Below are 55,607 nucleotides of genomic sequence, written 5' to 3'. Positions count from 1 at the left end.
TGGGCCAGCTCGTCGAGCGTGGCGTTCGCCGCCGACACGGCGATCATGTTGGCGTTGTAGGTCCCGGCGATCGACACCGTCCCGTTTTCCACCAGGGCCATGATGTCGGCCCGGCCGCCCATCGCCGCGACCGGGAAACCGCCGCCGAGGCCCTTGGCGAAGACCGACAGGTCGGGGGTGACGCCGTAATGGGCCTGGGCGCCGCCCAGCGCGATGCGGAAGCCGGTGATCACCTCGTCCAGGATCATCAGGACGCCATGCTTGCGCGTCAGCTCGCGCATCGCCTCCAGATAGCCCGGCTCCGGCAGGATGCAGCCGGTATTGCACATGATGGGCTCGCTCAGCACCGCGGCGATCTGGTCGCCTTCCCGCTCCAAGGTGGTGCGCAGCGCCTCCACATCGTTCCAGGGCAGGATGATCAGGGAGTCGCCGACGCCGCGCGGCATCCCAGGACCTTGCGGAACCGCCGTCGGGGCGTCGTCGCGGCCGGCGGCGTCCAGCTTGGGATGCTTGCTCCAGTAAACCCCGTCGGAGAAGCCGTGATACATGCCCTCGAAGCGGATCAGCTTCGGGCGGCCGGTGAAGGCGCGGGCGAGGCGGACGGTGTAGAGCACCGCCTCCGTCCCGGTGTTGCACAGCCGCACCCGCTCCAGACCCGGCACGGCGGCGGTGATCTTGCGGGCGAGGATGGTCTCGTCGGCGCTCGGCAGGGCGAAGACGGTTCCACGCTGCTCGATGCAGTCGACCACAGCCTTGGTGACGGCGGGTGGACGGTGGCCGAGCAGCATCGGCCCCAGCCCCAGGAGATAGTCGATGTATTCGTTGCCGTCCACGTCGGTCACGCGGGAGCCGGTTCCCCGTTCCACGAACAGCGGATAGGGATCCCAGCCGGACCAGGTGGCGCGCGCGGTGCTGTTGACACCACCCGGAATCAGGGTGCGGGCCTGCTCGAACAGGGCCGCGCTCCGCCGCCTGCGGTCCGGCTGCTGGTAGCTTGACGTCATCGAAGGAATGCCTGCTGTGGCCAAATGGGGGGCGCCGGCGGGGGCCGGCTCCGCCCCCTTTTGCATCCGCCGTTCCACTTACCCCGCCTCCCGTCCGCTCCGATGCCGCGCCGTTGCGGGAAATGCCGTGAAATCCTTGCGGCGCAAGGGCCGCAGGACTTGGTCGCCCCGCCCGTAACAGGATCGTCCAGGTGCCGATCCGCGCGATCGGTTGGCCGGCACGATCATCAAAAACCGGGGGAAGCTACAAAATTTGTAGCTCGCTTTCCCGGAAACGGGGGGCGTTTCCCGCCGCGAAACGGCGCCGATCCGCCACCGTCCGGTTCTGGCCTGTCGCTTGCAAACGAGGGCGCCGGCGACGTCGGCTCACCGTCCGGCGTGCGGACAACGGAACGGCATCCCTTGCACTCATCCATCTCCCTCTACATCGACTTCGATGGCACGATCTCGCTGGAGGACACGACCGATCTGATCCTCCAGCGCTTCGCCGATCCGGCCTGGGAGGCGGTGGAGGAGAGCTGGGCGCGCGGCGAGATCGGCTCGCGCGACTGCATGGCCCGGCAGGTGGCGCTGCTGCGGGTGACCCCGGCCGAGTTCGACAGCTTCGCCGCCGGGATCGGAGTCGATCCCGATTTTCCCGCCTTCATGGCGCTGTGCCACCGGCATGGGGTGCCGGTGACCGTGCTGTCGGATGGGCTGGATCGCGTGGCGCGCGGCGTGCTGCGCCGGCTGGGATTCGACGTGCCGGTGCTGTCGAACCGGCTGCGCTGGCAGGGCGACGACCGCTGGCAGCTGGAGTTCCCGCATGCCCGGCCCGGCTGCGCCAGCGCCGCCGGAAACTGCAAGTGCAGCCGCTTCGCCGTCTCCGCCGGCAGGGCGGCGGATGGCCGCGTCGCCGCGCTGATCGGCGACGGCCGGTCCGACTTCTGCGCGGCGGAGCAGGCCGATGCGGTGTTCGCCAAGGGCAAGCTGGCGCGCCATTGCCAGGAGGCCGGCATTCCCCATGCCGCCTTCACCGGCTTCGGCGATCTCGCCCCGCTTTTCGAGGAGTGGGTGGAGCGGATCCGGCCGGCGGCGGTCAGCGAGCTGCGGAATGGACTGCGGCAACGTGCCTGATCACACCCCCTCCAGCGCCGGGCGGCGCGTCCGTTCCCTGCTGATCGATCTGGACGGATCGCTTCCCGGCCAGCCGGCCATGCGCCGGCGTCTGGCGACGGGATCGATGCGGCTGGTCGATGCGCGCGATCTGGCGTCCCGGCTGCGCATCGTCGCCGGCCGGAGGGCGCTGTCCAGCCTGCGCGATCGGATCGCGCGGGAGTTTCCACTGGCCGACGGCCCACCGCCGCTGATCTTCTACGGGTCGGGCGACTTCCATCATCTTGCCGCCCTGTTCATCGAGGCGTTGTCCGGCCCGCTTCTGGTGCTGCACATCGACAATCACCCGGATTGGACCAGCTGGCCGGCGAGCTGGAATTGCGGCGGCTGGGTCAACCGGGCCTTGGAGTTCCCGTCGGTCCATCATGTCGTGACCGTCGGCCCGGCCAGCGACGATTTCGTTCGTCCGCAACTGTCCTTCGCCAATCTGCAGGCGATCCGCGACGGCAGGCTGGAGGTGCATCCCTGGCGCGCCGAGCCGAGCCGCCTGTGGGGGCGGCCGGTGGAGGGACCGGGCTGTTCCACCCGTGACGGCCGCATCGTCTGGCAAGGTCTGGAGGGATGGCCCTGGGAGGGGGTGGTCGAGGCGTTCGATCGACGGCTGCCGGCGCTGCCCTTCTGGGTGTCGTTCGACAAGGACGCGCTGGCGCCGGCCGAGGCGGTGACCAATTGGGATCAGGGCGGCCTGACGCTGGACGCGGTGCTGGCGCTGGTGCGGCGGCTGGCCGGGCGGCGCCGGCTTCTGGGCATGGACGTCTGCGGTGATTATTCCCGCCCGGTCTTCTCCGATCCGTTCCGTGCCCTGCTGTCGGCGACGGACCGGCCACGGGTGCCGACGCCCGATCCGGGAACGGCGCAGGCCGTCAACGACGACACGAACATGCGGATCATGCAGGCCGCCGACGGAATGGCGGCGACGGGGCTTTGGGGATCATGACGGCGGATCGGACGATTTTTCTGCAAGGGGCGGGCATCGGCCGCCATCGGCCCGGCGTTCTGCTGATCCATGGGCTGGGCGGCACGCCGGTGGAGCTGAAGACACTGGGCCGCCGGTTGCAGGATGCCGGGCTCACCGTGCTGTGCTGCCAGCTCGCCGGCCATTGCGGCACGGCGGAGGAGCTGACGGCGACCGGCTGGCGTGACTGGTACGCCAGCGTGGAGGCCGGTTTGAACCGGCTGGAGACGGTTTGCGATTCCGTTTCGGTCGGCGGGCTGTCGATGGGGGCGTTGCTCGCCGCCCGCCTCGCCTGGGCGGAGCCGCAGCGGGTGCGCAGCCTGGTCATGCTGGCGCCGACGCTGTGGTATGACGGCTGGGCGATCCCCTTCTACAGCTTCCTGCTGAAATTCGTGATCCACCTGCCGTTCGGGCGGCGCTATTCCTTCGTGGAGCGCGATCCCTACGGCGTGAAGGATCCGCGCATCCGGGCGCTGGTGCTGCGCGCGATGCAGAGCGGCGACGCGAGCGGTGCCGGACTGCTCTCCACCCCCGCCACCGCCATCCGCGAGATCTGGCGGCTGACGGCGGAGTTGCGCCCGCTGCTGCCCGATGTCCGCCAGCCGACCCTGCTGGTCCATGCGCGGGAGGACGACACGGCGGGCCTGTCCAACGCCTTCCATCTCCAGGCGCGGCTCGGCGGACGGGTCGAGGCGCTGATCCTGGAGGATTCCTACCATCTGGTGACCGTCGACCGTCAGCGCGACCTCGTCGCCCGCCGAGTCGCCGAATTTCTCGCGACGCTCGCCGCCGGCCCCGACGCGTCCGTCCAGCCGCTCCGCTCCGAGGGCGCCGCCCCATGAGCGCGCTTGACGGATTGGCGGGCGGATTGCGGGCGCGCATCGTTCCCGGCATCGCGGCGCTGCCGGCGGCTGACTGGACCGCCGGACAGCCGGACGACGCCGAGGGGTGGGATTACTACCGCGCCTGCGGCAGCGATCTGGCCGCCGGGGTCTTCGACGAGCATGGGCTGGTGCTCGGCCTGCCGCTCTTCCGCATGGAATATCGGCTGGACACGCCCTTCCAGGGTCGGCTCGCCGTGGTGGGGCGCCTGCTCGACCGGCTGTTTCCCCGGCTGATGCGCTGGGGAATGCTGGGCGTCGGCTCCCCTCTGGCGGAGCGCTGCCATGTTTCGGTGCGGCCGGGGCTGACGGCGGCGGAGCGGGCCGGCGCCGTCGACGCGATGCTCGCCCTGCTTGAAGAGGAGGCGGCGCGCACGCGCGCCCTGCTGGTCGTGTTCAAGGACGTCTCGACCCCCGAGGCCGATTGGCTGGCGCCGCTGCTGACCGGCCGGCGCTTCACCGCCGTCTCCGGCCTGCCGGTGGCCCAGCTCGATCTGGCCGGGCTGGATGTCGGCGGCTATCTCGCCCGCCTGTCCGCCGCCACCCGCAAGGATGTGCGCCGGAAACTGAAGAGCCGGGCGGCGGTCAGGGTCGAGCATCGCGAGCGGATCGACGATGTCGCCGACAAGATCGAGGCCCTTTACGAGAGCACCCGCCAGAACAGCCAACTGCGCTATGGCGAGTTCGAGGATTTGCCGCCGGGCTATTTCCGCAATTTGGCCGACGCCATGCCGGGGCGGGCGCATTTCGTGCTGTATTGGGTGGGCGGGAGTCTGGCCGCCTTCAACCTTCTGTTCGTCGAGCCGGACCGCGTCATCGACAAGTTCCTCGGCATGGCTTATCCCTTGGCGCGCGACCACAATCTCTATGCGGTGAGCTGGATGGAGAACGTGCGCTGGACGATCGCGGCTGGCCGTTCGATGCTGCAATCGGGGCAGACCGCCTATGCGGCGAAGCTGCGCTTCGGCAGCTCCCTGCTGCCTTCGACGAATTTCGTGCGCTGCCGGAACCGCCTGCTCGACCGCATCATCCGCCTGGCCGCCCCCTGGCTGGCGTTCGACCGCTGGGATCCCGACCTGCGCCAGCGGCGCGAGCGGGAGGAGGGCCGCGAGGAGAGACGGCCGCGGCGGACGGCATCGCCATGAAATCGGCCGGGGAAGGGCAGGGGGCCGCTCCTTGCATGGAACGCGTCCATTCGCTGTTCGGCACCATCACCCTGCGCTGGCGGCTGGTCATCGCCTTCCTGTCGGTGAGCGCCTTTCCCGTGCTGATCGCCAGCCTCGTGGTGGCGGATCTCGTCTCCGGCCTCTTCAGCGAGAATCTGGAGCGATGGCTTCAGGACGCCGCGATGTTCGTCACCCAGCGCGCCGTCGACGAGCAGGGCGAGACGCGGCAGGCCGCCGGCGTCGTCGCCGCCAGCCTCGCGAAGGAGGCCGGCGTCATCGACGAAAAGCTGGTCGAGATATCCGCCGGGTTGCTGACCTCGGTCGGTTACGATTCGGTGGCGATCTATCGCGACGACGGGACGATCCTGTTCAGCCGCGGCCTGCTCGGCGACGGCAAATGGCTGCCCCACCGCCAGCGCAGCCGCTTCTTCGTCGTCGACGATCACGGTCGCAAGATCCTGCTTCTGGGATCGGCGCGGCGCTTTCAGCATGATGGGCAGACCTATTTCGTCTTCGTCGGCGACCGCTGGGACGGGACGATGATCAACATCGCCGGCGTCAGCCAATCGCTGAGGATTCAGGTCTACGCGATCGCCGATGGAAAAGGGGCCTTCGTCACCGCCGGCTCGGACAAGCAGGCCGAACTTCCGCCGGTCGTTGTGGAGAAGCTGACGGCGGGCGCCCCCGGCGCCATCGCGAAATTGTTTCCGTCGGACAATTTCGCCACCGGCTTCGCCGCCCTTCGCGATACCGACGGCGGCCTGATGGGGGTGGTCGTCTGCCGGATGTCCGACCAGATCGCCATGATGTCCCATGTCCGCACCCTGGAGTTGTTCGTTCTGTTGGTGGTTGTCGCCGGCGGGATCTCGCTGGTCGTCGCCCTGTCCCTGTCGGCGCTGATCTCCCGTCCGCTCAACAGCCTGACCCAGGCGCTGCGCCGGGTGCATGAGGGCGATTATTCGACGCGGGTGCCGGTACAGGGCGGGCGTGAGCTGGAACAGCTCGCCGTCGGCTTCAACAGCATGACGGGACAGCTCGACACGCTGCGCCGCCGCGAGGACATGGTGCGCCGGCGGGAGAAGCTCGCCATCCTGGGCGAGGCGGCGGCGGTCATCGCCCATGAGATCCGCAACCCGCTCGGCATCATCAAGACCTCCAGCCAGGTGCTGCGCATGAAGTCGCAACCGCCCGAGGCGTCCGACCGGCTGATCGGCTTCGTGCTGGACGAGGTCGGCCGCATGGAGGCGCTGGTGCAGGAATTGCTGGACTATGCCCGGCCCAAGGCGGCGATGCGGCAGGTCGTCGACCTTGGCGCCGAACTGCGGAACGTCCTGGAATTCATCGCCGCCGAGATGTTCCGCCGCCGTGTCCTTCCCAAGGTGGAACTGCCCGACGGTCCGCTTCCGGTGCAGGGCGATCCCTCCCAACTGCATCAGGCGCTGCTCAACATCCTGCTGAACGCGATGGAGGCGATGCCGGACGGAGGAGCGCTGAGCGTGACCGCCCTGCGCGAAGGGGACGAGGTGGCCGTCAGCATCGCCGACACCGGTGTCGGGATCCCCGAGGATCTGCGCGACCGCGTCTTCGAACCCTTCGTGACGACCAAGCGGCGGGGAACCGGCCTGGGGCTGGCGCGGGTGCAGGACATCATGGAGCGCCATGGCGGGAGCGTCCATTTCGTAAGCGCTCCCGCGGTCGGAAGCACCTTCATCCTCCGCCTGCCCTTGATGTCGGAGATGGAGGAGGAGCGGTCATGATCCTGATCGTCGATGACGAGGTCCGCCTGGCCGAAGTGACGGCGGTGGCGCTGGAGGCCCGCGGATTCGCCGCCCATTTCGTCGAGTCCGCCGTCGCGGCGCTGGATTGGATCGATGCGAACCATGTCAGCCTGATCCTGACCGACCTGCGCATGCCGGGAATGGACGGCCGGGCGCTTCTCGCCGCGCTCCAGGCGGCGCGGCCGGAGATTCCGGTGGTGATCGCCACCGCCTACGCCTCGGTGCCCGATGCGGTGGCGCTGGTGCGCGAGGGGGCGTTCGACTATGTATCCAAGCCCTTCGAGATCGACGATCTCGTCGCCACCATCGAACGGGCGCTGAAGCTGAAGCAGGCCGAGGCGGACAACCAGCGCCTGCGCGAGGAGCTGCGCGAGAAGTATGATTTCGGCAGCCTCGTCGGAACCAGCGAAGCCTTCCAGTCGGTGCTGCGGCAGATCACCGAGGTATGCGACAGCCGGGCGACGGTCCTGCTGCAAGGGGAGAGCGGAACCGGAAAGGAGCTGGTCGCCCGCGCCATCCACGACAACAGCCCCCGCTCCAACAAGCCCTTCATCGCGGTGAACTGCGCGGCGATTCCGGACAACCTGCTGGAAAGCGAGCTGTTCGGCCATGTGAAGGGCGCCTTCACCGGGGCGGTCGCCAACCGGGAAGGACGGTTTTCCGCCGCGCATGGCGGGACGCTGTTCCTCGACGAGATCGGCGACATGCCGCTGCCCCTCCAGGTCAAGGTGCTGCGCGCGATCCAGGAGCAGAGCTTCGAGATGGTGGGCAGTACCCGGTCCCTGTCGGTCGATGTGCGTTTCATCGCGGCGTCCCACCGCGATCTCCGGCGCGAGGTCGAACGCGGAACCTTCCGCGACGACCTCTATTACCGTCTGAACGTGTTTCCCATCCATCTCCCCGCCCTGCGCGAGCGCACCGACGACATCGAGGATCTGGCCGTCCATTTCCTCGACCGTCACGCGAAATCGATGAGCAAGCGGTTGAAGGGCTTCAGCCGCGCGGCGCTGTCGGCGATGACGGCCTATCACTGGCCGGGAAACATCCGGGAACTCCAGAACTGTGTGGAGCGCGCGGTCATCGTCGCGCGCGACGCGGTGGTCGAGGTCAGCGACCTGCCCGACTATATCTTCGAGGACCGGCCGCCGATCGGCCAGACAACCAAGGTGCCGGCGGATCTTGATGCCGAGCTGGAGCGGATCGAGCGCAAGTTCCTCACCGATGCCTTGCAGGAAAGCGGCGGCGTGCAGGCCGATGCGGCGAAGAGGCTGGGCATCACCGAGCGGAGCCTGTGGCATCGGGTGAAGAAGTTCGGCATCCGGGTCCGCAAGCAGATGGACTGAGGCCGGCGGAAGCCGGCCCCAGTCCTTGTCGAGGCTTGTGCGCTTGGGTGGCGGTGCTTACGCCGGCACGGCGTGTTCAGGGACCGACAGGTCGCGGGCCTCCAGTTCCGCCAGCAGCACGGCGAGGCGGTTGGCGGCGGCCTGGACCTCCGCCTCGTCGTACCAGCCGGGCTTGGGATCGAGGTCGGTGCGCGCGATGGGCCTGTCCCCCCGCACCTTCACCAGATTGACGATCTCGTTGGGATCGTTGACCAGATCATACATCTCCCATTCCAGCAGGCGCGGGTTCGACGGGTCGAAATAGCGCGACAGCTTGGCCTCCTTGGTCCGCACGCAGCGGATGTGGTTGGGCTGGCGCACCGGTCCGGGGGCCAGGCCCGGCACCTCCTTGGCGCCGTGGCCGCCGGTGCGCACCGCCTCGACCGTCTGGCAATAGACCTCGAACGCGCCGAAATAGTCCGGCTCGGTGAGCCGGCCGCCCTTGGTCGGCTCCGTCACCTCGTCGTCGGTGATGAAGAGCACGCCTTCGCGGACCCGGCCGCCGGGATAGGTGACCGGCGTGCCCGGCACCTTCAGCGTCGGGGTCAGGTCGACGCCGGGCAGCGGCGCCATGCGGTGACGCTCGGCCAGTTCGGCCTCCGCCTTCTCCAGCGCCTCGGGGCCGACGCCGGTCAGCCCGAGGATGGTGGGCACGAGGTCGGCATGGCTGGTCACCGCGTCGACATGGGTCAGCCCGTCATCGCTGCGCATCGACGGCGGGAATTGTACCACCATCGGCACATGCACGGCCTCCTGATAGGCGACGTGCCATTTCTCCAGCATCATGTTGTGGGCGGCGCCCAGTTCGCCATGGTCGGCGACGAACAGCACGATGGTGTTTTCGGCCTGCCCGCTCTCCTCCAGCGACTGGAGCACGCGGTTGATCTGGGGATCGACCTGGGAATGCAGCCAGCCATAGAATTGCAGGAATTCGATGCTGTACTGCTCCGGATGTTCGGAAAGCTGGAACGGAATGGTGAATTTCAGCGCCAGCTTCACCGCCGCCGACCAATCCTCCCGCCCGACTCCGGTATCGGGCTTTCCGTCATCATGGCCGTTGGTGATGCCTTGGACCGCGCCGTGGCTCGCCTTGGCCGACAGGGCCAGACCGATCTTGTAGGCCGCGTCGAACTGGCAGACCGGCTTGCTCGACAGATCCTCGTCCCAGGTCGGGATGGGGCCGGCGCAATCCTGCGGGAAGCCCTGCGGATTGAGCGGGATCGTCATGGTGCCTTCGTTCGGCGGGAAGGAGGATTGCCCCTGGTCGGGCACATCCAGCGGGCCGAACGCCGATTGCGGCTTGTCCTGCGCCCCCTGCGCCTCGGTCTGCGGCAGGGCCTGGGAGACCACCGTCGGGTAGGTGGCGATGTCGTGGGGGTTGGTGAAGGACACCACGGCGAACCAGGGACGCTGCGTCGCGTCGATGGCCGGCGACTCCTGCTCGCCGCGCGCTTCCGCCGCCGAGGTCGCGTAGTCATAGGGCAGGGCCAAGCCGCGGCGGCGCAGGAACAGGCAGGCGTTGTCGGCGAATCCGGGATCGCGATAAATGCCCAGATTGTTGATCGCCGCCCCGTGCGGTTCGGGATAGGACAATTCCCAATCGGAAAACCCGAAGCGGTTCAACGAATGGCCGGGCGGATTGCTGACATGCCATTTGCCGAAATAATGCGAGGAATAGCCGACGGCCCGCATCCAGTGGCCCAGGGTGGGATAGCCGTTGGCCTGCAACCAGGGGAAGGTCGGCGTGTTGCCGTCCTTGAACATGCCGTCGGTCTGGGTCACGCCGGTGCGGGTGCCGTATTGGCCGGTGAACATCACCGCCCGGCTGGGGGTGCAGGCGCTCGACGCGATGGTGTGGTTGTGCAGCGCCACCGCGTTCCGCCGCAGCCGGGTCAGGCCGGGAAAATACTCGGCATAGGGATTGCCGCTGACATCCGCCGGTCCCCGGAACCCCAGAATCTCCTTCAGCGGCTCGGCAAACCCGCCTTCGGGGCCATAGGAGAAGCGCGGATAGCGGTACTGATCGACGACGATCAGCAGGATGTTGGGGTGCTGGGCGGTGGATTTCTCGGACATGAGTATGTGTTCCTTCACGGCATGGAGGGAAGGCTTCGAGGAAAAGCTATCTTTTCAGAGAATCAGGATCCGGATTTTCGGATCCTGAATTGAACTCATTCGTGGTTATTTAATAAAATCGATATTAATTAGATAACAATTAATCAGTCAACCATAGTTATTTTATAAGATCGGGCATTTTTCAGTATTTATTGAAGACGAAGGTATGATTTATTGGAGACGCCCGGACTTAAGAATGATTATTATTATTGATGCGGACGCCTTTGCACGCACTGGCATGTTTGGCGCCTGCTATGTGAAATTCCAGTCCAGGTTGTCGGTGTGATGCGTGGCCAAGTCGTCGCTGCACACTTCCGCAGCTTCCGGTTGGTGTTTTCCGGCGAGCATTTTTAATAAGCGGTGTTGTTTGTCTACCAATCGCGAAAAAATTTGTGTGAAATCATGTTGACCTCCAGTCGGCAGCTGGGCTTAATCGTCCGCCTTATAACCTTCGTGCCGGAGAGCATCATGAGTGGACGGGATCGGCGGGGCGGATTTGGTATCGGGCGCCGGATGGTGATCGGTGCGGCGGCCGCCATGACGGCGGCGGTCGCCCTCGGCGTCGGCTCCCTTCCGGTCTCGACGGCGCTGGCGCAGGACGCCCGCGGGGGCGGCACGCTCAGCATCATTCTTCAGCCGGAACCGGTGACGCTGACGCCCTCCACCAACATGGCGCAGCCGACCCAGGTGGTGGCCGGCAACATCTTCGACGGTCTGGTCAGCTATGATTTCGACCTGAAGCCGAAGCCGGCGCTGGCCGAGCGCTGGGAGGTGGCGCCCGACGGATTGACCATCACCTTCCACCTGCGCAGCGGTGTGAAATGGCATGACGGCAAGCCCTTCTCGGCCGCCGACGTGAAATGGTCGCTGGAGAACATCTGGAAGACCATCCACCCGCGCAACAAGTCACTGTTCGAGAATGTCACCCAGGTCGACACCCCGGACGACGCCACCGTCATCCTGCGCCTGTCCAAGCCGTCGCTGCCGATCCTGTCGGTGCTGAACGGCGTCGGCGCCCCGATCCTGCCCAAGCATCTGTACGAGGGCACGGACATCCTCAACAACCCGTACAACAACAAGCCGGTCGGCACCGGCCCCTTCGTCTTCAAGGAGTGGAAGCGCGGCGAATATGTCGAACTGACGCGGAATCCCGACTACTGGGAGGCCGGCAAGCCCTATCTCGACCGGTTGCTGTTCCGCATCATCCCCGACGCCGCCGCCCGCGCCGCCGCCATCGAGAAGGGGGAGATCCAGTATGCCCCCTACAACCCGGTGCCGTTCCGCGACGCCGAGCGCCTGTCCAAGCTGCCGAGCCTGAAGGTGGACACCCGCGGCTATGAATGGCTGTCGCCGCTGCTCTATCTCGATTTCAACGTCGAGAACCCGTATCTGAAGGATGTGCGGGTGCGCCGGGCCATCGCCCACGCCATCGACCGCGCCGCCCTGGCGAAGATCGTCTGGTTCGGCTACGCCAAGCCGGCGATCAGCCCGGTGCCGTCGTCGCTCGTCACCTTCCACAACACCAAGCTGCCGCAATACCCCTTCGACGTGAAGAAGGCGGAGGCGCTGCTGGACGAGGCCGGCTTCAAGCGCGACGCCAACGGCGTCCGCTTCACCCTGACCCATGATTTCCTGCCCTATGGCGACGATTACCGCCGCACCGGCGAGTTCCTGAAGCAGGCGCTGAAGCGCGTCGGCATCGAGGTGACCATCCGCTCGCAGGACAGCGCCGCCTTCATCAAGCGCGTCTATGTCGACCGCGATTTCGATTTCGCCATCTCCTACAACAACGCCTTCCCCGATCCGCAGATCGGCGTCGTCCGCGCCTTCTGGTCGGGCTGGCTCGGCACCGGCACGCCCTGGACCAACGGCTCGGGCTACCGCAACGCCAGGGCCGACGCGCTGATCCAGGAGGCCGGCGTCGAGGGCGATCCGGCCAAGCGCGTCGCCGAGTTCAACGAGTTCCAGGACATCGTGCTGGGCGACGTGCCGTCGCTGCCGCTGCTGGAGCTGAACTTCTTCTCGGTCTATTCGGCCAATCTCCAGGGCATCGTCGAACAGGGCGATCAGGTCTATTCGTCGCTGAAGAACGCCCGCTTCACCGGCACCCCGAAGGCGAACTGACTCGGCCGTGCTGACCTATCTCAGGCGCAGCGCCGCCCAGCTGGTCTTCGTCCTGCTGGGCATCGCGCTGATCAACTTCTTCCTGCTGCATCTGGCGCCCGGCGACGCGGCCCAGGTGCTGGCCGGCGAATCCGGGGCGGCGACGCCGGAGTACATGGAGGCGCTGCGCCGCCAGTTCGGGCTGGACCAGCCGCTGTACATCCAGTTCCTGCGCTATCTCGGCAACCTGCTGACCTTCGACCTCGGCTATTCCTTCCGCCAGTCGCTGCCGGTGTCGGAGCTGATCCTGCAACGGCTGCCGGCGACGCTGCTGCTGATGGGGACCGCCATCGGCTTCGCGCTGGTCGCCGGCTGCTCGCTGGGATTCCTCGCCGCCCGGCGGGCGGGGAAGCTGACCGACACGGTGATCTCCATCGTGGCGCTGCTGTTCTACGCGACACCGGTCTTCTGGGTCGGCATCATGCTGATCGTCGTCTTCTCCGTCATTCTCGACTGGCTGCCGGTCGGCGGCATGACCAGCGTCGAAGCCAACCTGAGCGGCCTCGCCCTGGTCGGCGACGTGGCGGCCCATCTGGTGCTGCCGGCGGTGACGCTCGGGCTGTTCTACCTCGCCATCTACGCCCGGCTGATGCGGGCGGCGATGCTGGAGGTCTATGGCCAGGATTTCGTCCGCACCGCGCGGGCCAAGGGGGTGCGGCCCCATCGCATCGCCTGGCGCCATGTGCTGCGCAACGCCCTGCTGCCCATCGTCACCACGCTCGGCGTCCAGCTCGGCTCCATCCTCGGCGGGGCGGTGCTGGTCGAGACGGTGTTCTCCTGGCCGGGGCTGGGCCGGCTGGCCTTCGCGGCGCTGTTCCAGCGCGACCTCAACCTGCTGCTCGGCATCCTGTTCTGCTCGTCGGTGGTGGTGGTCCTCGTCAACATCGCGGTCGATCTCGTCTATACGCTGCTCGACCCCCGCATCGAACTCGGCTGACCGATGGCGCTTCCCGACACCGTCCCCCTGCCGCCGGCGCGGACCGACATCCGCGACCGGACCATCGGCCGGCTGCTGCGCCGTCCGTCGGCGCTGATCGGCCTGATCCTGCTGGCCGGCATCCTCGCCATGGCCGGCTTCGCCGACATCGCCTTTCCCGGCGATCCGCTCGACATGGCGGGGATGCCGCTGCTGCGCCCCGGCGACGCGGCGGAGTTCGCGCTCGGCACCGACATGATGGGCCGCGATCTGGCGTCCGGCATCTTCCACGGCGCCCGCGTCTCGCTGCTGATCGGCGGGGTGGCGGCGCTGGTCTCGCTGGTGATCGGCATCGGCATCGGCGCGCTGGCCGGCTATTACGGCGGCCGGGTCGACCGGGCGCTGATGCGGGTGACGGAGCTGTTCCAGACCATCCCGCCCTTCCTGTTCACCCTCGCCCTGGTCGCCATCCTGCAACCCTCCATCGCCACCATCACCACGGCGATCGGCATCACCTCCTGGTCGGGGCTGGCGCGGCTGGTGCGGGCGGAGGTGCTGCGCCTGCGCAACAGCGAACTGGCCCAGGCGTCGATCATCCTTGGGGCGTCCGATGCCCGGATCATCGTCCTGCACATCCTGCCCAACGTGCTGGCGCCGGTGATCGTCTCGGCCTCCATCCTGGTGGCGACCGCCATCCTCACCGAATCCTCGCTGTCCTTCCTCGGGCTCGGCGATCCCAACGTCGTCAGCTGGGGCGGCATGGTCGGGGCGGGGCGCGAGGTGATCCGCACCGATCCGCATGTCGCCGCCATTCCCGGCGTGGCCATCGTCGTCGCCGTGCTGGCGCTGAACCTGCTGGGCGACGGCCTGAACGACGTGCTGAACGGCAAGGGGGAACGGCGATGAGCGAGCCCGTCCTGTCCGTCGATGGCCTGTCGATCGGCTTCCGGACCCGGCGCGGCCAGCTGCCGGCGGTGCGCGACCTGTCCTTCTCGGTCGGGCGCGGCGAGATGCTGGCCATCGTCGGCGAGAGCGGCTGTGGCAAGTCGTTGACCGCGCTGGCCCTGCTCGGCCTCGTGCCGCCGCCCGGCCGGGTCACCGGCGGATCGGTGCGGCTGGAGGGCCGGGACCTGCTGGCGCTCGACGAGGCGGCGCTGCGCCATCTGCGCGGCGCCCGCATCTCGATGATCTTCCAGGAGCCGATGACCGCGCTCAACCCGGTGCTGACCGTGGGCGAGCAGATCATGGAGGCGATCCTCGAACATGAGGCGGTGGGCCGCAAGGCGGCGCGCGAGCGGACGCTGGCCCTGCTGGAGCGGGTGCGCATCCCCGATCCGGCCCGGCGCTTCGCCGAATATCCGCACCGCCTGTCGGGCGGCATGCGCCAGCGGGTGATGATCGCCATGGCGCTGGCCGGCGCGCCCGCCGTGCTGGTCGCCGACGAGCCGACCACCGCGCTCGACGTCACCATCCAGGCGCAGATCCTGAACCTGATCGACGAGCTGCGGCGGGAGCGGGGCACCGCCGTGGTCTTCATCACCCATGACCTCGGCGTGGTATCGCGCCATGTCGACCGCGTGCTGGTGATGTATGCCGGCTGCAAGGTGGAGGAGCGCGATACCCGCGACCTCTTCGCCGATCCCTTCCACCCCTACACCCAGGGGCTGATCGCCGCCCAGCCGCGGGGCATCGCCGCGCGGCCGCAGGCCGGGAGCGGTCCGGCGGGTCTGGCACGGGAACGTCTGACCGAGATCCCCGGCGCGGTGCCGGCGCTGGCGGCGATGCCGCCCGGCTGCGCCTTCGCCCCGCGCTGCCCGCTGGCCGACGCGCGCTGCGCCCAGGCCGTTCCGCCGCCGCGCCCGGCCGGCAGCGGCCTCGTCGCCTGCCATCATGCGGGAGAGAGCCATGCCATCTGACGCCGCTCCGGCCGCCGCGCCCGTCCTGTCGGTCAGCGGGCTGTCGGTCGATTACGCGACTCCACGCGGGATGGTCCATGCCCTGGACGACGTGTCCTTCGACCTCGCCCCCGGCGAAACGCTGGGGATCGTCGGCGAATCCGGCTGCGGAAAATCGACGCTGGCGCGGGCGATCGTCCGGCTGACCGAGCCCAGCGCCGGCACCATCCGGCTGGGCGGCGCCGACATCACCCGCGCCTCCCGGCGGCAGTTGCGGGCGGCGCGGCGCGACCTCCAGATGGTGTTGCAGGATCCGGCGGCCTCGCTCGATCCGCGCTGGACGGTGGGCGAACTGCTGGCCGAGCCGCTGGCGATCCACGGCATCGGCAACCGCGCCGAACGGCGGGCGCGCGTCGTCGACCTGCTGGGCAAGGTGGGATTGCCGCCCGAGGCGGCGTCCCGGCGTCCGCACGAGTTCTCGGGCGGCCAGCGCCAGCGTATCGGCATCGCCCGCGCGCTGGCGTTGGAGCCGAAGATCGTGGTGCTGGACGAGCCCGTTTCGGCACTCGACGTCTCGGTCCAGGCCCAGATCCTGAATTTGCTGACCGACCTCCAGCGGACGCTGGGCGTCAGCTTCCTGTTCATCGGCCATGACCTGTCGGTGGTGGAATACATCTCCGACCGGGTGGCGGTGATGTATCTCGGCCGCATCGTCGAGCTGGGCGACCGCGACAGCCTGTGGCGCCGCCCGGCCCATCCCTACACCCGCGCGCTGCTCGACGCCGCGCCGAGGATCGACGGACCGGTGGTGCCGGGTGGGGCCGGATTGGCCGGCGACACGCCGAGCCCGTACGACCTGCCGCCGGGGTGCCGTTTCCACACCCGCTGTCCCATCGCCGCCGACCGCTGCCGGCAGGAGGTCCCGGCATTGCGGGCGCTGTCGCCCGGGCACAGCGTCGCCTGCCATTTCGCCGATGACGGCGGAGAGCCCGCGTCGGCGGCGGGGCTCGGCACCGGCATCTGAGCGGCGGTCGGTCAGCGGTCCGGAACACCCAGCAGATGGGCGGCGAGCGCCTGCGGCAGGTCGGCGGTGCCGGCGAGATGGCGAACCCCGTCGACCGCGGCGGCGCCGGCCAGCCCGAAGACCGTCTTGCCCAGCCGCAGCCCCAGCGCCACCTCCGACAAGGTGCCATAGCTGTCGCCGACCGCGATCAGGCACTGGCTGGCCTGGGCGATCAGCGCGTTGCGCGCCTCGCCGATGCCCGACGCCAGCACGATCCCGGCATGGGGGTTGGCGGTGGCGGGGTCGGCCCCCGGCAGCAGGGCGATGCTCAGGCCGCCGGCTTGCGAGGCGCCGCGGCAGGCCGCTTCCATCACCCCCTGGCGGCCTCCGCACAGCAGAGTGAGCCCGCTGCGTGCGAGACCGGCGCCGGCGGCCTCGGCGGCGGCGAGGACGGCTGCGGTCGCCTCGTTCGGCCCGATCACCCCGACCGGCGCCCGCAGCGGATGGCCGCTGAGCGTCTGGAGCCAGCGCAGCGCCTGTTCCGGGTCGAGCGGTTCCGCCCCGGCGGGCGCCGGGCCGGTGGTCCAGCCGCGGCTGGCGGGATCGAAGAGATGGCCGGCGTGGTGCAGCCGGTTGGCGGCGCGGTCAAGTTCGAACATGGTGGTCGGCCTCGGAACGGGCGGCGGCGATCTCCGCCACCGCCATCAGGAAGGAACAGACGGCCAGCAGCAGCACCGACAGGGCGGCGGCCAGCGGGAAATCGGCGCCGGCATCGGCGATCAGGCTGTAGAGCCGCAGGGGAAGGATGTTGAGCTGGGTGCCGACCAGGGCCAGCGCCGTGCCATAGGCGCCGAAGGCCACCGCCGTCACCAGCGCGAAGGAGGCGAGCACGGTGGGCGCCACCTGCGGGGCGAGGATGTCGATCAAGGCGCGCAGCCGGCTGGCCCCCATCGATTCCGCCGCTTCGGTCTGGCGGTGGTCGAAATTGGCGAAGACCGGCAGCAGCGTCAGGATCACGCGCGGTGTCAGGAAATAGCTGTAGGCCAGCACCAGACCGGGCCGGTCATAGAGGAAGGCGGCGATCGCGGCCGGGTCGGCGCCCAGCTCCGCCAGCAGCAGCGTGGCGAAGCCGGCACGGCCGAGCAGCAGGATGAAGCCGTAGGCGACGATCAGGCCGGAAAAGGTCAGCGGCAGGGCGATGACCACCTGCAACAAGGCGCGCCGCGCCGGCGGCAGCCGGGCGAGATGCAGGGCGACGGCGACGCCCAGCACCACCGCGACCAGCCCGGCTTCCAGCCCGAGCAGCAACGAATTTCCCAAGGCCGCCAGCAGGTCGCCCTGGCCGAGGACGCGCTGGAAGGCGTCCCCGGCCAGCGCCTGCCAAACCACCGTGCCCAGCGGCAGCAGGAAGAAGAGGATCAGCACCGCCAGACCCGGCAGCGCGAGCGGCAGCAGGAGAACGGGCGATCTGCTCATGATCCCTGACCTTGCGATGCGATGCCGTGGGCGGAACGGTTCATTTGCCGAGCGCCGCCTTGGTCCAGCCGGCATCGACCGCCGCCTTGCGCTCGGCCGCCAGCTTGACGTCGAGGGGGCGGACCTGCGGGGCCGGCGGCAGCTTCGCCGCGATGTCGGCCGGCAGGGCGACGCCGGGCACCGACGGGCGGACATAGCCCTCGGCGAAGATCGCCTGGCCCTTGGCGCTCATGATGAAGTTCAACCACAGCTTGCCGGCGTTCGGGTTGGGGCCGTTCTTCACCAGGCTGATGCCATAGGGGGCGGCGGCCGACGCCTCGGCCGGGATGACCACGGAGACGGCGTCGCCCAGCCCGTCGGTGTGCTTGGCCTTCAGCCCGTCATTCTCGTAGGAGATCCAGATCGGAATCTCGCCCTTGACGAACTTGGCGTAAGGGGTGGTGCCCTCGACCCGCATCACGTTGCCCGACTTGTGCAGGCGGGCGAAATAGTCGAAGCCGGGCTGGAGATTGTCCATGTCGCCGCCATTGCCGAAATTGGCGGCGAAGCTGATCACCTGCCCGATGCCGGTGGAGCGCGGGTCGAGATAGACGACGCTGTTCTTGTATTCGGGCTTCAGCAGGTCGGCCCAGCTCCTCGGCACCTCCTTCACCAGCTTGGTGTTGACGACGAAGGCGACGGTCAGCGAATGGATGGTGAACCATTTGCCGTCGGCATCGCGGAACACCTCCGGCAGCGTGTCGAAATTCACCGGCTTGAAGGGGGCGACGACATCCTTGGCCATGGCGTCGAAGGCGGAGGCGGCGAAGTAATAGGCGGTGTCGGCCTGCGGGCGGTTGCGCGCCTTGTCGAGCGCCACCACCGTCGCGGCGGAGCCGAGATCATTGTAGGTCATTTCGACGCCGGGATAGCGCTTCTTGAAGGCGGCGAACTCCGCCGCCCAGTTGGCCCAGGTCGGGCCGGTGTCGAAGGAGACGACCAGCCCCTCCTTCAGGGCCTGCTCATAGAGGGCGCGCTCGCCCTGATAGAGCTCCTCGCCGGTGGTGACCGCCTCGACGGTGGTGGCTTGGGCCAGGGCGGTGCCGGTGGTCGGCAGGGCGGCGGTCATCAGGCCGGCAGCCGACAGGGCGACCGCGGTGATCAGGCGTTTCATCAGGTCGGGCCTTTCCAGGGAGGCCGGCGGGATCGGCCGGCGGGGGAGGGGTTTGCAATGCCGGTCAGGCGGGCAGGATGCGCAGGCACTCCGGCGGGATTTGAACCGACCGGATGTCGGCGCGGGACAGGGTCTCGCCCAGGATCGTGCCGCCCGGCACGGCGAGGTCGTAGCGGCGCAGCGAACCGAGGAAGCGGTCGCGGACCAGCGTCCCGGCGAAGCGGTTGACGGCATCGTCGGGCGGGTCGATGCGGATCGCCTCCGGACGCGCCAGCAAGGTGACGCTGGTTCCAACCGCGCGGCCCTCGGTGGCGCAGGCCAGCGGCCCGATGGCGGTCTCCACCAGATCCGCTCCGCGCACCCTGCCGTCGAACAGGTTGGCGTGGCCGACGAAGCCGGCGACGAAGCGGTCGGCCGGACGGTCGTAAAGCTCCTGCGGGCTGGCGAGCTGGAGCAGGGCGCCGTCGCGCATCACCGCGACCTTGTCGGCGATGGACAGCGCCTCCTCCTGGTCGTGGGTGACGTGCAGGGTGGCGATGCCATGTTCGCGCTGCACCGCGCGGATCTCGTCCCGCATCGCTGCGCGGTGGGCGGCGTCCAGCGCCGACAGCGGTTCGTCCAGCAACAGGGCGCCGGGGGCGAAGACCAGGGCGCGGGCGAGCGCCACCCGCTGTTGCTGGCCGCCGGACAACTGGCGGGGATGACGGTCGGCCAGCCCCGCCAGGCGGGTGCGTTCCAGCGCTTGACCGGCCCGGCGCAGCCGCTCGGCCCGGCCGACGCCGCGCAGCTTCAGCGGATAGGCGACATTCTCCAGCGCCGTCATGTGGGGGAACAGGGCGTAATTCTGGAAGACGATGCCGAGATTGCGCAGCCGCGGCGGCACCCCGGTCATGTCGGCCCCGGCGATATGGATGCGTCCGGCCGCCGGGCTGAGGAAGCCGGCGATCAGCTTCAGCAGGGTGGATTTGCCGCAGCCAGACGGACCGATGACGGCGCAGAACTCGCCCGGCGCCACGCCGAGGCTGACGCCATCGAGGCCGGCCGCGGCGGTGGGGTAGCGGAAGGCGAGGGAGTCGACGATGACGCTCATGACGGCGTCCCTTTCCTGGAGGGAAGCCCGCGCCCGGCCGTGGCCGAGGCGAGGGCGGACAGGACGGCCAGCAGCAGCAGCACCATGGTGCCGGCGCAGGCGAAGCCGGTGGCGCCGTAGAAGGCCTGGAGCAGCACCACCGGATAGGGGCGGGAGAGGAAACCGGCGATCAGGTTGGACAGCTGGAACTCGCCGATCGACAGCGCGGCCACCATGATCAGGCCGGAGGACAGGCTCTGGCGCAGGCTTGGGACCACCACCCCGAACAGCCGCTGGCGGAAGCCGGCGCCCAGCGATTCCGCCGCGGTTTCCAGCGTGGCGAGGTCGAGATGGCGCATGTCGGCGACCAGCGTCTGCATCAGGTAGGGCAGGGTCGTCACCACATGGCCGGCGACCAGCAGCCAGCCGCTGCCGAGGAAGGGCAGGCTGTCCGACGAGAACACCAGGATGAAGCCGAAGCCGAGAACCAGCGGCGGCGCCGCCACCGGCAGCAGGAACAGGACGCGGGCGGCGGCGCGCACGCCATGGCGGGACGCGCCATAGATGGCGTAGGCGAGCGGCACGCCGATGAGCGCCGTCACCGCGCAGGTCGCGGCGCAGACGGTCAGGCTGACGGTGAGGGCCCGGCGGAAGCTCGCATCCGACCAGACCTGCCCATACCATCCGGTGGTCAGGCCGCTGGGCAGCAGGCTGTTGGTCCAGGACTCCCCAACCGACCCGATGGCGAGCAGGAGGATGGGGGCGGCCAGATACAGCAGGTAGAGGGCGGTGACGATGGGCATGTTGCGCCGGGCTGGTGTAAAATTTCGATCACAATCTGATCGTTTTCTTACATACCACGGCTCGATGATCCTTTTGTGACCACGAGGCTGCAATTCAGGGACAGCGTCGTTGAATGGGGCCGTCTTTGGAAGGCGGCGTCCCGCGCTTGGCGCGCCGCCCCGCTTGTCAGCCCATGCCCTGTGCTGTAAAGAATTGATCGTTTTCTTCCACAACCACCCGGCGCGGGATTTGGGCGGCATGATGATGAACGGTAACGCCGACGACCGGGAACACGGCCTTCCCCAGCGGCAGCGGGAAATCCTGGCACTGATCCGGGACCGGGGATTCGTGACCATCGAAGCCCTGTCGGAGCATTTCGCGGTGTCCGACCAGACCATCCGCCGGGACATCATCCGGCTCGATGGCGCCGGCCTGCTCCAGCGCTTCCATGGCGGCGCCGGGGTGCGCGACCAGACCGTCCGGCTCGGCTATGTCGAGAAGCAGACCATCGCGCCCCAGGACAAGGAACGGATCGGCGCCGCCGTCGCGGCACTGGTGCCGGACGGGGCGTCGGTCTTCCTCGACGTCGGCACGACGGTGGAGGCGGTGGCGCGTGCCCTGCGCGGCAAGCGGCGCCTGCATGTCTTCACCAACAGCCTGTCGGCCGGCAGTCTGCTGGCCGGCCGACCCGGCATCGACGTCTTCGTGACCGGCGGCGTCGTGCATGGCGCCGACGGCTCGCTGGTCGGCGACGCGGTGATCGCGACGCTGGAGCGCTGCCGGCTCGATCTGGCGGTGATCGGCATTTCCGGCTTCGACGAGGATGGCGCGCCGATGGATTTCGACATGCAGAAGATCGGCATCAAGCGGGTCGCCATGGCCGCCGCGCGCCGGTCCGTCGCGGTGGCGGATGCCGGGAAATTCGCGCGCTCGGCCATCGTCCGCATCGCCCCGGCCGGCGATTTCGGGCTTCTGGTCACGGATGCCGAGCCGCCCGCCCCTCTGGGCCGGGCCTTCGAGAGGGAGCGTCTCGCCGTTCACGTCGCCGGCGCGGAGGCGTGAACGGCAGGTGGCACGCGGCGCCGGTGCCGGCGTGGGCCGCGTGCCCGTCGTTGGGGCCTCACCCGGCCTGCAAGGTTCCGACGAAACGGTCGACCTGCGACTGGAGGTCGTGGACGCTCCGCTCCAACTGCTGGATGCCGCCATGCAGACTTGCCGCGGCGGTGCCGTTGCGCTGGGCGGCGTCGGCGACGGTGTGGACATTCTGGCGCAGCCGCTCGGTTCCCTGGGCGGCCTGCTGAACGGCGCGGCTGATTTCCGTCGTCGCCGAATTCTGCTGCTCCACGGCGGCGGCGATGGAGGCGCTGATGCCGCTCAACTGCCCCATGACGCGGGAGATGTCGCCGATCCTGCCGGCGGCGTCGCCGGTCGAGGCCTGGATGGCGCCGATCAGGGCGGAGATTTCCTCCGTCGCCTTGGCGGTCTGGCCGGCAAGGTTCTTCACCTCGGTGGCCACCACGGCGAAGCCCTTGCCGGCCTCGCCGGCGCGGGCCGCCTCGATGGTGGCGTTCAGCGCCAGCAGATTGGTCTGGCCGGCGATGGAGGTGATCAGGGTCAGGACGTCGCCGATCCGCCCGGCATCGCCGACCAGCCGGTCCATGATGTCCACCGTGTTGGCGACCTGACGGCTGGCGCCGGTCGATTCGGTTTGCGAGCTCTGGGCCTGGACCGAGATTTCGCGAATCGACGCGGCCAACTGCTCCACCGCGGCGGCGACGGTCTGGACATTGCCGCTGACCTCCTCGGCCGTGTGGGCCACGGTCTGGCTGACGGAGGCGTTCTCCCCGGCGCTGGCGGCGACCTCGCCGACCGACAGGCTCATCGACGCCGCGGTCTCGTTGACGCCGGCCAGCAACCGTCCGACATCGCGGTCGAAGCTCTCGGCGACCGACGCCAGCGCCTGCCGCCGTTGCAGTTCGCCCGCTTCGCGCAGGCGGCCCTGCTCGGCCTCCAGCCGCCGCCGCTCAAGGGCGTTCTCCCGGAAGGTCTCGACCGCCAGGGCCATCTTGCCGACCTCGTCCTCGCGGCCGATGGCCGGGATTTCGACCTCGGTCCCGCCGGAGGCGAGCGTGCTCATCACCCCGGTCATCTGGGCGATCGGCCGGGTCACGCTGCGGACGATGACGCTGAGCACCCCGCAGACCACCAACACCGCCAGCAGGGCCGCCAAGGCGATGATGGCGGTGGTGGAGCGGATGTCGTCCTGGATGCGCCCGGTCGACAGCCGCACCTGGATCGTGCCGATCTCCGCCGCCTTGGCGCCATCGCCGCGCAGGATGGGGGCGCTGCCCAGGATCTCGGCGGCGGAGGGGGCGGACGCGCCGCCATGGGCGGCGAAGAGTTTGCCGCTCTTTTCCTTGATCGCGCTGCCGAGATAATCGGGATCGGCCGCCAGTGCCGCCAGCAGGGCCGTCGCCGCGTTGGAGTCCATGTTCCACAGCGCCTCGCTGGCGCCGCCGGCGAGCGCGGTTGCGATCATTTGCGCGCGGTCGGCAAGGCCGTTGCGGGCCACGCTCATGTTCATGTAGGCGACCCCCGCCATCGCGGCCAGGGCAAGAACGATGAACAGGGCGGCGATGGGCGCCAGGACGCGGACCATGAGATTGCGACGGTAGAGTCCGAACATCGCTACTCCTTATTCGCAGCCGCATCCGCAGCGGCGATCCTTCGTTACTGCGCCGAAGACAGGTGCTGTTTCTGGAGGGTGCCGACATCGATCTTCTTCAGCCCCTCGGCGAAGATCGCCGCCCATTTGCGGCCCTCCGGCTTGGTGTTGAAGGCCACATGCAGCGTCTTCGATTCCAGCGCCGGTCCGAACTCCACCTTGCCCTGGAGCGGCTGCAGATCGGCACTGTTGCGCATCAGGTAGGAGAAGACGTAGCGGTCGATTTCCGCCGCCTGGATGCGGCCGGCGGCCACCTTGCGGATGTTGGTGGCGTCGTCCACCACGGCCTCGGGCTTCAGGCCGGCGGTGATGGCTTCGGTCACCGGCTTGGCGTTCACATAGCCGCTGACGACGCCAAGCTTCAGGCGCGCCAGCCCGGCGGGGGTGGTGTCGGAGATGCTGGCGCCAGCCGGAACGATGAGGCCGAGCGGGCTCTCACCAATCGATTCGGAGAGAGAAAAGCCGTCGAGATCGGCCGGATATTCCGGGAAATAGCCGACGACGCCCGGTTCCTCCTTGGCATTGTGGACGGCACGCTGCCAGGGCAGCACCTCGATCTCGACATTGTGGCCCATCGCCTTGAAGGCTTCGCGAACCACGATGGCTGAAAAACCGTTGTCCGGCAGGGAGCCGGAATAGGGCGGCCATTCCAGGGTCGTCAGACGAACCGTGTCCGCCTTCGCCCCGATGGTGGCGGTCAGCAGGACACCTGCCACGACAAGGCCCAAACCCGCAATTCTTCCAATCATGGCGACACTCCGGTTAAGCCCGGCCCGAATGGCGGGGGCGGAAGGAAAACGGATATCGAATGGTATTATCTGACGAGACGATCCCGCTTTTTTGATTAAACGCTTATTAAAATCTTCTTTCCTGTCAATGTATTCACGGAAAATTCATCATTGAACAATAGATCAATGAAATAATCCGCACCCATTCATTGTGTTTCATTTCGATTTCCTGTTTCATGAATCTGTCATTTTTGGAACATGCCGGCGCAATCGATTTCTGTCACGGTGCGGTAAGATCGATCGCAGCAGGGTGGGATCCGGTGCCGTTTCTTCTCGTCTTGATGTTGGTCCTGGCGACGCTCTCGTCCGGCAAGGCGGAAACCCCGGCCGACCGGCAGTTCGCCATTCTGTTCAACAACACCAAGACCGATGGCGGCTTCAACGAGCTGGCTCTGCGCGGCCTCGCGCGCTTCAAATCCGAAACCGGCATCGATGTCCGGGAAAACATCGTCCGGACGGAGGAGGAAAGCCTCCGCTCGATGCGGACCTTCGCGCGGTTCGGCATCCGCAACATCCTGCTGACCGGCTTCGTCAACGAGACGGCGCTGTCCGTCGTCGCCCGGGAATTTCCGGATCTGCATTTCACCCTGATCGATGGCCGCGTCGATTTGCCGAACGTTCGCTCGGTTCTGTTCCGTGAGGAGGAGGCCGCCTATCTCGTCGGCATGGCCGCCGGACTGGCGAGCCGCGGCGGGACGGTCGGTTTCGTCGGCGCCATACCGATTCCGCCGATCCGGCGCTTCGAGTGCGGTTTCGTCCAGGGTGCCATGTCCGTCCGCCCGTCCGTCAGGATTATCCGGCGCTTTCTCGGCGACGGGCCGAACGCCTTCCGGGACAAGGAGGCGGCGCATGGCGTGACCGAGCGGTTGCTCGGCGACGGCGCCGACGTGGTGTTCGCCGCCGCCGGCTATGCCGGCATCGGCGTGCTGGAGACGATGGCCGCCGCCGGGCGCCTCGGAATCGGCGTGGACACCGACCAGAACGGCCTGTTTCCCGGCCATGTCCTGACCTCGGCGCTCAAGCGTGTCGATGTGGCCGTCTATCTCGCCATGAAGGACGCCTATGACGGCAGATGGACCGCCGGCGTGCAGACGCTGGGGCTGGCGGAGCGGGGGGTGGACTGGGCAAGGGACGAGGCCAACGCGGCGCTGATCGCCGGCCTGGAGCCGCGGATCGAGCGGGCCGCGGCGGAGATCGCCGCCGGATCGCTGGCGGTGGAACCGGCCGATACCGCCACGGCCTGCCGATGAGCCGCAGGACTTCCGGTCCGGCCGGCCTCCTTCTCCGGATGGCGGCCTCCATCCCGAACAGCCTGATGGTGCGGACCGTCGGGCTGATCTGCCTTCCGCTGCTGTTCGCGGTCGGTCTGGCCGTGGCGGTGGCGATCAGCTATTCCAGCTGGGATTCCCGGACGGCGCTGGAGACCAGGGCCAGGCAGACGGTCGCGATCCTGGCGGGCGGGGTCGGTGACGCCTTGTGGAACGTCGATCGGCCGGCGGCGCAGGCCATCCTGCGGCCCTTGTCGGAGGATCCCGATTTCGTCGGGGTGGTCATCACCGAAAGGGGCGGGTCGGTCTTCCTCGCTCTGGGCGATTCGGCCCCGGCGCATGGCGGGCTGATCATCGAGCGGGTCACGCTGAACAGGCTGGCCGTGGAAGGCCCAGCCGGTCTGCGCCATGAAGGCCAGGAGATCGGACAGCTGGAGCTTCGCCTGACGACGGCGCGGGCGGAGCGGACCATCGACAACCGCGCCTGGACCATCGCGCTGAGTGGCTTCGGCCTGCTTGTCGTGGTGTGCGGCCTGCTGGCGATGATCGTCCGCGGCGTGACCGCGCCGATCCGGCAGATGACCGATGGCATGGCCGTGCTGGCCGCCGGGCGGGTCGATGTGGATATCCCCCGGACCACGCGCCGGGACGAGATCGGACGGATGGCGGTGGCGCTCGCCACGCTGAAGCGACACGCGGCCGAACGCCTGGACTTCATCGAACGCCAGTCCCGCCACATGGAGGTGATCGAAGAGATCGTCGCCACACGAACCGAGGAGTTGAGCGCCGCGCTGGACACCCTGAAGCGGGCGCAGGATGAGCTGATCCGGTCGGAGAAGCTGGCGGCGCTCGGCGGCATGGTCGCCGCGATCGCGCATGAGGTCAACACGCCGATCGGCAACGGCCTGACGGTGGCGACCACCCTGTCGGAGAAGGTCGCGGAGTTCCAGGCGGTTCTTCAGGGCAAGGAACTGCGCCGGTCGGTCATCCGCGACTATTCGGACAGTTTCGGCACGGCCAGCCAGCTGCTGGTCGGCAATCTGCTGCGCGCATCCGAGCTGATCGGCCGCTTCAAGCGCGTCGCCGTCGACCAGACGGGCGAGCTGCGCCGCAGCTTCGAACTCGCCGAGGTGTGTGGCGAAATCGTCGCCATGCTGCGGCCGACCTACAAGCATTCCCCCGTTTTCATCGAGCTGGCGCTGCCCGGCGGCGTGATGATGGACAGCTTCCCCGGCGCCTTCGGTCAGGTGATGACCAACCTGCTGGCGAATGCCATGCTGCACGCCTTCGCCGACGGGACGCAGGCGGGAAGCATCACCGTCTCGGCGCGGATGGAGCGGGACGGTCGCCATGTCGCGGTGACGGTGACCGACGACGGGGCGGGCATCCCGGCGGCGGTCCTGCCGCGCATCTTCGATCCGTTCTTCACGACCAAGCTCGGGTCCGGCGGCAGCGGGCTCGGCCTGCACATCGTCTATGCCATCGTCACGCGGGTTCTCGGCGGCACGGTGGCGGTGGAAAGCCGGATCGGCCGGGGAACGCGCTTCACGCTCCTGTTGCCGTTGGAGGCACCGCGTCAACGCCAGACCGACCCCGCCGACGGTCCCGAAACCGCGACGGTGTGACGGTGCCCCGCGCGGTCAGGACGCCGCGCCGACCGCCTGGGCCGACGCCCTGTCGAGGATCCAATGCTCGAACCGGTCGGCCGGCATCGGCCGGGCGTAGAGGAAGCCCTGCACGGCGTCGCAACCGAGCGAGCGCAGGATTTCCTCCTGTTCGGTCGTCTCGACCCCTTCGGCGATGACGGTCATCCCCAGCTCGTGCCCCACCTTGACGATGGTGGCGGCGATGCTGCGGCTTTCGGGCAGCCGGCCGAGGTCGGTGACGAAGGAGCGGTCGATCTTGAGGACGGAGGCCGGCAGCTGCTGCAACCGTGACAGCGAGGAATAGCCGGTGCCGAAATCGTCGATGGCGATGCTGAACCCCATGCCGCGCAGGGTCCGGACCATGGCGAGGACCTGGTCGTTCTCCATGGCTTGGCTTTCGGTGATCTCCAGCTCGATGTCGCGCGGATCGGCATTGCAGGCCGACAGGATGCGTTCGGCGGTGCGGACGAAGGTCCCGTCGCGCAGCTGGCGCACCGACACGTTGACCGCCATGCGCAACCGTCCGATGGCGCCGTCGCGCCAGCGCACCTGATTGAGGCAGGCCTGCCGCAATACCCATTCGCCCAGACGCAGGATATGGCCGGCATCCTCGGCGACCGGAATGAAATGATCGGGCCTGACCCAGGTCCCCTCCGGCAACTGCCAGCGCAACAGCGCCTCGCTGCCGAAGGCGGTTCCGTCCGACAGGGAGAATTGCGGCTGGTATACCAGGGAGAATTGCCCGCTGGCCTGCGCCTCCGCAAGGCGGCTGACCAGCGAGAGCCGCCCCTGCAACTCCGCCTCCATCGCCGAGTCGAAGCACAGGATCCGACCGCGTCCGCCTCGCTTGGCGCCTTTCAGGGCCATGCCGGCCCGGCGGACCAGCCGGTCGACATCGGTCTCCCCGTCGCCGGCCAGGACATATCCGGCGGAAATCCGGGTATCGATGGGATGTCCGTTGATGGTGAAGGGGTCGACGAAGCAGAGTTCGATGGCCTGGAGCAGGCTCCGCGGATCGGCCGGCGGCTTCAGCCAGGCCAGCACCCCGAACATGTCGCTGGCGATCCGGCTGACCGCCTGCGGTTCGCTGAAGACCGAGCACAGCCGGTTCGCCACCGCCAGCAGCAGCCGGTCGCCGGTTTCATGGCCCAGCCCGTCATTGACCGCCTGGAAATGATCGAGATCGAGAAGCAGGACGACCAGCCTGCCGCCCGGCGGCGGCGGGCTGGCGAGCCGGCGGCCGATCTCCTCATGGAAGAGGGCGCGGTTGGGAAGCTTGGTCAGCGGGTCGTAGTAGGCGAGCGAGCGGACATCGTCGAGCAGCGACACATTGTCGAAACCGAGCGCCACGTTGGAGCAGAAGACTTCCAGCAGACGCCTGCCGTCCGGTCCGACATCCCGGCCGGTCGCGACATAGATGGCGAGATCGTCGCCGGACTGTCCGGGGATGTAGAGGACGGTGGCCTTTTCCAGATAGAGGCTCCGCCTGGTCTCCAGCGCCGACGCGATCAGGCCGCGCAGCCGTTCGTCGTCCATCCGGCTCAGATGCGTGCCGGACAGGTGGCGGAACGGCCCGGCCGCCGCCAGGATGACCGGCTCGCCGCCATCCCCGCTCCTCATCGCCGTCTCCGTCGCCGCGGCGGGCGAGGTGACCCGGGCGAGGACGAAGCCGCTCGCCTCGATGTCGAGAAGGCCGCTCAATTGGAGCAGGGTGCCCTCGCAGAAGGATCGCAGGGAGCTGCGCCGGAACAGCCCGGCCGAGGCCGCGATGATCCGCTCCAGCCCCTGGCGGCTCAGCTCCAGGGCGTGGATGTGGCTGTAGGCGCGCAACGCCGTGTACAGCGAGGTCAGCAGCCGGATGCGCGTCAGTTCCGATTTGGTCCGGTAATCGTCGATGTCATAGTCGCGGATCACCGACAATTCCGGGGCGTAGCCCGGCTGGCCGGTGCGCAGGATGATCCGCACCGCGGTCAGCTTCAGCTCCTCCCGGATGATGCGGACGAGCTTCAGCCCGGCATCCGGCGTCTCCATGACGACGTCGAGCAGGACGATGGCGAAATCGTCGTCCCGCCGCAGGATCGCCTGGGCTTCAGCCGCCGATTTCGCATGGGTCATCTCGAGCCGGCGGCCGAGAATCTCGACGTCGCGCAGCGAGTATTTCGTCGATTCATGGACGATGTCGTCGTCGTCGACCAGCAACAGGCGCCATACCCTGCCGGTGGCGGGACCATCAATCTGTTCATCATCGTCGATGATGTCCAGGATGTCGTTTTCGCTAGACGATTCCATCGGCAGCAGCCCGGCCCGCACCTGTTCCTTCGATATCAATCTATCGATCGAAGGGGTGTCGGTTCGTGACGGATGCTTGAAGGTTTCATGACGGGCGCTGGTATCCGCGCCGACCGGCGCGGCGGTGGCGGCCGAGCCCGCGCGGCCCCACGGCGATTGGAAATTGACAGGAAAGCATGAAAGATATATTTCATAACAATCATACATAAGAACTTATCCGGCCGATCGGCCAACCGGGGACGGCGGGGTATGTGCCGCCTGGCCGCCGGTTGCGAACGAAGCTGGGAGAACAGGGAGGAAGGACAATGGAGTCTGCCACGGGCATGCCGTCTCCGCCGCCGGGCCATGGTGGTGTATCAGGCGGCGCGTCAGGCGGCGGCGCCGCGGCCATTCTGCGCGACGTCTATCGCCGCGTCGGCACCATCGGGCTGGAACTGGCCGACATCACCGGCAATGTGCAGGAGGTCGCGGCGGTGGTGGACAGGCAGGGCGCGCAGTTCCGCACGCTGCGCGATACCGCCGCCGCCATGACCTCCACCAACGCCGCCATCGACCGGACCGCCGAACAGGCCAGCGCGGCGGCGGCGGCGGCAACCGGCGAGATCGCCCGGTCGCGCAGCGCGGTCGCCGACGCGGTGCGGAAGATCGCCGGGCTGATCGACGGCGTGGCCCGCATGGAACGTCAGCTGGCGCTGGTCAGCAACTCGCTGGGGCAGGTGGCGTCGGTGTCGCGGGCGATCCAGGCGATCGCCAAGCAGACCAACCTGCTGGCGCTGAACGCGACCATCGAGGCGGCACGGGCGGGCGAGGCCGGACGCGGCTTCGCCGTGGTGGCGACCGAGGTCAAGGAGCTTGCCCGCCAGACCCAGGCGGCGACCGTGCAGATCGGCGACACGGTGCAGGCGCTGACCTCGCAGGTGTCGGGCCTGATCGAGGATGGAGCCTCCGCCACGGCCGGGGCCACCCATGCCCGCGAGGGCACCGCGCTGATCGAACGGGTGGTGGCGCGGATGGAGGAGTCGGTCGCCACCGTCCACAGCGCCACCCATGCCATCGCCGAGGGCGTCCATGCCAATCTGAAGGACTGCACGGCGGTGGAGCGGGAGCTGGACGAGCTGGAACAGGCGGTCGCCGGTTCCTCCAGCCATCTGGCGGCGGCGAACCGCCGGCTGGAAGGGTTGCTGGAACTCAGCGAAAGCCTGATCGACCATATCGGCACCAGCCCGGTCCCGACCGACGACAGCCCCTTCCTCGCCGCCACGGTGGAGGCGGCGGCGCGGGTTTCCGCCCTGTTCGAGCAGGCGGTGGATGCCGGCGAGATCACGCTGAACGACCTGTTCGACGAGAGCTACCGTCCGATCCCCGGCACCAATCCGGAGCAACTCCTGACCAACTTCACCGCCTTCACCGACCGGGTGCTGCCGGCGGTGCAGGAGCCGCTTCTGGGGCTCGATCCGCGCGTCGCCTTCGCCACCATCGCCGACCGCAACGGCTATCTGCCCACCCACAACCGCAAATACAATCACCCCCAGGGATCGGATCCGGTGTGGAACGCCGCCCATTGCCGGGGGCGTCGGCTTTATCGCTTCCGCGCCGGCTTGAAGGCCGCCAGTTCGCCCCGGCCGTCGATCCACACCATGCCGCGCGACATGGGCGGCGGCAAACGCGTGCTGATCACCATCGTCAACGCCCCGATCCGGGTGCGCGGGCGCCAATGGGGCGCGTTCAGCATCGCGCTGATGCCGCCGGCCGATCGCTCGGCGCCCAACGCGGCCACCTGACGACACGGGCCGAAGCGTCAGAAGCTGTTGCGCTCGTGATAGGTCTGAAGGAACTGCCGGACCCGCGGTTCCGCGCATTCATGGAAGACCTCGCGCGGGGTGCCGAAGGCGGCGATGCGGCCACGGTCGAGGAAGGCGACCTTGTCGGCGACGTTGGCGGCGAAACCCATCTCATGCGTCACCACCACCATGGTCATGCCGTCGGCGGCCAGATTGCGCATGACCTGCAACACCTCGCCCACCAGTTCGGGGTCGAGCGCCGAGGTCGGCTCGTCGAACAGCATCAGGTGCGGCTCCATGGCGATGACGCGGGCGATGGCGACGCGCTGCTGCTGGCCGCCGGACAGGCGGGCCGGGTAGCTGTCGGCCTTGGCCGCCAGACCGACGCGGTCCAGCATCTGCCGGGCCCGCGTGGCCGCCGCCGCCTTGTCCAGGCCGCGGACCTGGACCAGCGCCTCGGCCACATTCTCCAGCGCCGTCATGTGGGGCCACAGGTTGAACTGCTGGAACACCATGCCGACGTTGCGGCGCAAATCCCGCAGGTCGCGGTTCGACAGCCGGCGACGGCGCGCATCGTCGCTGTAGCCGACCAGCCGGCCTTCGATGCGGATCTCGCCGCGGTCATAGACCTCCAGGAAGTTGACGCAGCGCAGAAGCGTGCTCTTGCCCGATCCGCTGGGGCCGATCAGGCAGACCACCTCCGACTTGTTGACGGTCAGGTCGATGTCGCGCAGCACCTCGTTGGTGCCGAAGCTCTTGCCGACGCCGCGGATCGAGACCATCGGCACGGCATCGCCGGCGGCCGGGGAACGGGGCGGCGCGGCGGTCTGGGAAACGGCGGTCATCACGCCCTCGCGGTTGCGGTGTCGGTCGGCGACCCCTGCGGCGCGGCATGGGTCAGGAAACGGGTGACGCGCGCCTCCAGCCGGCGGCCCAGGCGCGACACCACCTCCACCAACAGCCAGTAGAACAGCGCCATCCCCAGGATGGTCTCGAAGGTGGCGAAGGTCTCCGCCGCCATCGTCTGCATCTCGTACATCAGTTCCGGCACGGTGATGATCGACAGCACCACCGTCTCCTTGGTCAGGATCGCCATCATGTTGACGATGGCGGGGATGGTCGACACCAGCATCGCCGGAACGATCACCCGGCGCAGGATGGCGCCATGCGACAGGCCGAGGCTGAGTGCCGCCTCCACCTGTCCCTTCGGCACCGCCTGGTAGCCGGCGCGGAAGATCTCGGCGAAATAGGCGCTGCCATAAAGGCCGAGGCCGAGGATGCCCGCCGTCGTCGCCTCCAGCCGCAGGCCGATGGAGGGGCCGCCGCTGTAGAGCAGGAACAGCTGGATCAGGAAGGGGGTGCCGCGGATCACCTCGATATAGGCGCGGATGAGCCAGCGCAGCGGCCTTACCGGCACTTGCCGCAGCAGCATCAGGATGAAGCCCAGCACCATGCCGATCAGGCAGCCGGCGCCCCAGCACAGGATGGTGACGCCGAAGCCGCGCAGCAGCGCCGGGCCGTACTGGACGAGAAGGGAGAGGTCCAACATCGGATCAGGCCTGTTGCAGGCGGCGTTCGACCAGCGTGCCGAACAAGGCCAGCGCGCCGTTGATCGCCAGATAGATGAGGCCGGCCGCCAGATAGATCTCCAGCGGGCGGTAGTTGCTGGCGGAAATGGTCTGGCTGGTCCGCGTCAGCTCCGCCACCCCGACGACGGAGATCAGCGAGGAGGCCTTCAACAGCAGGATCAGCTCGTTGACCAGGGCCGGGACCGAGATGCGGAAGGCCTGGGGCAGCAGGATGCGGGACCAGATCGACCAGCCGGGAAAGCCCAGCGCCAGCGCCGCCTCCGACTGTCCGTGCGGCACGGCGTTCAGCGCGCCGCGGTAGATCTCCGACACATAGGCGCCGGACGCCAGCCCCAAGGCGGCGATGGAGGCGACCAGCGGCGGCACGTCGATGCCGATCAGCGGCAGCATGTAATAGATCAGCAGCAGCTGGATCAGCAGCGGCACGCCGCGGAAGAAGCTGACATAGACGCCGCCGGCGATGTCGGCCGCCCGGCCGCCGGACTGGCGGGCGACGCAGACGGCGACGCCGATCACCTGCCCCAGCAGCACGCCGAGCAGCGAGACCCAGATGGTCGTGACGGCCGCCCCCAGCAGATAGGGAAAGGCGTCGATGATGACGCTGAACTTCATCGGGTGGGCCTTGGGTCGGTGATTCCCGAACCTGATCCCCTCTCCCCAGGGGGGAGAGGGGGGTAAGACGGGACCCGCCTTACAGCTGCGGTTCCGGAACGGTGGTCGGCAGGGCCTGGGAGACACCGAACCACTTCTTCTGGATGGTCGCCATGCGGCCGTCCTTCTGGATCGTCACCAGCGCGGCGTTGACCGCCTCGATCAGGCTCTTGTCGTCGCCGCCGGGGCGGCCGACCCACGAGAAGTAGGACGGCTTGCCGAAGGGCGGCAGGACGACGGCGAAGGTGTCCTTGCGCTGGGCGGCGGCGAAATTCAGGTTCGGCAGCGAGTTGACCGAGGCATCGACGCGGCCGGCGGCCAGATCGGCGTAGGACTGGTTGCTGTCGACATATTCACGCACGTCCGGCGGCGTCGGCAGGGTCTGGCCGAACTCCTTGACCTGGGCCAGCTGCGAGGTGCCCTTGCCGCCGCCGACCTTCTTGCCGGCGATGTCCTCCGGCTTGGTGATGGTCTTGTCGTCGGCGCGCTTCATCAGGGCGGCGGTCGCCTCGGAAATCGGAACGGTGAAGGAATAGCGCTTCATGCGTTCCTTGGTGATGGTGACCGGGGCGATGACCAGATCGAACTTCTTGGCCTCCAGACCCGGCAGCACGCTGGTCCAGGGCAGGTCGATGTATTTGGCCTTGACGCCCAGCTCCTTCGCCACCTCGTCGAACAGGTCCTTGTCGACACCCTTGTATTCGTTGTTCTCAAGGAAATCGAAGGGCGGGAACTGCATCTCGGTGGCGACGGTGAACACGCCAGCCTTCTTCACATCGGCCAGCGTGTCGGCCATCGCGGTGCCGGCGGCGGCCCCGGCGACCAGCAGGGTCGCACCCAGCAGCGCCGTCTTGAACATCGTCCGAACCATGGCCTTGCTCTCCATCATGAAGTCACCCCTGTTGCGGCCGGCGGCTGTCGCCGGTCCTTTTGTGTTTACAAATTCAACTCGGTCGCGCTGTCGGTGATCGACGACCCGCTGAGGCTGAAACGGTCACCGACGGAAAGAAAATGTACCAGCGTCACCGGCCGGCTGAGATGCATGGTCTGCCGCCGGACCGACAGGCAGGCCGTCCCCGGCTCCACCCCCAGCAGGGCCGCCATCTCCGCCGTGGCGTTGACCGCGCGCACGGTGTGATCGGCGGACGACCAGGGAACCCGCTCGACCAGCCAGCGGCTGGGGGCCACGGCATCGAACGCCTCGTCCATCACCTCCGGCACCGCCTCCAGATTGACGAGGCGGCGCTCGTGCTGGATCGGGGTTCCGTCGCTGAAATGCAGACATTCCAGCGCCAGGATCGGCGTCCCGTCGGGCAGGTCGGGCCAGCGGATGCCTTCGCCGTTGCGAAGGGGCTTGCGCTCGCGGATGCGGAACTCGTAGACGCGCCCCTCCCGCGCGACGACGTCGCCGATGTCCTCGATGGGCAGGGCGAAACGGTCGCGGCGGCCGGTCGCGACGAAGGTGCCGGCGCGGCGGCGGCGGATCAGAAAGCCTTCCTTCGCCAGCAGCGCGATGGCCTTGTGCACGGTCTGGCGGGAGACGCCGTAGAGGTTCGACAATTCCGCCTCGTTGGGCACGCGCTGGCCAGCCCGCCAGCGGCCGCGCAGGATCTGCCCGGCGACGGCGCGCTTGATCTGGTCGAACAGCGGCCCGCGCCCATCCAGCACGCGGTCGGGAACATGGCCACCCTGCACCGGTTCCGCCGGTGGGGATGCCGGTCCGTCAACGCGGCCCCGTACGGTCAGGTCCTGCCGTGTCAACCCCTGCACCCCGCTCTCCGCGCCGCGTTGAGATGTGACGTTTCGGCGATAATGTATGTACATAATCTTTCGGTCAATCGTGATTTCCCGCCGCCGTCACCGCCTTGCTGCGACGCGGAAGAAAATCGCCTACTCCCTTCGCCGGGTCTTGCGCCAGCGCGCGAAAAAGCCAATTGGGATGTCGGACTTGCGATAGAATCCCATCGGTCGCGTGCATTTTGGCAGAGCAAGGCAAGGTTGGGTTGAGAGTGCATCAGGCAATGGTACGGGACGATCTGGTCGCCTGCGCCGATTGTGGGCGTCTGCATCGTGTCCGTGATCTGCCGCGCGGTGGCCGTGCCGTCTGCACGCGGTGTGGGGCGCTGCTTTACCGCCATGTCTCCGGCGGGCCCGGCCATGCCCTGCCGATGGCGCTGACGGCGCTGCTGCTGCTGGGACTGATCGCCGTCAACCCGCTGATGGCGGTCCATATCCAAGGCAATGACCGCGCCGGGCTGGTCACCACCGGGATCGAGGCGCTGGCCGATCAGGGCATGTGGCCGCTGTCGCTGCTGGTCGGGGCCTTGGTGCTGGCCGCCCCGCTGCTCCGCGTTCTGGGGGTGATCGCCGTGCTGCTCCGCCTGCGGGGCGGCCGTCCGCCTGAATCGCCGCGGGCGACCGCAAGGCTGTTCGCCCTGACCGAATCGCTGCGCCCCTGGGCGATGCTGGATGTCTTCCTGCTCGGCCTGCTGGTCGGCTATTCCAAGCTGTACGGCTTCGCCAACGCGGAGATGCTGACCGGCGGGCTGGCTCTGGGCGCCTATGTGCTGGCGATCACCGCCATGGACCAGGGCCTCGACCGCCGGAGGCTGTGGTCGGCCATCGACCATGCCCAGCCCGACCATGCCCAGCCCGACCATCCGCCGCCCGACCCCGAACCACCGCCCCGGCGCTGGATCGCCTGTTCCGTCTGCCAGCGTATCCATTCCTATGACGGGGACCATGATCATGGGCCGGCACCGCACCGCTGCACGCGCTGCGGCAGCCGCCTGCATGCGCGCGAGCCCGACAGCCTGGGGCGGACCACGGCGCTGGTCACCGCCAGCGCCATCCTCTATGTGCCGGCCAACCTGCTGCCGGTGATGACCGTCGTCAATTTCGGCCAGGGCGATCCCAGCACGATCCTGGGCGGGGTGGGCGAATTGGCCGGGTCCGGCATGTGGCCGCTGGCCCTGCTGGTCTTCGTCGCCAGCATCGCCGTGCCGATCCTGAAGCTGGGCGGGCTGGTCTGGTTCGTCGTCGCCTCCTGGCGCGGGTCCGCCGCGAGGCTGCATGGCCGGACCCGGCTCTACCGCTTCATCGATGCCATCGGACGCTGGTCCAACGTGGACGTCTTCATGATCGCCATCCTTTCGGCGCTGGTGCAGTTCGGCGCCGTCGCCTCCATCCGTGCCGGTTCCGGCGCGCTCGCCTTCGCCGCCGTGGTGATCCTCACCATGCTGGCGAGCCATGTCTTCGATCCGCGCGTGATGTGGGACCGCGCCGATGGAGTGCGCCATGACTGACGACGGCCAGTCCGCCCCGCCCGCCCCGGATTCGTCCACCCCGCATCCGCCGGAGGTGGCGGTTTCCACCCGGCGCCGGCTGTCCATCCTCTGGCTGCTGCCGCTGGTGGCGGCACTGATCGCCGGCTGGCTCGGCTGGCGCTGGCTGGAGGAGCGCGGCCCCCAGATCGTCATCACCTTCCCGTCCGGCGACGGTCTGGAGGCCGGACGGACCCGGATCAAGCACAAGAACGTCGAACTCGGCGTGATCGAGGCGGTCCGGCTGTCCGACGATCTGTCCCAGGTGATCGCGACCGCGCGGATGGATCGCGCCGCGACCCGCCACCTGAAGGAGGGCACCCGCTTCTGGGTGGTGGCTCCCCGCCTCAGCCTGGCCGGCGTGTCCGGTCTGAGCACGGTGGTGTCCGGCACCTATGTGGAGATGGAGCCCGGCGGCGGCGACGACCGCCGCGAGTTCGACGCGCTGGACGAGCCGCCGGCCGTCCGCGCCGACGTTCCGGGACGCAGCTTCAGCCTGAAGGCGGAGCAGCTCGGCTCGCTGGCCCAGGGCTCTCCGGTCTATTTCCGCGGCGTCCAGATCGGCGAGGTGATGAGCTACAACCTGTCGCCGCAGGATCGCACGGTGTCGGTCTCCGTCTTCGTCCGCGCGCCCTATGAGAGTGTCGTGCATGAGGGAAGCCGGTTCTGGCGCTCGTCGGGGGTCCAGTTCACCGCCGGGGCCGACGGCATCAAGTTCCAGACCGAATCCCTCAAGACGCTGGTGCTGGGCGGCGTGGTTCTGGAAACCCCGCCCGATCCGGAGGCCGGACCGCAGGCGGCGGACTGGGCAAGCTTCGTCCTCTACGAGGATCAGGCATCGGCCGCCGCCGCCCGTGACCGGCTGCGCGTGCGCTACCGGCTGGAGTTCCCCGGATCCGTCCAGGGCTTGCAGGCCGGGGCGCCGGTGCTGATGCGCGGCCTGACGGTCGGGCATGTGGCTGCCGTCAGGATCGAGTATGACGAGGCCTCGCGGCAGATCCGCATTCCGGTGGACATCGACCTGGAGCCCGATCTGGTCGCCCGCACCTACGGCATTTTCGACAACCGGCCGATGGACGAGGCGGCCTTGCGCCGGCTGGTCGCCACCCAGGTTGAAAAAGGCATGCGGGGCCGGCTGGCCTCGGGCAATCTGCTGACCGGACAGAAGCTGGTGTCCTTCGACTTCGAACCGGGGCCATACCGGCCGGCGCCGGGGACCGAGAGATCGGAACTGCCGACGCTGGCCTCCAGCGACATGGATTCGCTCACCCGCTCGGCCGGGGCGGTGATGGACAAGGTGGCGGCGCTGCCGCTGGATGGGCTGATCGCAGATCTGCGCGGCACCCTGCAATCGGTGAGCGGTGTCGCCGGCTCGCCCGATCTGGCGCGGTCGCTGGCCGCACTCGCCAAGGCGCTGGGCAGTGCCGATGCGCTGATGCGCAATGCCGACCGCCAGTTGCCGCTGTTGGTGAAAAGCCTGAACGGCGTGGCGGCGGCGGCGGAGGGCACGCTGAACAGCGCCAAGGGGCTGCTGGGCGGCGGCGGCGGGCAGGCCGATCTGCCCGGCGTCATGCGGCAGTTGAACGACGCCGCGCGGTCCTTCCGCGTGCTGGCCGATTATCTGGAACGTCATCCCGAAGCGCTGCTTCAGGGCAAGAAATAGCAGGGGCGAGAAACAGTGGCAAATCGGGTGAAGGGATGGATGCGCGGATTGCGGAGCACCGCGCTGGCGGCGCCGCTTCTCATGCTGGCGGCCTGCCAGTCGACGCCGGACAGCCGGCTCTACACGCTGTCTGTTGTGCCGCCCGAGGGGGGCGGGCTGCCGACGCGATCCGTTCCCCCGGCCATGGCGGCCGGAACCCTGGCACTGGGGTCGGTGGATTTGCCGATGCTGATCGACCGGCCGCAGATCGTCCGCCGGCTCGACAGCAACCGGGTCGAGGCACTGGAGTTCGACCGCTGGGCCGAGCCGCTGGCCGACGGCCTGCGCTCCTCCCTGGCCGGTGATCTTGCCGCCCGGCTGCCGGGCGTAACCGTCCTGCCTGTGGCCGGCAGCGCCCCCGGAGAGGGGACCGCCCTGCTGTCCGTCACCGTTCTGCGCTTCGATGCCGACGCCGGCGGGCGCGTGGTTCTCGATGCGCAGTGGAGCCTGTCGCCGATGAGCGGTGCCGCGTCCGGCAGGACCGGCCCCCAGCGTGAGACGGTGGAGGTTTCCGCTGCCGCCGCTCCGGCCGAGCCTCCCGCCGCCCAGGTCCGGGCGATGAGCCAGGCTGTCGCGGTGTTCACCGATCGGATCGTGGCGGCCCTGTCCAAAAAATAGTTTTTCTCCTCCGATATTCTCCTTTTGAGGGTTGACCGATCCCGATTGCCCTTCTTTCATTGAAGGGCAATCGGGCGAACTCCCTTATTCAGGTTGCGGATCGACGCCGGATGGCGGACCTGTTCCGCAACGGTCCTTTCCCTCCGGGTCGGGGCGGTGTCACCGGGAGTTTGTCCGCAAAACAAGCTCTTTTGACTGGCCGACCTCAGGGAGAGGGTTAGACATGAACGGATTCCTCAAAGGTATTTTCAGCGCGGCCATCGTTCTGCCAGCCCTGTTGGGCATTCCGTCGGCAGAGGCCGCTCAAAGCTCGACCAAGTCCACGGCCTATTCGCCGGGACCGGCCATCGATGCGATGAGCTGGGGCGTCTTCATCGATGCGGTGGGGCCGGTGGAAGGCGGCGTGCGGTTCGAGACCTGGGCCACCGATCCGGACACCTACACCGCCAATCCGCAATGGCCGGGAACGGTCAAGGCGACGAAGGATGCCAACCGCTTCGGGATCAGCGCCTTCCAGCATGCCCGCCTGCTGCAATTGAGGAAGAAGGGGGTGGCGACCGCCCAATCGGCCGAGATCGGCGCGCCTTGCGCCCTTCCGCTGGGACCGGCGGCCGGCAATTTCCCGCAGGCCAAGGAAAAGACCCCCGAAGCCAAGATCTATTGCGTCGCAGAAGAGGTGCGGCGCAACAAGCCCGCCTTCGACTACATCGTCAACAGCAACATCTACACCACCGCCGGCCTCAAGAAGGCGTGGAAGGAGAAGCTCGACATCCAGTATCCCTTCACTGCGGTCGCGATCAAGATCGACTGGGTGCCGCAGGCGGGGCTGGTCAAGTGGCTGACGAACAACGGCATGTCGGAGAAGGACGCCAACGCGCAGCTCTCCAGCTACTACACCACCGTTTCGGGCGACACCACCTACGCCATGGTCGCCATGCATGTCAGCTCCAAGGTTCTGCCGCAATGGCTGTGGGCGACCTTCGAGCACCAGAGCAACCCCGGCCGCTGCGACACCATGGGGTGCTATGACCAGTTCGGCACGCAAAACCAGAGCGTGTCTCCGGCGGCGACGGACAACAGCTTCTACACCACCCCGACGAGCGCCTGCGTCAAGTCGCCGGAGCTGACCGCGCTGTTCAAGTTGGCCAGCGTCGCGCCGGTCTTCAACAATTACTGCCTGAAGGCGTCGCAGGTCAGCTATCTGTCGACCCAACCGGCGACGCTGAATGAACCCGTCCTCGACGGCAACAGCGTGACCGAGCGGATCGTCGTCAATGTGCCGATCGCCGAATCCTCCTGCATCACCTGCCACAAGGCATCGGCCTTCAACGCCAAAGGGCAGGTTAATCTCGGCCAGCTCGGGCAGAATCCGATCGGCGAGCTGACCCTGCCGGCCGGCTACCGGTCCGCCGACTTCCTGTGGGGCGTCATCAACGCCAAGTGAGGCGCACCGCGCGGGAGCGGCCGACGGACGCTCCCGCTTTGCCGGACCGCCGAGGGGGCGGGCCGATCAATGAACGAGCGTGCCGCCAGGGTCCACCATCGGGGTGGGGGTGGCGGCATGACGCATGGTCCGGACCTGCCGCCCTTGTCCGGGTCTGCCCGCTTCACGGTTGGACTCGGGAACGGTATCGACGGCCGGGTCGGGCAGAACCAGGCCGGCACGGGCCAAAGCGGAAGCAAGTATGCAGAGTGGCGCCATCGCCATCCGCACGCCCGGCAGCGGCAGCCAATCGCTCATCAGGATTCCGGCCTCGCCATGCGCACCCTGCTGCGCCAGCCGCAGCATGTCGAGCAGCAGGACCTCGTCGATGCCCAGCGCCGGGCAGGGCGGGCGGTGCAGGTCGAGAGGGCGGTTGGCCGCCGCCAGCGTGATGCGCAGCAGCGTATCGAAGGCGACCGCCGCATCATTGGACAGGCCCGCCTCGACCAGCCCGTCCTGCCAGTGCGGATGACGGCGCTCCGGCTCCCGCAGCGGCTCGACCCAGAGCCGAAGCGCCGACACGATCAGCGCCTCCGTACCGCTCAGGGTCTGGAAACGCTCGCGACTTGCGGCGGCACGGCGATGAGGCTGCATGGCGGGACTCCGCTTCGGATGGATGAGCGGAGGGTAGGCCGGCTCAAATCTAAATGCAAGTAATTCTCATTATCATTTTTCCGACCAGCGGGTCAGCCATCCCGCCAGCCGGTCGAATCCGGCGTCGATCACCACCGCGAGGGCGGCGACGATCAGGGCGCCCTGGATGACATAGGCCTGATTGGAGCCGTTCAGCCCGACGATGATCGGCAGCCCCAGGGTCTTGGCCCCGACGGTGGAGGCGATGGCGGCGGTGCCGACATTGATGATGACGGCGGTGCGCACGCCGGCCAGGATCACCGGGGCGGCCAGCGGCAGTTCGACCCTGAACAATAGCTCCGCCGATCCCATGCCCAATCCGCGGGCCGAGTCCAGCACCGGCGCCGGAACCCCGTCCAGCCCGGCGACCGTGTTCTCCACCACCGGCAGCAGGGCGTAGAGCGTCAGCGCGATCAGCGCCGGTTCCGGACCGAAGCCCATCACCGGCACCGCCAGCGCCAGCACCGCCACCGGCGGGAAGGTCTGGCCCATGGTGGCGACGGTCTCCAGCAGGCCGCGGAATTCCCGGCCCCAGGGCCGCGTCACCGCGATGCCCGCCCCGCCGCCCAGCAGGATGGCGGCGAGGCTGGAGGCGCCGACCAGCGCCATATGGTCCAGTGTCAGGCGGACGAAGCTCTCCGCCTCGTAGAGCGGGCGGTCGAGACCGGGATAGAGGGTGGCGAACAGGGGTTTCAGCGACGGCATGCCCAGCACGAGCGCCAGCAGCGCCACCAGCCCCAGCATCAGCCGGTCGGTCAGAAACTCCCGCGGCGCCATGCCGGCGACGGTCATGGCGAGCCGCCCGCGCCGGGCCGCACGAGGTCGGACAAATGGAGCACCCCGGCCGGGCGGCCGTCGCCGTCCATCACCGGCAGCCGTTCGGTGCCGCGGGCGACCATTTCGGACAGGGCCCGGTGCAGCGGGGTTTCGGCGGCCAATGGCGCGCCGCCGACGCTCTCGCGCGGACGGGCGCGGTCGCCCGCCGTCTCCACCGCCAGCCGCTTCAACCCCCAATCCTCCCGCCCCACGAGGTCGCGCACCAGAGGGTTGGCCGGGCGGGTCAGGATCTCGAGCGGGGCCGCGCATTGGATCAGCCGACCATGGTCCATCACCGCGATGCTGTCGCCCAGCAGCAGGGCCTCGTCCATGTCGTGGGTGACGAAGACGATGGTGGTGCCGGTGCGCCGGTGGATGGCCGACAGTTCGGTCTGGAGGCTGGAGCGGGTGATCGGGTCGAGCGCGCTGAACGGCTCGTCCATCAGCAGGATGCGCGGCTCGGCCGCCAGCGCGCGGGCGACGCCGACGCGCTGCTGCTGGCCGCCGGACAGCTGGTGCGGATAGGCGGCGCGGTAACGGCGCGGGTCGAGGTTCAGCAGTTCCAGCAGTTCCGTCACCCGGTCGCGGATGCGGGTCCTGGGCCAGCCGAGCAGGCCGGGCACCGTCGCGATGTTGCGTTCCACCGTCCAGTGCGGGAACAGCCCGACCGACTGGATGACATAGCCCATGCGACGGCGGAGTTCCTCCGGCTTCAGCGACGCGATGTCCTCGCCGTCGATGCGGATGATGCCGTCGTCGGCCGGGATCAGCCGGTTGATCATCCGCAGCACCGTCGATTTGCCGGAGCCGGACGGGCCGATCAGCACGCGGAACTCCCCCTCCGCCACGGTGGAGGACACGGCATCGACCGCCGTCCAGGAGCCGAAGCGCTTGCTCACGCGCTCGAAGCTGATCATGGCGCATTCCTTTCCGGCGGACCGCCAAGGCGGTTGGTGGTGGCGGCGATGCCGATCGACAGCAGGGCATCGGCCGCCACCGCCATCAGGATGACCGGAACGGCTCCCAGCAGCACAAGGTCCAGCGCATTGGCGAACAGCCCCTGGAACATGATGGCGCCCAGGCCGCCGGCCCCGATCAGGGCTGCCACCGCCGCCAGCCCGACCGCCTGGACGACGGTGATGCGCAACCCCGACAGGAAGACCGGCAGGGCCAGCGGCAGTTCCACCCGCAGGAAGATCTGGCGCGGCGTCAGTCCCATCCCGCGCGCCGCCTCCCGCACCGGGTCGGGAACGCCGTCCAGCCCGACCACGGTGTTGCGCACGATCGGCAGCAGCGAATAGAGCGTCAGCGCGATCACGGCGGGCAACGGACCGACGCCGCTGATTCCCATCCCCGGCAACAGGGCGCCCAACGCCGCCAGGGGCGCCATCAGCAGGCCGAACAGCGCGATCGACGGCACCGTCTGCACCACGTTCAGCAGCGGGAACACCGCGCGCCCCACCGCCTCCAACCGCTGGGCCGCGACGCCCAGGGGAACGCCGATCAGCAGAGTCGGCACCAGCGCCGTCGCCACCAGGGCGGCATGGCGCAGCACGGCGTCGGCGAACAGCTCGCGCCGGTTGGCGTATTCCTTGAGGATCGACAGCTGATCGAGGTGGCCCGAGGACAATTGCAGCGCCACCAGCCCGGCGACCGCCGCGCCGACGGCCAGCCGGCCGGCGGTTCCCAGCCCCAGCCGCCGCGCCGCGTCGACGGCCGTCAGCAGCCCCGCCGCCGTCATCACCCAGAATCCCGAGGAGAAGGAGGTTCGCGCCGCCGCGGAGGCGCCGTCCGCCAGCGCCGCCGCCTGCGTGCCGGCCAGCCAGACCAGCCCGGCGGCGAACAATCCACCGGCCGCGATGGTCAGGCCGAGCACGATGCGGGTCGGTCGCAGGAACGGTACCGCCAGCAGGACAAGCCCCGTCAGCAGGACCGCCACCCCGCCCATCCCCCGCAGCGCCGCCGACAGCGGCACCGGCCGCCCGGACAGCAGCCGGTTCGGTGCGAAGCCGAGGAAGGGCAAGGCCAGGGCGGCGGCCACGATGGCCAGGACCATCAGCAGGGCGACCCGGTTGCGCAGGGGGCGGTCGGGCAGGGAAAGGCGTCCGGTCACGTCGTCGGCTTACTTCAGGAAGCCCTTGGACTTCAGCCAGTCGGTGGCGACCTGCTTCTGGTCCTGGCCATCGACCGAGATCCTGGCGTTCAGCGCGCGGAGCGTCTCGGCATCCAGGCTGGCGAAGACCGGATCCAGCAGGTCCGGGATCCTCGGATTCGCCGCCAGCACCGGCGCGCGCATCGTCGGCGCCGGCTCATACACCATCTGCGCCCCCTTGGTGTCGGTCAGAACGACGAGGTCCAGCGCCGCGATCGCGCCGTCCGTGCCATAGACCATGGCGGTGTTGACGCCGGAGGTCTGCTCCGCCGCCGCGCGGATGGTGGCGGCGGTGTCGCCGCCGGCCAGGATCAGCATCTGGTCGGGTTTCAGGCTGAAACCATAGGTCTGCTGGAAGGAGGGCAGGGCGGCCGGGCTCTCGACGAACTCGGCGGACGCGGCGACCTTGGCCTTGCCGCCGCCGGACACCCATTTGGCGAAATCCTCCATCGTCTTCAGCGTGTTGGCCTCGGCCACGTCATGGCGGACGGCCAGCGCCCAGGTGTTGTTGGCCGGGGCCGGCTTCAGCCAGACGATGCCGTTCTTCTCCTTGTCGAGCTGCCGGACCTTGTCATAGCCGGCGCCGGCATTCTTCCAGACCGGGTCGCTGTCGACATTGAAGAAGAAGGCGCCGTTGCCGGTATATTCGGGATAGATGTCGATCTCCCCGGCCAGCAGCGCGCCGCGAACGATCTTGGTGGGCCCCAACTGGATTTTGTTCTCCGTCGGGATGCCGTTGGCCTGAAGCACCTGCTGGATCATGGTGCCGAGCAAGCCGCTTTCGGCATCCAGTTTCGAGCCGACACGCACCGCGTCGGCCGCCTGCGCCGATCCGGCGGCAAGTCCGAACGCGACCCCGAACACGACCGCGGCCGCTCCCATCGCGGCGCGGGCCTTGTTGAACAGTGTGAACACCCCTGACCTCCCCCTCGATGCATTGGGGAAAGGATGGGTGACGGCTTGGCCAACGGCAAGCGGCGCTTTCCGACTGTCCGATCCTGGATATGAATTTCGGCCTGTTCCGGTGAGGAAACTTCCAGGCGCCATCGCTGTTGAGCGGGATACCGCAGCAGGAGTGTTTCCGATGACCCAGGGCGACAAGGACAAATACACCGACAAGCAGAAGCGCAAGGCCGGGCATATCGAGGAGGGTTACGAGAAGCGTGGCGTCTCCCATGACGAGGCGGAACGGCGCGCCTGGGCGACCGTCAACAAGCAGGATGGGGGCGGCGAAAAAGGCGGGTCGGGCGACAAGGCCTGAAACCAAGGCCTGTGACCGGGGCCTGTGACCGGGGCCTGGCAGGCCGCTGCCCGGCCCTTCCGGGATCACAGCAGGTCGATGACCGCGTCGGTGGTGGTCAGGTCGCAGAATTCATAGCCCAGCGTCGCGACATGGACGGCATGGACCTGCTCGGCCGGAATCGTTCCGCCCTGGCCATCCGGCAGGTCGAAGCAATCGCAGGCGTCGGTGACCAGCATGATCGGCCATCCGAAATTGGCGCCGGTGCGCACGGTGGTGGAAACGCACATGTCGGTCGAGATGCCGAACACCACCAGCCGTTCGATGCCCTGCCGACGTAGCCGCAGGTCGAGGTCGGTGCCGATGAAGGCTGAATTGACGCTCTTGCTGACGACCGCTTCGCCGTCCAGCGGTTCGAAGCCCGCGCGGAAGTCGTTGCCGGGCTGGCCGTGACGGAGGGTGGAGGCCGCCGCCTGCGAATCGTGCCGCACATGGATGATCGGCCGTCCGCTGCGCCGCCAGGCATCGAGAAGCCTCAGGCCATTGTGATCGAGCGCGCGGTTCCAGCGGCGCGGCCAGGGCGGCCCGTCGAAGGCGCGCTGCATGTCGACCAGCAGAAGAAGCGAGGCGGCCGGAAGCGAGGTCATTGGATACTCCGTGCGAATCGTTCATGGTTCCCGTGCGGCAAAATCCGCCAAAGACGCGCCGGTCGCAGCCCGGCAAGATGCCGGCGGACCGGCATTGTGCCGGTGGTGGTGGTGGCGGCGGTGGCGAGCGTGGGACCGGGGGATGGACGAGAAGGATCGGATTCTGCTCGCGGCGTTGCGCCAGGACGCCCGCCGCACGCTGGTGGCATTGGCCCGCGATGTCGGGCTGTCGCGCAGCGCCACCCAGGAGCGGCTTGACCGTCTGCTGAAGGCGGGGGTGATCAAGGGCTTCACCACCGTCGAGGAGGGGCCGGCGCTGGATGGGGTCGCCGCCTATTTCCTGCTGCGCCATGAGCCGGGGCGAAGCTGTGTCCAACTGCTTCCCAAGCTGCGGCGGATTCCCGGACTGGTGGCGATGGATGCGGTGGCCGGTCCCATCGATATGATCATCCGGGCCGAGGCGGCGGACATCCGCGGCATCGAAAGCGCCCGCGCCGCCATCGCCGCGCTTCCCGGCGTCGCCGAGGTGACGACGCAGATGGTGCTCGAACGGTTCGTCTAGGAAGGAGAAGGATCTCAGCCCCCGCGATAGCTCCATTCGCTGTCCAGCGCCGCGGCGTCGCGGTCGCGCAGCAGGGCGACGTCGGCATGGGCCGGCGACAGCTCGCAGACCGGATCGGTGGTGTCGGCGCTGCCGGCGAGCGCCAGCGCCTGACAGCGGCAGCCGCCCCAATCCTCCTCTTTGTGGTCGCAGGACCGGCAGGGATCCGGCATCCAGGCGGTGCCACGGTACCGGGTGAAGGCCGCTCCGTCGCGCCAGATGTCGGACAGGCTACGGTCATGCACCGTCTCGAACTCCATGCCCGGAATGGTCTCGGCGGCGTGGCAGGGCAGGACACGGCCTTGCGGGGTGACGTTCATGAAGCGCCGGGCCCAGCCGCCCATGCAGCTTTTCGGACGGCGGGCGTAATAATCCGGCACGACGTAATCGACGACGATCCGTCCCGCCAGTTCCGGCAGCCGGGCGCGCACCGCCGCGTCCATCGCCAGAAGCTGGTCGCGCGACGGCATCAGCGCCGCGCGGTTGGCGAGCGCCCAGCCATAATACTGCACGTTGGCGATCTCGATCCGCCCGGCGCCGAGATCCATCGCCAGATCGATGACGTCATTCACCCGGTCGATGTTGTGGCGGTGCAGCACCGCATTGATGGTCAGCGCCAGACCCTGGGCCACCACCGCCCGCGCCATCTCCAGCTTCTTCGCGTGGCCACCCTTGAAACCACCGACCCGGTCCGCCCCGGCGGCGGCCGAATCCTGGAGGCTGATCTGCACATGCTGAAGTCCGGCCCGCCGCAACCGCTCCAGGCGCGGCTGGTCGAGCAGAACGGCCGAGGTGATCAGATTGCTGTAGAGACCGATCTCGGTGGCGTGGGCGACCAACTCTTCCAGATCCTTGCGGACGCAGGGCTCGCCGCCGGAAAAATGGACCTGGAGGGCGCCGGCATCCGCCGCCTCGTCCAGCACGCGTTTCCAGGTGGCGCTGTCCAACTCGGCGCTGGCGGGGTCGAGCGCCACCGGGTTGGAGCAATAGGGGCAGCGCAACGGGCAGCGGTGCGTCAGCTCCATCAGCACAGCGAAGGGCGGTGCCGGCTCGGCGGCGGTCGCGGCGGCGAAGGCGGGCAGGGCGCAGCTCATTCGACACACCTCCTGTGGACGCGCCTCATGTGACGACATAGCCCTTGTTGCGCAGGTCGGTCAGCAGTTCCAGAACATCGGCGGCGACCTCCGGGCGCGGGGCGTCATACTCGGCCGCCAGCCGGTCGATGCCGCTGGTCACATCGGCGGCCTCCGGCCCGACACAGGCCCGCACCACCGCCAGCGCCATCTCGTCGAGCACGAGCAGACGTTCCGGCGCCATCAGCATCCATTGGCCACGGCGGCGGTCGTTGCGCAGCATGACGCCGGGGGCCAGCCGCAGCCGGTCGGCCTCCGCGATCGCAGGGGTGGGGGCAGGGGTGGGGGCAGGGGTGGGGGCAGGGGTGGGGGTGGTCACCGGCTGTACCGTGTCGCATCCATGTCGGCGGGAACGAAGGCGCCGGGTGGGATCAGGTTGGGGGTGATATAGGCATGGTGCAGGGCGTCGAGCTGCGCCCACAGCAGCTCGGTCTTGAAGCGCAGGGCGTGCAGGCACTGACGCTGCCGCTCCGCCGTGCGGGCATTGGTCAGCACATACTCCAGCCCGAATTCCACGTCGCGCGGCGCCTCGTCCAGCCGCTTGCGGAAATAGGACAGGGTGCTGTCGTTGGCGAACGCGTAATTCCGCTCGAAGCCGGCGATCCGCTCGCGGTGGATCGACGGGGCGAACAGCTCCGTCAGCGAAGAGGCCACGGCCTCCAGCAGCGAATGGTCACGCACGAAATTGACATAGGCGTCCACCGCGAAACGGGTGGCGGGCAGGATGCCCTCCAGCGACCTTACATAATCGCGGTCCAGCCCCAGCCCGTCGGTCAGCCGCAGCCAGCGTTCGATGCCGCCGACCTTGGTCTCGTCCAGTTCGCCGGTCTGGGTCAGGCCGTCATGGTCGAGAACCCGTTGCAGCCAGGTCCGGCGCAGCGCCGGGTCGTCCATGCGCGACATGATGGTCAGATCCTTGCGCGGGATCGACACCTGATAATAGAAGCGGTTCAGCGCCCAGGCCTGGATCTGTCCCTTGCGCAGCTTGCCGCCATGGAGAAGCTGATGGAAGGGATGGAGGTCGTGATATTGCCGCTCGCCGATGGCGTGGAGGGCGTCGCGGAACGCCTCGCGGGACATCGGGGCATCGGCGGGCGGGGCATCGGCGGGCGGGGCATCGGCGGGCGGGGTCTCGGTGGGGAGGTCGGTCATAGGGTCAGCTCCAGCCCGTCATGGGCGATGCGCCAGCCGGCCGCCTCGGCCTCCGCCCGCTCGGGCGAATCCTCCAGCAGGGCGGGGTTCGTGTTGTTGATGTGGATGTAGATCTTGCGGGCGACAGAGAGCGGCGCGAAGGCGGCGATGCTTCCCTCCGGTCCCGACATCGGCATATGCCCCATGCGGCCCGCCGTCTTGACTCCGGTGCCGTTGCGGATCATCTCGTCATCGGTCCAGGTGGTGCCGTCGAACAGCACCAGCGCCGCCCCGAACAGCCGGTCGGCGAGCCAGCCGGGCAGCGCGGCGCAGCCGGGAATGTAGAAGAAGCCGTCACCCGACCCGTCGCTCGGGCGGATGCGCACCGCCACCGTATCCTCCGCGACCGATCCGAAGCCGGGACCGGCCGAGGCATCCTCCAGATAGAGCGCCACCTTGCCTGGCACGGCGAAGGCCTCCACCTCCAGCCCCAGCGGGCGGCCATCGGCCCCGGTTGGCTCGAACGGTTCGCCCAGCGCCATCTGCCGGCGGGCGACCAGATCCGGGTTCAGCACATTGAAGACACTGTTGCCGGCCAGCACGCCATGGACGCGGGTCGTGGCGTAGATGGAGAAGGGGTGGGATTCGCGCAGCGTCAGCAGGCCGGCGACATGGTCGATGTCGGCGTTGGTCAACAGTGCCGCGCTGATCGGGTTTCCGCGCAGGCCGCCCGTCGGATGAAGCTGCGGATTGGCCAGCAGCTGCGCGCCAAGGTCGGGCGAGGCGTTGAGCAGCAACCAACGCTCACCGTCCGCTGTCACCGCCAGCGACGACTGGGTACGCGGCTTGGCCGCCGGATCGCCGGAGCGGGCGCGGCGGCATCCCGCGCAGGCGCAGTTCCATTGCGGAAATCCCCCGCCGGCCGCCGAACCGAGAACGAGAATCTTCATGGCCACCGTCTTCACGCCGTTCCGTCGGGAGCCGTCTCGGATGCGGTCCAGAGAGAGGCTGGTGGAAGGGAGGGGGACCGGGGAAGGATGTCACACAGCGCCCCGGTCCCGAATCGTTGGGCTTTGAGGGCCGGCTTACAGGCCGGCGCAGGCGTAGGCGTTGATTTCGGTGCCGACGGCGATCTCGATGGTCTTCGGTTTGCGCCAGGTCTTCATCGCGGGTTGCTCCTGATTGCAGATTGTTGATGGCCATGATGGTTGGCAAGATGAAGAGTATCCGTCCGGGGTGGGGGATCGCCATGCTACCATGGTGTAATCCGCCATCCCCTTCGGCCCCGTCCCTCCGCCGGTTTCAGGGCGCGGGCGCTGTCGGTGGTGGCAGCGGATGCGCCTCCTCCGTCGGCAGACCGGCCTCCATCCAGCCGTCGATGCCCGTCGGGTACCAATGGACCCGGGCATAGCCAAGCAACACCGCGCGCTTCGCCGCGTTCCACGACATCCAGCAATCGGACAGGCAATAGAACAGAATATCACGCGCCCGGTCGCCGGCGGTCAACCGGTCCAACTGCGATTCGAACCAGCCCAGCGTGGCGGCATCCGGTGCGCCCAGTCCGACATTGGGCAACCAGACGCTGCCGGGAATCTGCCGGTAAGGCTTCGATTGCAGCCAGGGGCCGCCGGGAAGCGTGCTGCGTTCAAGCCGCTGGACGAAGATCGGGATCGTACGGCCCTGCGCCAGCAGGGAACGCACCGCAGCCGTGTCGACAGTCTCCGCCCCGGGGACGCCGTCCGGCGTGGGGGAGCGGTAGTCGGACAGGCGGTAACCCTCCGGCTGCGGCACGCCGGCGGCGAAGGCGGCAGGATTGAACCCTATGGTCGCGAGAAGGGCGAGGGTTGGGAGGGTCAGGCCGATCCGGACTGTCGGGAACCGCAAATCCGCCTCACCGCCGGTCGGCCAGAACGCGGTTGGCGATCACCACCGCCTGGGTACGGCTGTAGACCTTCAGCTTTTGCAGGATGGCGGAGACATGGGCCTTGACCGTCGTCTCGGTGATGCTGAGATCGAAGGCGATCTCCTTGTTCAGCTTGCCGGTGCCGAGCAGCTCCAGGACTCGGAGCTGTTGCGCCGTCAGGGTGGAGATGCGGCGCGCGATCTCAGCGGTCTCGGCATCCTCGCAATCGTTGGCGCCGTCCTCCACCCCGGTCTGGGGCGGAACATAGAGTTCGCCGTTCAGCACTTGGCGCAAGGCGGCGGCGATGGCATCGCGGGGGGTGGATTTCGGAATGAAGCCGGCGGCCCCGCTCTCCATCGCCTCCCGGACCCAGCGGCGCTCCTCATGGGCGGAAACGACGACGACCGGGGTCGCCGGGAAACGCTGGCGCAGCGTGCGCAGCCCACCCAGCCCGTTCATGCCCGGCATGTTCACGTCCAGCAGCACGAGGTCGAGGTCGCCCCGTTCCTCCAGCGCCTGCATGACGCTGTCGAGCCTGTCCGCCTCCATCACATCGGTGGCCTGGCAGGAATAGAGCACCGCGCTGCGCAAGGCGTCGCGCACCATCGGGTGGTCATCGGCGATCAGGATCCGGGTCATGGCCTGCGGTTCCCTGCACAGCGGCGGAGAGGATGGGCGGCGGGAAGACTTTCCGACTCCATTGTGTCAGACTGAAACGGGAAGGTGCAATACCGTGAACAGCACAAATTGTTTTGTGCGCGAACATGTCGCACGGCCATCGGACATACCCCCTTCGATTGAAGCCGGCGGTCAGTCTTCATGCACGGTTTCCAGCCAGGAGCGGATCGCCCACAGCGCCTCCTGCCCCAGGGCCTCGCCGAATTTCGGCATATAGGTGACGCCATTGCGGATCGAACCGTTGGTGACGCGTTCCTTGAACCACTCGTCGCCGGCATCGCCCTTTTCGAGATAGCGCAGGTCGGGAGCGATGCCGCCGGACACCGCGCCCAGCCCATGGCAGCGCGCGCAGTTCTGGTTGAAGGCCGACGCGCCGATCTCGATGGCGCGCGGATTGCCGCGGTAGGGATTGCTGTCCCGCCAGGTGTCGCCCAGCTTCTCCAGCCCCGCGGTGTCCACCGGCTGGGGCACGACGTCGCCATGGGCGAAGGCCCCACCTGTCAGCGCCGCCGCCAGCAGCCCGCCCATGACAACCGCCTTTGGGGCTGTTGGCGAAAGGTTGCCGCGTGAAGGGGGTGGCGGCGGGCAGGGCCTGTGCGTCATCGGTGCGTCCTCTTCCTGCATCCGTTTTTGGCTCCCGCGTTCACCGCGCCTCCGCCCCGGTTTCGCGGGGAGGCGGGATGGTCGCAGGGCCGGATTGCGGCCGAGGATAGCAATCGTTCGTTCGCTTAATTATTCGACGATGGTCGAATGACGATTGCGGCAGTTTGCGGATTGGCGGGTGGCAGAGGGATCGCTGCCCAACGCCGGCCGTCAGGCCAGTGGTGGCAACCGCCCGGCATTGATCGCCGATTTCACCTTCGCCAGTTGCCGCACCGCGGGATCACCCAGCCGCAGCGCGACGCCGGTGGACAGCACGTCGATCAATGTCAGATGCACCAGCCGCGACGCCATCGGCGTGTACATCTCCGTGTCCTCCACCGGCTGGCTGGCGATGACCACGGTCGCCATGGAGGCGAGCGGCGACCGGGGGGCGGTGATCGCCACCACCGCCATGCCCTGGGCCCGCGCCGCCGCGGCCAGCTCGTTGATCGTCCCGCTGCGCCCGGTGTTGGACAGGGCCAGCAGAACGCAGCCGGCCCCCATATTGACGAGCAGCATGCGTGCCAGCACCGGATCGGCGCAGGGCTGGGCATCGGCGCCGAACCGCAACAGCTTGTGCGCGGCGTCCTGGGCCAGCGCGCTCGACCCGCCGGTGCCCACGCACAGCACCCGCGGCGCATCCGCCAGCAGCGTGATCGCCCGCTCCAGCGCCCGGTCGTCCAGCGCGGCCGAAGCGGTGGTGAGGGCGGCGGCGCTCGATGAAAAAATTTTTCGCGCCAAGATGCCGACATCATCGTCCGGCGCGACGTCCTGGCTGACATAGGGGGTGCCGCCCCGCGCCTCGTCCCGCGCCTGCGATCCGGCGAGCCGCAGCTTGAAATCAGGGAAGCCGGCACAGCCGACGCTGCGGCAAAACCGCACGACCGTCGCTTCGCTCACCTCGGCCGCCTGCGCCAGGGATGTGACGTTCAGATCCAGAACCCGCCGTGGATCGGCCAGCACCAGATCGGCGATCCGCCCTTCGGACCGCTTCAGCCCGCTGCGCCGCCTGCGGATTTCGCCCAGCATATCCAATGGTGTAGGAGTGGCGGATGCGCTGTTGACCGGGGATGGCATGGCGTAAGGTTGCTTCTCTGGAAGAGGGCTTCGAGGGAGAGCTTCGAACCGCGCTTTTCCCCCATTATGAAGAATTTTGCCGCGGATGGCGAGAAATCCAGTCGCGGCGGCCTATGTATGAAAAAAAATTTCTTCACAGCCCGCCCTCCCAGGCGTATGGTCCGTTTCGGAAATCATCGCCTCCCACTAACGGTCGAGACGCGATCATGAGCAAGCCCGCCTCCCTGAATTCTGTCGTCGCCCGCGTGACGGAGCGCATCGCGGAGCGCAGCCGCGACCGCCGTGCCGCTTATCTGGCGCGGTTGGAAAGCGCCGCCGGAAAGCCGCGCCGCCATCGCCTGGGCTGCGCCAACCTCGCCCATGCCTTCGCCGCCTGCGGCGCCAACGACAAGGCGGCCTTGCGTGGCGAGGTCCAGCCGTCGATCGGCATCGTCACCGCCTACAACGACATGCTGTCGGCCCATCAGCCCTATGAGCACTATCCGGCGCTGATCCGCCAATCGGTGCGCGCGGCCGGCGGCGTCGCCCAGGTGGCCGGCGGCGTGCCCGCCATGTGCGACGGCGTCACCCAGGGCTATGAGGGGATGGAGCTGTCGCTGTTCAGCCGCGACGTCATCGCGCTGGCGACCGGCGTCGCCCTGTCCCACGCCACCTTCGACGGCGTGCTCTGCCTGGGCATCTGCGACAAGATCGTCCCCGGCCTGGTGATCGGCTCGCTCGCCTTCGGCCATCTGCCGACGATCTTCGTTCCCGCCGGCCCGATGCCCTCCGGCCTGTCGAACGCCGACAAGGCCAAGGTGCGCCAGCTCTACGCCCAGGGCAAGATCGGACGGGACGAGCTGCTGGAGGCGGAGTCCCAGGCCTATCACGCGCCGGGCACCTGCACCTTCTACGGCACCGCCAACACCAACCAGATGCTGATGGAGATCATGGGCCTGCATCTGCCGGGCGCCAGCTTCGTCAATCCCGACACGCCGCTGCGCGACGCGCTGACCGATGCCGCCGCCCGCCGGGTGGTGGCGATGGCCGCTCCCGGCGCCGGCTCGCCGATCGGCCGCATCGCCGACGAGCGCGCCCTGGTCAACGGCATCGTCGGGCTGCTGGCGACCGGCGGTTCGACCAACCACACCCTGCACATCCCGGCCATCGCCGCCGCCGCCGGCATCGAGCTGACCTGGGAGGATTTCTCCGACCTGTCGGCCGTCGTCCCGCTGCTGGCGCGCGTCTATCCCAACGGCAGCGCCGATGTGAACCGCTTCCACCAGGCCGGCGGCATGCCCTTCATCATCGGCCAGCTGATCGATGCCGGCCTTGTCCATACCGACATCGCCACCGTCTGGGGCGAGGGCGGTCTGGAGCCCTATCGCAGCATGCCGGAGCTGGACGAGGGCGGCGCCCTGAGCTGGACCCGCTCCGCCACCGACCAGAGCGGCGACCCGACGGTCGTCGCCACCACCGCGGCCCCCTTCGCCGCCGAGGGCGGTCTGCGCGTGCTGACCGGCAATCTCGGCCGCGGCGTCATCAAGATCTCGGCGGTCAAGCCGGAACATCGCGTGATCGAGGCGCCCGCCCGCGTCTTCGACAACCAGGAGGCCGTCCAGGCCGCCTTCCGCGCCGGTGACCTGGACCGCGACGTCGTCGTCGTCGTCCGCTATCAGGGGCCGGCCGCCAACGGCATGCCGGAACTGCACAAGCTGACCCCGCCGCTGGGCGTGCTGCAGGACAAGGGCTTCAAGGTGGCGCTGGTCACCGATGGCCGCATGTCCGGCGCCTCCGGCAAGGTGCCTGCCGCCATCCACGTCACGCCGGAGGTGAAGGGCGGTGGTCCGCTCGGCCGGGTGCGCGACGGCGATATCCTGCGGCTGGATGCCGAGGCCGGAACGCTGGACGCCCTGGTCGATAGCGCCGAATGGCAGAGTCGTGGCGCTCCGCCGCCGCCGAGCGAGGATGCCTCCCACGGCTGCGGGCGCGAACTGTTCGCCCTGTTCCGCAACAATGCCGGCGCGGCGGAGAAGGGCGGCTCCGTCCTCAACCTGCTGGGCTGATCCGGCAGGCGATTCCTGGAACCCCGGGGCCGGCATCGGGTCGTGCCGGCCCGCATTGTGACCGGCCCATCCCTGTGGCACCATGAACGCACGGGCTGCCCAGAGGCACCGTGCCACCGACGTCGAGAGGTCCGAAGATGAACTCCCGCTCC

Annotated in this window: 53 protein-coding genes (2 of these 53 only partly in view); 23 read left to right on the top strand and 30 right to left on the bottom strand. The window is 68.4% G+C overall.

The genetic code is table 11. The features are described from left to right. Nucleotides 1-1,004 carry the 5' portion of an aspartate aminotransferase family protein gene (locus tag AZL_RS20880; protein ID WP_042444391.1) on the bottom strand. 340 nt of this gene lie to the left of the window's left edge, so the window shows 1,004 of its 1,344 coding nt (coding positions 1-1,004); the start codon lies at nucleotides 1,002-1,004; its stop codon lies beyond the left edge, outside the window. 402 nt (nucleotides 1,005-1,406) lie between these two features. Between AZL_RS20880 and AZL_RS20875 the strand changes: the two genes are divergently transcribed. The 6 genes from AZL_RS20875 to AZL_RS20850 are packed head-to-tail and all read left to right on the top strand — an operon-like array spanning nucleotide 1,407 to nucleotide 8,282. Then, the gene (locus tag AZL_RS20875) at nucleotides 1,407-2,120 is read left to right on the top strand and encodes an HAD-IB family phosphatase (protein WP_052293722.1); all 714 of its coding nucleotides are present in this window, start codon (nucleotides 1,407-1,409) and stop codon (nucleotides 2,118-2,120) included. Next, nucleotides 2,113-3,096: an arginase family protein gene (locus AZL_RS20870; protein WP_158306001.1), complete on the top strand. Its 984-nt coding sequence runs from the start codon at nucleotides 2,113-2,115 to the stop codon at nucleotides 3,094-3,096. Before AZL_RS20875 ends, AZL_RS20870 begins: the two co-directional genes overlap by 8 nt. Then, a complete protein-coding gene (locus AZL_RS20865) occupies nucleotides 3,093-3,956 on the top strand; it encodes an alpha/beta hydrolase (RefSeq protein WP_012976446.1) in 864 nt (287 codons plus the stop codon). The genes AZL_RS20870 and AZL_RS20865 overlap by 4 nt, the downstream gene beginning before the upstream one ends. Then, entirely contained in the window at nucleotides 3,953-5,140 is a 1,188-nt protein-coding gene (locus tag AZL_RS20860) for a GNAT family N-acetyltransferase (protein ID WP_012976445.1), read from the top strand. The genes AZL_RS20865 and AZL_RS20860 overlap by 4 nt, the downstream gene beginning before the upstream one ends. 35 nt (nucleotides 5,141-5,175) lie before the next feature. Then, nucleotides 5,176-6,918, top strand: coding sequence for a sensor histidine kinase (locus tag AZL_RS20855; protein WP_042444388.1), 1,743 nt, complete (start codon nucleotides 5,176-5,178; stop codon nucleotides 6,916-6,918). Further along, nucleotides 6,915-8,282, top strand: coding sequence for a sigma-54-dependent transcriptional regulator (locus AZL_RS20850; protein WP_012976443.1), 1,368 nt, complete (start codon nucleotides 6,915-6,917; stop codon nucleotides 8,280-8,282). The genes AZL_RS20855 and AZL_RS20850 overlap by 4 nt, the downstream gene beginning before the upstream one ends. A 57-nt stretch (nucleotides 8,283-8,339) precedes the next feature. On the opposite strand, the gene AZL_RS20845 is transcribed toward AZL_RS20850, so the two are convergent. Then, the gene (locus AZL_RS20845) at nucleotides 8,340-10,397 is read right to left on the bottom strand and encodes a sulfatase-like hydrolase/transferase (RefSeq protein ID WP_042444386.1); all 2,058 of its coding nucleotides are present in this window, start codon (nucleotides 10,395-10,397) and stop codon (nucleotides 8,340-8,342) included. Between the two features lie 507 nt (nucleotides 10,398-10,904). Between AZL_RS20845 and AZL_RS20840 the strand changes: the two genes are divergently transcribed. The 5 genes from AZL_RS20840 to AZL_RS20820 are packed head-to-tail and all read left to right on the top strand — an operon-like array spanning nucleotide 10,905 to nucleotide 16,434. Next, nucleotides 10,905-12,560 (top strand): ABC transporter substrate-binding protein, encoded by a 1,656-nt coding sequence (locus tag AZL_RS20840; protein ID WP_148219516.1) that lies wholly within the window; start codon nucleotides 10,905-10,907, stop codon nucleotides 12,558-12,560. A 7-nt stretch (nucleotides 12,561-12,567) separates the two neighbouring features. Next, complete coding sequence (locus AZL_RS20835) at nucleotides 12,568-13,536, top strand: ABC transporter permease (protein ID WP_012976440.1); 969 nt, start codon at nucleotides 12,568-12,570, stop codon at nucleotides 13,534-13,536. Between the two features lie 3 nt (nucleotides 13,537-13,539). Beyond that, nucleotides 13,540-14,421, top strand: coding sequence for an ABC transporter permease (locus AZL_RS20830; protein ID WP_012976439.1), 882 nt, complete (start codon nucleotides 13,540-13,542; stop codon nucleotides 14,419-14,421). Continuing rightward, nucleotides 14,418-15,431 carry an ABC transporter ATP-binding protein gene (locus AZL_RS20825; protein ID WP_012976438.1) on the top strand — a complete coding sequence of 338 codons (1,014 nt, stop codon included), beginning with the start codon at nucleotides 14,418-14,420 and terminating at the stop codon, nucleotides 15,429-15,431. The genes AZL_RS20830 and AZL_RS20825 overlap by 4 nt, the downstream gene beginning before the upstream one ends. Further along, entirely contained in the window at nucleotides 15,421-16,434 is a 1,014-nt protein-coding gene (locus AZL_RS20820; RefSeq protein ID WP_173380506.1) for an ABC transporter ATP-binding protein, read from the top strand. Before AZL_RS20825 ends, AZL_RS20820 begins: the two co-directional genes overlap by 11 nt. An 11-nt stretch (nucleotides 16,435-16,445) precedes the next feature. On the opposite strand, the gene AZL_RS20815 is transcribed toward AZL_RS20820, so the two are convergent. The 5 genes from AZL_RS20815 to AZL_RS20795 all read right to left on the bottom strand — a co-directional run bounded on the left by AZL_RS20815 (nucleotide 16,446) and on the right by AZL_RS20795 (nucleotide 20,914). Continuing rightward, nucleotides 16,446-17,072 carry a hypothetical protein gene (locus AZL_RS20815; protein ID WP_012976436.1) on the bottom strand — a complete coding sequence of 209 codons (627 nt, stop codon included), beginning with the start codon at nucleotides 17,070-17,072 and terminating at the stop codon, nucleotides 16,446-16,448. Then, the gene (locus tag AZL_RS20810) at nucleotides 17,059-17,889 is read right to left on the bottom strand and encodes an ABC transporter permease (RefSeq protein WP_012976435.1); all 831 of its coding nucleotides are present in this window, start codon (nucleotides 17,887-17,889) and stop codon (nucleotides 17,059-17,061) included. Before AZL_RS20810 ends, AZL_RS20815 begins: the two co-directional genes overlap by 14 nt. A 40-nt stretch (nucleotides 17,890-17,929) precedes the next feature. After that, the gene (locus AZL_RS20805; RefSeq protein WP_247894376.1) at nucleotides 17,930-19,042 is read right to left on the bottom strand and encodes an ABC transporter substrate-binding protein; all 1,113 of its coding nucleotides are present in this window, start codon (nucleotides 19,040-19,042) and stop codon (nucleotides 17,930-17,932) included. Nucleotides 19,043-19,106: 64 nt separating this feature from the next. Further along, nucleotides 19,107-20,132, bottom strand: a complete 1,026-nt coding sequence (locus AZL_RS20800) for an ABC transporter ATP-binding protein (protein ID WP_012976433.1) — start codon at nucleotides 20,130-20,132, stop codon at nucleotides 19,107-19,109. Continuing rightward, nucleotides 20,129-20,914: an ABC transporter permease gene (locus AZL_RS20795; RefSeq protein ID WP_012976432.1), complete on the bottom strand. Its 786-nt coding sequence runs from the start codon at nucleotides 20,912-20,914 to the stop codon at nucleotides 20,129-20,131. The genes AZL_RS20800 and AZL_RS20795 overlap by 4 nt, the downstream gene beginning before the upstream one ends. 238 nt (nucleotides 20,915-21,152) lie before the next feature. On the opposite strand from AZL_RS20795, the gene AZL_RS20790 reads away from it, so the two are divergent. Further along, nucleotides 21,153-21,956: a DeoR/GlpR family DNA-binding transcription regulator gene (locus AZL_RS20790; protein WP_012976431.1), complete on the top strand. Its 804-nt coding sequence runs from the start codon at nucleotides 21,153-21,155 to the stop codon at nucleotides 21,954-21,956. Nucleotides 21,957-22,014: 58 nt separating this feature from the next. Here the strand turns inward: AZL_RS20790 and AZL_RS20785 are convergent, their stop codons facing one another. Beyond that, entirely contained in the window at nucleotides 22,015-23,580 is a 1,566-nt protein-coding gene (locus tag AZL_RS20785; RefSeq protein WP_012976430.1) for a methyl-accepting chemotaxis protein, read from the bottom strand. Between the two features lie 44 nt (nucleotides 23,581-23,624). Continuing rightward, nucleotides 23,625-24,368, bottom strand: coding sequence for a substrate-binding periplasmic protein (locus tag AZL_RS20780; protein WP_012976429.1), 744 nt, complete (start codon nucleotides 24,366-24,368; stop codon nucleotides 23,625-23,627). A gap of 299 nt (nucleotides 24,369-24,667) precedes the next feature. Between AZL_RS20780 and AZL_RS20775 the strand changes: the two genes are divergently transcribed. Beyond that, a complete protein-coding gene (locus AZL_RS20775; RefSeq protein ID WP_148219515.1) occupies nucleotides 24,668-25,657 on the top strand; it encodes a BMP family ABC transporter substrate-binding protein in 990 nt (329 codons plus the stop codon). A 38-nt stretch (nucleotides 25,658-25,695) separates the two neighbouring features. Further along, nucleotides 25,696-27,300: an ATP-binding protein gene (locus AZL_RS20770; RefSeq protein ID WP_012976427.1), complete on the top strand. Its 1,605-nt coding sequence runs from the start codon at nucleotides 25,696-25,698 to the stop codon at nucleotides 27,298-27,300. A gap of 15 nt (nucleotides 27,301-27,315) precedes the next feature. Here the strand turns inward: AZL_RS20770 and AZL_RS20765 are convergent, their stop codons facing one another. Then, nucleotides 27,316-29,610 (bottom strand): putative bifunctional diguanylate cyclase/phosphodiesterase, encoded by a 2,295-nt coding sequence (locus AZL_RS20765; RefSeq protein ID WP_042444714.1) that lies wholly within the window; start codon nucleotides 29,608-29,610, stop codon nucleotides 27,316-27,318. Between the two features lie 305 nt (nucleotides 29,611-29,915). On the opposite strand from AZL_RS20765, the gene AZL_RS20760 reads away from it, so the two are divergent. Continuing rightward, the gene (locus AZL_RS20760; protein WP_148219514.1) at nucleotides 29,916-31,391 is read left to right on the top strand and encodes a methyl-accepting chemotaxis protein; all 1,476 of its coding nucleotides are present in this window, start codon (nucleotides 29,916-29,918) and stop codon (nucleotides 31,389-31,391) included. A 17-nt stretch (nucleotides 31,392-31,408) separates the two neighbouring features. Here the strand turns inward: AZL_RS20760 and AZL_RS20755 are convergent, their stop codons facing one another. The 5 genes from AZL_RS20755 to AZL_RS20735 all read right to left on the bottom strand — a co-directional run bounded on the left by AZL_RS20755 (nucleotide 31,409) and on the right by AZL_RS20735 (nucleotide 35,401). After that, complete coding sequence (locus AZL_RS20755; protein WP_012976424.1) at nucleotides 31,409-32,236, bottom strand: amino acid ABC transporter ATP-binding protein; 828 nt, start codon at nucleotides 32,234-32,236, stop codon at nucleotides 31,409-31,411. Further along, entirely contained in the window at nucleotides 32,236-32,940 is a 705-nt protein-coding gene (locus AZL_RS20750) for an amino acid ABC transporter permease (RefSeq protein WP_012976423.1), read from the bottom strand. The genes AZL_RS20755 and AZL_RS20750 overlap by 1 nt, the downstream gene beginning before the upstream one ends. Before the next feature lie 4 nt (nucleotides 32,941-32,944). After that, entirely contained in the window at nucleotides 32,945-33,592 is a 648-nt protein-coding gene (locus AZL_RS20745; protein ID WP_012976422.1) for an amino acid ABC transporter permease, read from the bottom strand. A 79-nt stretch (nucleotides 33,593-33,671) separates the two neighbouring features. After that, on the bottom strand, nucleotides 33,672-34,502 hold the full coding sequence (locus AZL_RS20740) for a transporter substrate-binding domain-containing protein (protein ID WP_371304236.1): 831 nt from the start codon (nucleotides 34,500-34,502) through the stop codon (nucleotides 33,672-33,674). A gap of 65 nt (nucleotides 34,503-34,567) precedes the next feature. Next, complete coding sequence (locus AZL_RS20735) at nucleotides 34,568-35,401, bottom strand: UTRA domain-containing protein (protein WP_148219513.1); 834 nt, start codon at nucleotides 35,399-35,401, stop codon at nucleotides 34,568-34,570. A 251-nt stretch (nucleotides 35,402-35,652) separates the two neighbouring features. Here AZL_RS20735 and AZL_RS20730 point away from each other — a divergent pair, with 251 nt between their 5' ends. The 4 genes from AZL_RS20730 (at nucleotide 35,653) to AZL_RS33555 (ending at nucleotide 40,718) form a co-directional block, all read left to right on the top strand. Then, nucleotides 35,653-36,936 (top strand): paraquat-inducible protein A, encoded by a 1,284-nt coding sequence (locus tag AZL_RS20730; protein WP_042444379.1) that lies wholly within the window; start codon nucleotides 35,653-35,655, stop codon nucleotides 36,934-36,936. Then, the gene (locus AZL_RS20725; protein ID WP_042444377.1) at nucleotides 36,929-38,617 is read left to right on the top strand and encodes an intermembrane transport protein PqiB; all 1,689 of its coding nucleotides are present in this window, start codon (nucleotides 36,929-36,931) and stop codon (nucleotides 38,615-38,617) included. The genes AZL_RS20730 and AZL_RS20725 overlap by 8 nt, the downstream gene beginning before the upstream one ends. Nucleotides 38,618-38,656: 39 nt before the next feature. Then, a complete protein-coding gene (locus tag AZL_RS20720) occupies nucleotides 38,657-39,274 on the top strand; it encodes a PqiC family protein (RefSeq protein WP_042444375.1) in 618 nt (205 codons plus the stop codon). Between the two features lie 223 nt (nucleotides 39,275-39,497). Beyond that, nucleotides 39,498-40,718: a hypothetical protein gene (locus AZL_RS33555; RefSeq protein ID WP_012976416.1), complete on the top strand. Its 1,221-nt coding sequence runs from the start codon at nucleotides 39,498-39,500 to the stop codon at nucleotides 40,716-40,718. Nucleotides 40,719-40,784: 66 nt separating this feature from the next. On the opposite strand, the gene AZL_RS20710 is transcribed toward AZL_RS33555, so the two are convergent. From AZL_RS20710 to AZL_RS20690, 5 genes are all read right to left on the bottom strand, one after another. Beyond that, entirely contained in the window at nucleotides 40,785-41,351 is a 567-nt protein-coding gene (locus AZL_RS20710) for a hypothetical protein (protein ID WP_012976415.1), read from the bottom strand. A 72-nt stretch (nucleotides 41,352-41,423) separates the two neighbouring features. Next, a complete protein-coding gene (locus AZL_RS20705; RefSeq protein ID WP_305729355.1) occupies nucleotides 41,424-42,182 on the bottom strand; it encodes an ABC transporter permease in 759 nt (252 codons plus the stop codon). Next, entirely contained in the window at nucleotides 42,179-43,123 is a 945-nt protein-coding gene (locus AZL_RS20700) for an ABC transporter ATP-binding protein (RefSeq protein ID WP_012976413.1), read from the bottom strand. The genes AZL_RS20705 and AZL_RS20700 overlap by 4 nt, the downstream gene beginning before the upstream one ends. Next, nucleotides 43,120-44,262: an ABC transporter permease gene (locus AZL_RS20695; protein ID WP_042444705.1), complete on the bottom strand. Its 1,143-nt coding sequence runs from the start codon at nucleotides 44,260-44,262 to the stop codon at nucleotides 43,120-43,122. The genes AZL_RS20700 and AZL_RS20695 overlap by 4 nt, the downstream gene beginning before the upstream one ends. 66 nt (nucleotides 44,263-44,328) lie before the next feature. Then, nucleotides 44,329-45,240: a glycine betaine ABC transporter substrate-binding protein OsmF gene (locus tag AZL_RS20690; protein WP_042444703.1), complete on the bottom strand. Its 912-nt coding sequence runs from the start codon at nucleotides 45,238-45,240 to the stop codon at nucleotides 44,329-44,331. A 202-nt stretch (nucleotides 45,241-45,442) separates the two neighbouring features. On the opposite strand from AZL_RS20690, the gene AZL_RS36640 reads away from it, so the two are divergent. Then, the gene (locus AZL_RS36640) at nucleotides 45,443-45,619 is read left to right on the top strand and encodes a hypothetical protein (RefSeq protein ID WP_012976410.1); all 177 of its coding nucleotides are present in this window, start codon (nucleotides 45,443-45,445) and stop codon (nucleotides 45,617-45,619) included. Between the two features lie 65 nt (nucleotides 45,620-45,684). Here the strand turns inward: AZL_RS36640 and AZL_RS20680 are convergent, their stop codons facing one another. Continuing rightward, nucleotides 45,685-46,245: a cysteine hydrolase family protein gene (locus AZL_RS20680; RefSeq protein ID WP_012976409.1), complete on the bottom strand. Its 561-nt coding sequence runs from the start codon at nucleotides 46,243-46,245 to the stop codon at nucleotides 45,685-45,687. Nucleotides 46,246-46,387: 142 nt separating this feature from the next. Between AZL_RS20680 and AZL_RS20675 the strand changes: the two genes are divergently transcribed. Continuing rightward, nucleotides 46,388-46,807: an Lrp/AsnC family transcriptional regulator gene (locus AZL_RS20675; RefSeq protein ID WP_012976408.1), complete on the top strand. Its 420-nt coding sequence runs from the start codon at nucleotides 46,388-46,390 to the stop codon at nucleotides 46,805-46,807. 14 nt (nucleotides 46,808-46,821) lie between these two features. Here AZL_RS20675 and pqqE read toward each other — a convergent pair whose 3' ends face one another. The 9 genes from pqqE to AZL_RS20630 form a co-directional block, all read right to left on the bottom strand. Continuing rightward, nucleotides 46,822-47,940 carry a pyrroloquinoline quinone biosynthesis protein PqqE gene (gene pqqE / locus AZL_RS20670; protein WP_012976407.1) on the bottom strand — a complete coding sequence of 373 codons (1,119 nt, stop codon included), beginning with the start codon at nucleotides 47,938-47,940 and terminating at the stop codon, nucleotides 46,822-46,824. A 25-nt stretch (nucleotides 47,941-47,965) separates the two neighbouring features. Further along, nucleotides 47,966-48,298 (bottom strand): pyrroloquinoline quinone biosynthesis peptide chaperone PqqD, encoded by a 333-nt coding sequence (pqqD, locus tag AZL_RS20665; RefSeq protein ID WP_012976406.1) that lies wholly within the window; start codon nucleotides 48,296-48,298, stop codon nucleotides 47,966-47,968. Continuing rightward, complete coding sequence (gene pqqC, locus AZL_RS20660; protein WP_012976405.1) at nucleotides 48,295-49,131, bottom strand: pyrroloquinoline-quinone synthase PqqC; 837 nt, start codon at nucleotides 49,129-49,131, stop codon at nucleotides 48,295-48,297. The genes pqqD and pqqC overlap by 4 nt, the downstream gene beginning before the upstream one ends. Continuing rightward, nucleotides 49,128-50,060 (bottom strand): pyrroloquinoline quinone biosynthesis protein PqqB, encoded by a 933-nt coding sequence (pqqB, locus tag AZL_RS20655; RefSeq protein ID WP_012976404.1) that lies wholly within the window; start codon nucleotides 50,058-50,060, stop codon nucleotides 49,128-49,130. Before pqqB ends, pqqC begins: the two co-directional genes overlap by 4 nt. Nucleotides 50,061-50,195: 135 nt before the next feature. After that, nucleotides 50,196-50,384 (bottom strand): pyrroloquinoline quinone precursor peptide PqqA, encoded by a 189-nt coding sequence (gene pqqA / locus AZL_RS37115; RefSeq protein WP_247894375.1) that lies wholly within the window; start codon nucleotides 50,382-50,384, stop codon nucleotides 50,196-50,198. A 28-nt stretch (nucleotides 50,385-50,412) separates the two neighbouring features. After that, on the bottom strand, nucleotides 50,413-50,994 hold the full coding sequence (locus AZL_RS20645) for a rhodanese-like domain-containing protein (RefSeq protein ID WP_247894374.1): 582 nt from the start codon (nucleotides 50,992-50,994) through the stop codon (nucleotides 50,413-50,415). Between the two features lie 7 nt (nucleotides 50,995-51,001). Beyond that, nucleotides 51,002-51,652, bottom strand: a complete 651-nt coding sequence (locus tag AZL_RS20640) for a response regulator transcription factor (RefSeq protein ID WP_012976402.1) — start codon at nucleotides 51,650-51,652, stop codon at nucleotides 51,002-51,004. A gap of 171 nt (nucleotides 51,653-51,823) precedes the next feature. Beyond that, a complete protein-coding gene (gene pedF, locus AZL_RS20635; protein WP_042444367.1) occupies nucleotides 51,824-52,219 on the bottom strand; it encodes a cytochrome c-550 PedF in 396 nt (131 codons plus the stop codon). Nucleotides 52,220-52,504: 285 nt separating this feature from the next. Next, a complete protein-coding gene (locus AZL_RS20630; protein WP_012976400.1) occupies nucleotides 52,505-53,410 on the bottom strand; it encodes an SIS domain-containing protein in 906 nt (301 codons plus the stop codon). A gap of 206 nt (nucleotides 53,411-53,616) precedes the next feature. On the opposite strand from AZL_RS20630, the gene edd reads away from it, so the two are divergent. After that, nucleotides 53,617-55,455, top strand: coding sequence for a phosphogluconate dehydratase (gene edd / locus AZL_RS20625; protein WP_012976399.1), 1,839 nt, complete (start codon nucleotides 53,617-53,619; stop codon nucleotides 55,453-55,455). Between the two features lie 137 nt (nucleotides 55,456-55,592). Continuing rightward, on the top strand, nucleotides 55,593-55,607 hold the 5' end (the start) of the coding sequence (gene zwf, locus AZL_RS20620) for a glucose-6-phosphate dehydrogenase (protein WP_012976398.1). It continues 1,506 nt past the right edge of the window; only the first 15 of its 1,521 coding nucleotides appear in the window; it begins with the start codon at nucleotides 55,593-55,595; the stop codon falls past the right edge of the window.

This window comes from Azospirillum sp. B510, from assembly GCF_000010725.1.
Taxonomy (GTDB): Bacteria; Pseudomonadota; Alphaproteobacteria; order Azospirillales; family Azospirillaceae; genus Azospirillum; species Azospirillum lipoferum_B.
This window is presented reverse-complemented; position numbering and strand designations above follow the sequence as displayed.

What these genes read in the sequence shown, in the direction of transcription:
- AZL_RS20780 (WP_012976429.1), bottom strand. Translation starts at nt 24,368, where the DNA reads ATGATTGGAAGAATTGCGGGTTTGGGCCTTGTCGTGGCAGGTGTCCTG.
- AZL_RS20795 (WP_012976432.1), bottom strand. Translation starts at nt 20,914, where the DNA reads ATGCCCATCGTCACCGCCCTCTACCTGCTGTATCTGGCCGCCCCCATC.
- AZL_RS20855 (WP_042444388.1), top strand. Translation starts at nt 5,176, where the DNA reads ATGGAACGCGTCCATTCGCTGTTCGGCACCATCACCCTGCGCTGGCGG.
- AZL_RS20765 (WP_042444714.1), bottom strand. Translation starts at nt 29,610, where the DNA reads ATGGAATCGTCTAGCGAAAACGACATCCTGGACATCATCGACGATGAT.
- AZL_RS36640 (WP_012976410.1), top strand. Translation starts at nt 45,443, where the DNA reads ATGACCCAGGGCGACAAGGACAAATACACCGACAAGCAGAAGCGCAAG.
- AZL_RS20700 (WP_012976413.1), bottom strand. Translation starts at nt 43,123, where the DNA reads ATGATCAGCTTCGAGCGCGTGAGCAAGCGCTTCGGCTCCTGGACGGCG.
- AZL_RS20825 (WP_012976438.1), top strand. Translation starts at nt 14,418, where the DNA reads ATGAGCGAGCCCGTCCTGTCCGTCGATGGCCTGTCGATCGGCTTCCGG.
- AZL_RS20820 (WP_173380506.1), top strand. Translation starts at nt 15,421, where the DNA reads ATGCCATCTGACGCCGCTCCGGCCGCCGCGCCCGTCCTGTCGGTCAGC.
- edd (WP_012976399.1), top strand. Translation starts at nt 53,617, where the DNA reads ATGAGCAAGCCCGCCTCCCTGAATTCTGTCGTCGCCCGCGTGACGGAG.
- AZL_RS20710 (WP_012976415.1), bottom strand. Translation starts at nt 41,351, where the DNA reads ATGCAGCCTCATCGCCGTGCCGCCGCAAGTCGCGAGCGTTTCCAGACC.
- pedF (WP_042444367.1), bottom strand. Translation starts at nt 52,219, where the DNA reads ATGGGCGGGCTGCTGGCGGCGGCGCTGACAGGTGGGGCCTTCGCCCAT.
- AZL_RS20815 (WP_012976436.1), bottom strand. Translation starts at nt 17,072, where the DNA reads ATGTTCGAACTTGACCGCGCCGCCAACCGGCTGCACCACGCCGGCCAT.
- AZL_RS20790 (WP_012976431.1), top strand. Translation starts at nt 21,153, where the DNA reads ATGATGATGAACGGTAACGCCGACGACCGGGAACACGGCCTTCCCCAG.
- AZL_RS20785 (WP_012976430.1), bottom strand. Translation starts at nt 23,580, where the DNA reads ATGTTCGGACTCTACCGTCGCAATCTCATGGTCCGCGTCCTGGCGCCC.
- AZL_RS20720 (WP_042444375.1), top strand. Translation starts at nt 38,657, where the DNA reads ATGCGCGGATTGCGGAGCACCGCGCTGGCGGCGCCGCTTCTCATGCTG.
- AZL_RS20770 (WP_012976427.1), top strand. Translation starts at nt 25,696, where the DNA reads ATGGCGGCCTCCATCCCGAACAGCCTGATGGTGCGGACCGTCGGGCTG.
- AZL_RS20845 (WP_042444386.1), bottom strand. Translation starts at nt 10,397, where the DNA reads ATGTCCGAGAAATCCACCGCCCAGCACCCCAACATCCTGCTGATCGTC.
- AZL_RS20730 (WP_042444379.1), top strand. Translation starts at nt 35,653, where the DNA reads ATGGTACGGGACGATCTGGTCGCCTGCGCCGATTGTGGGCGTCTGCAT.
- pqqA (WP_247894375.1), bottom strand. Translation starts at nt 50,384, where the DNA reads ATGGCGGATTACACCATGGTAGCATGGCGATCCCCCACCCCGGACGGA.
- AZL_RS20725 (WP_042444377.1), top strand. Translation starts at nt 36,929, where the DNA reads ATGACTGACGACGGCCAGTCCGCCCCGCCCGCCCCGGATTCGTCCACC.
- pqqE (WP_012976407.1), bottom strand. Translation starts at nt 47,940, where the DNA reads ATGAGCTGCGCCCTGCCCGCCTTCGCCGCCGCGACCGCCGCCGAGCCG.
- pqqC (WP_012976405.1), bottom strand. Translation starts at nt 49,131, where the DNA reads ATGACCGACCTCCCCACCGAGACCCCGCCCGCCGATGCCCCGCCCGCC.
- AZL_RS20705 (WP_305729355.1), bottom strand. Translation starts at nt 42,182, where the DNA reads ATGACCGTCGCCGGCATGGCGCCGCGGGAGTTTCTGACCGACCGGCTG.
- AZL_RS20810 (WP_012976435.1), bottom strand. Translation starts at nt 17,889, where the DNA reads ATGAGCAGATCGCCCGTTCTCCTGCTGCCGCTCGCGCTGCCGGGTCTG.
- AZL_RS20680 (WP_012976409.1), bottom strand. Translation starts at nt 46,245, where the DNA reads ATGACCTCGCTTCCGGCCGCCTCGCTTCTTCTGCTGGTCGACATGCAG.
- AZL_RS20740 (WP_371304236.1), bottom strand. Translation starts at nt 34,502, where the DNA reads ATGGTTCGGACGATGTTCAAGACGGCGCTGCTGGGTGCGACCCTGCTG.
- AZL_RS20850 (WP_012976443.1), top strand. Translation starts at nt 6,915, where the DNA reads ATGATCCTGATCGTCGATGACGAGGTCCGCCTGGCCGAAGTGACGGCG.
- AZL_RS20630 (WP_012976400.1), bottom strand. Translation starts at nt 53,410, where the DNA reads ATGCCATCCCCGGTCAACAGCGCATCCGCCACTCCTACACCATTGGAT.
- AZL_RS20750 (WP_012976423.1), bottom strand. Translation starts at nt 32,940, where the DNA reads ATGTTGGACCTCTCCCTTCTCGTCCAGTACGGCCCGGCGCTGCTGCGC.
- pqqB (WP_012976404.1), bottom strand. Translation starts at nt 50,060, where the DNA reads ATGAAGATTCTCGTTCTCGGTTCGGCGGCCGGCGGGGGATTTCCGCAA.
- AZL_RS20760 (WP_148219514.1), top strand. Translation starts at nt 29,916, where the DNA reads ATGGAGTCTGCCACGGGCATGCCGTCTCCGCCGCCGGGCCATGGTGGT.
- AZL_RS20840 (WP_148219516.1), top strand. Translation starts at nt 10,905, where the DNA reads ATGAGTGGACGGGATCGGCGGGGCGGATTTGGTATCGGGCGCCGGATG.
- AZL_RS20865 (WP_012976446.1), top strand. Translation starts at nt 3,093, where the DNA reads ATGACGGCGGATCGGACGATTTTTCTGCAAGGGGCGGGCATCGGCCGC.
- AZL_RS20675 (WP_012976408.1), top strand. Translation starts at nt 46,388, where the DNA reads ATGGACGAGAAGGATCGGATTCTGCTCGCGGCGTTGCGCCAGGACGCC.
- AZL_RS20745 (WP_012976422.1), bottom strand. Translation starts at nt 33,592, where the DNA reads ATGAAGTTCAGCGTCATCATCGACGCCTTTCCCTATCTGCTGGGGGCG.
- AZL_RS20755 (WP_012976424.1), bottom strand. Translation starts at nt 32,236, where the DNA reads ATGACCGCCGTTTCCCAGACCGCCGCGCCGCCCCGTTCCCCGGCCGCC.
- AZL_RS20805 (WP_247894376.1), bottom strand. Translation starts at nt 19,042, where the DNA reads ATGAAACGCCTGATCACCGCGGTCGCCCTGTCGGCTGCCGGCCTGATG.
- AZL_RS20800 (WP_012976433.1), bottom strand. Translation starts at nt 20,132, where the DNA reads ATGAGCGTCATCGTCGACTCCCTCGCCTTCCGCTACCCCACCGCCGCG.
- AZL_RS20830 (WP_012976439.1), top strand. Translation starts at nt 13,540, where the DNA reads ATGGCGCTTCCCGACACCGTCCCCCTGCCGCCGGCGCGGACCGACATC.
- AZL_RS20640 (WP_012976402.1), bottom strand. Translation starts at nt 51,652, where the DNA reads ATGACCCGGATCCTGATCGCCGATGACCACCCGATGGTGCGCGACGCC.
- AZL_RS20690 (WP_042444703.1), bottom strand. Translation starts at nt 45,240, where the DNA reads ATGGGAGCGGCCGCGGTCGTGTTCGGGGTCGCGTTCGGACTTGCCGCC.
- AZL_RS20860 (WP_012976445.1), top strand. Translation starts at nt 3,953, where the DNA reads ATGAGCGCGCTTGACGGATTGGCGGGCGGATTGCGGGCGCGCATCGTT.
- AZL_RS20695 (WP_042444705.1), bottom strand. Translation starts at nt 44,262, where the DNA reads ATGGTCCTGGCCATCGTGGCCGCCGCCCTGGCCTTGCCCTTCCTCGGC.
- AZL_RS33555 (WP_012976416.1), top strand. Translation starts at nt 39,498, where the DNA reads ATGAACGGATTCCTCAAAGGTATTTTCAGCGCGGCCATCGTTCTGCCA.